The 57,671-nt window shown below is 59.7% G+C and carries 42 protein-coding genes, 1 tRNA gene and 2 pseudogenes (1 of these 45 running past the window's edge); 24 read left to right on the forward strand and 21 right to left on the reverse strand.

Annotation, left to right across the window (positions count from 1 at the left end):
• Positions 1-342: 342 nt before the first annotated feature.
• Positions 343-1,245 carry a LysR family transcriptional regulator gene (locus J2Z75_RS14155; protein WP_209853410.1) on the reverse strand — a complete coding sequence of 301 codons (903 nt, stop codon included), beginning with the start codon at positions 1,243-1,245 and terminating at the stop codon, positions 343-345.
• Positions 1,246-1,404: 159 nt separating this feature from the next.
• Here J2Z75_RS14155 and J2Z75_RS14160 point away from each other — a divergent pair, with 159 nt between their 5' ends.
• Both J2Z75_RS14160 and J2Z75_RS14165 read left to right on the forward strand, forming a co-directional pair.
• Positions 1,405-3,084, forward strand: a complete 1,680-nt coding sequence (locus tag J2Z75_RS14160; protein WP_209853412.1) for a GMC family oxidoreductase — start codon at positions 1,405-1,407, stop codon at positions 3,082-3,084.
• 32 nt (positions 3,085-3,116) lie between these two features.
• The gene (locus J2Z75_RS14165; protein ID WP_209853413.1) at positions 3,117-5,618 is read left to right on the forward strand and encodes a CoA transferase; all 2,502 of its coding nucleotides are present in this window, start codon (positions 3,117-3,119) and stop codon (positions 5,616-5,618) included.
• A gap of 438 nt (positions 5,619-6,056) precedes the next feature.
• On the opposite strand, the gene J2Z75_RS14170 is transcribed toward J2Z75_RS14165, so the two are convergent.
• From J2Z75_RS14170 to J2Z75_RS14180, 3 genes and pseudogenes are all read right to left on the reverse strand, one after another.
• Positions 6,057-6,794 (reverse strand): amino acid ABC transporter ATP-binding protein, encoded by a 738-nt coding sequence (locus J2Z75_RS14170; protein ID WP_209853415.1) that lies wholly within the window; start codon positions 6,792-6,794, stop codon positions 6,057-6,059.
• 46 nt (positions 6,795-6,840) lie between these two features.
• A complete protein-coding gene (locus tag J2Z75_RS14175; protein ID WP_209853417.1) occupies positions 6,841-7,872 on the reverse strand; it encodes an amino acid ABC transporter permease in 1,032 nt (343 codons plus the stop codon).
• A gap of 8 nt (positions 7,873-7,880) precedes the next feature.
• Positions 7,881-8,165: pseudogene (locus J2Z75_RS14180) on the reverse strand (ABC transporter permease subunit); the annotation flags it as partial.
• On the opposite strand from J2Z75_RS14180, the gene J2Z75_RS14185 reads away from it, so the two are divergent.
• Positions 8,104-13,311: a hypothetical protein gene (locus J2Z75_RS14185; RefSeq protein ID WP_209853899.1), complete on the forward strand. Its 5,208-nt coding sequence runs from the start codon at positions 8,104-8,106 to the stop codon at positions 13,309-13,311. The pseudogene J2Z75_RS14180 and the gene J2Z75_RS14185 overlap by 62 nt on opposite strands.
• 210 nt (positions 13,312-13,521) lie before the next feature.
• Complete coding sequence (locus J2Z75_RS14190; protein ID WP_209853421.1) at positions 13,522-13,917, forward strand: hypothetical protein; 396 nt, start codon at positions 13,522-13,524, stop codon at positions 13,915-13,917.
• Between the two features lie 1,140 nt (positions 13,918-15,057).
• On the opposite strand, the gene J2Z75_RS14195 is transcribed toward J2Z75_RS14190, so the two are convergent.
• A complete protein-coding gene (locus tag J2Z75_RS14195) occupies positions 15,058-15,708 on the reverse strand; it encodes a hypothetical protein (protein ID WP_209853423.1) in 651 nt (216 codons plus the stop codon).
• Between the two features lie 215 nt (positions 15,709-15,923).
• Between J2Z75_RS14195 and J2Z75_RS14200 the strand changes: the two genes are divergently transcribed.
• Positions 15,924-16,205 carry a hypothetical protein gene (locus J2Z75_RS14200; protein WP_209853425.1) on the forward strand — a complete coding sequence of 94 codons (282 nt, stop codon included), beginning with the start codon at positions 15,924-15,926 and terminating at the stop codon, positions 16,203-16,205.
• A 94-nt stretch (positions 16,206-16,299) separates the two neighbouring features.
• Here the strand turns inward: J2Z75_RS14200 and J2Z75_RS14205 are convergent, their stop codons facing one another.
• Genes J2Z75_RS14205 through J2Z75_RS14215 form a run of 3 tightly spaced genes read right to left on the reverse strand, consistent with a single transcriptional unit; the run spans position 16,300 to position 19,496 of the window.
• Positions 16,300-16,617: a hypothetical protein gene (locus J2Z75_RS14205; protein ID WP_209853428.1), complete on the reverse strand. Its 318-nt coding sequence runs from the start codon at positions 16,615-16,617 to the stop codon at positions 16,300-16,302.
• Positions 16,618-17,967, reverse strand: coding sequence for a TfuA-like protein (locus J2Z75_RS14210; RefSeq protein WP_234937351.1), 1,350 nt, complete (start codon positions 17,965-17,967; stop codon positions 16,618-16,620).
• A 41-nt stretch (positions 17,968-18,008) separates the two neighbouring features.
• Complete coding sequence (locus J2Z75_RS14215; protein ID WP_209853432.1) at positions 18,009-19,496, reverse strand: YcaO-like family protein; 1,488 nt, start codon at positions 19,494-19,496, stop codon at positions 18,009-18,011.
• Between the two features lie 453 nt (positions 19,497-19,949).
• Here J2Z75_RS14215 and J2Z75_RS14220 point away from each other — a divergent pair, with 453 nt between their 5' ends.
• The 3 genes and pseudogenes from J2Z75_RS14220 to J2Z75_RS14230 all read left to right on the forward strand — a co-directional run bounded on the left by J2Z75_RS14220 (position 19,950) and on the right by J2Z75_RS14230 (position 23,695).
• Positions 19,950-20,399 (forward strand): hypothetical protein, encoded by a 450-nt coding sequence (locus tag J2Z75_RS14220; RefSeq protein ID WP_209853434.1) that lies wholly within the window; start codon positions 19,950-19,952, stop codon positions 20,397-20,399.
• 412 nt (positions 20,400-20,811) lie between these two features.
• On the forward strand, positions 20,812-21,126 hold the full coding sequence (locus J2Z75_RS14225; RefSeq protein WP_209853436.1) for a hypothetical protein: 315 nt from the start codon (positions 20,812-20,814) through the stop codon (positions 21,124-21,126).
• Positions 21,127-21,359: 233 nt separating this feature from the next.
• A pseudogene (locus J2Z75_RS14230) lies at positions 21,360-23,695 on the forward strand (hypothetical protein).
• Positions 23,696-23,740: 45 nt separating this feature from the next.
• On the opposite strand, the gene J2Z75_RS14235 reads toward J2Z75_RS14230, so the two are convergent.
• Positions 23,741-25,822 carry a site-specific integrase gene (locus J2Z75_RS14235; RefSeq protein WP_209853437.1) on the reverse strand — a complete coding sequence of 694 codons (2,082 nt, stop codon included), beginning with the start codon at positions 25,820-25,822 and terminating at the stop codon, positions 23,741-23,743.
• Between the two features lie 145 nt (positions 25,823-25,967).
• Positions 25,968-26,041: transfer RNA gene (locus J2Z75_RS14240), tRNA-Gln, on the reverse strand.
• 257 nt (positions 26,042-26,298) lie between these two features.
• Here J2Z75_RS14240 and J2Z75_RS14245 point away from each other — a divergent pair.
• The 3 genes from J2Z75_RS14245 to J2Z75_RS14255 are packed head-to-tail and all read left to right on the forward strand — an operon-like array spanning position 26,299 to position 29,054.
• A complete protein-coding gene (locus tag J2Z75_RS14245) occupies positions 26,299-27,891 on the forward strand; it encodes a Ppx/GppA phosphatase family protein (RefSeq protein WP_209853438.1) in 1,593 nt (530 codons plus the stop codon).
• A complete protein-coding gene (locus tag J2Z75_RS14250; RefSeq protein ID WP_209853439.1) occupies positions 27,888-28,667 on the forward strand; it encodes an RlmE family RNA methyltransferase in 780 nt (259 codons plus the stop codon). The genes J2Z75_RS14245 and J2Z75_RS14250 overlap by 4 nt, the downstream gene beginning before the upstream one ends.
• A 3-nt stretch (positions 28,668-28,670) precedes the next feature.
• Positions 28,671-29,054, forward strand: a complete 384-nt coding sequence (locus tag J2Z75_RS14255; protein WP_209853440.1) for a VOC family protein — start codon at positions 28,671-28,673, stop codon at positions 29,052-29,054.
• A gap of 12 nt (positions 29,055-29,066) precedes the next feature.
• Here the strand turns inward: J2Z75_RS14255 and J2Z75_RS14260 are convergent, their stop codons facing one another.
• Complete coding sequence (locus tag J2Z75_RS14260; protein ID WP_209853441.1) at positions 29,067-30,479, reverse strand: DHA2 family efflux MFS transporter permease subunit; 1,413 nt, start codon at positions 30,477-30,479, stop codon at positions 29,067-29,069.
• 315 nt (positions 30,480-30,794) lie between these two features.
• Between J2Z75_RS14260 and J2Z75_RS14265 the strand changes: the two genes are divergently transcribed.
• Entirely contained in the window at positions 30,795-31,664 is an 870-nt protein-coding gene (locus J2Z75_RS14265) for an MBL fold metallo-hydrolase (RefSeq protein ID WP_407692770.1), read from the forward strand.
• A gap of 178 nt (positions 31,665-31,842) precedes the next feature.
• Positions 31,843-33,339: an IMP dehydrogenase gene (gene guaB, locus J2Z75_RS14270; RefSeq protein WP_209853443.1), complete on the forward strand. Its 1,497-nt coding sequence runs from the start codon at positions 31,843-31,845 to the stop codon at positions 33,337-33,339.
• 89 nt (positions 33,340-33,428) lie between these two features.
• Here the strand turns inward: guaB and J2Z75_RS14275 are convergent, their stop codons facing one another.
• Positions 33,429-34,688, reverse strand: coding sequence for a low temperature requirement protein A (locus J2Z75_RS14275; RefSeq protein ID WP_234937353.1), 1,260 nt, complete (start codon positions 34,686-34,688; stop codon positions 33,429-33,431).
• Positions 34,689-34,845: 157 nt separating this feature from the next.
• Between J2Z75_RS14275 and J2Z75_RS14280 the strand changes: the two genes are divergently transcribed.
• From J2Z75_RS14280 to J2Z75_RS14305, 6 genes are all read left to right on the forward strand, one after another.
• Entirely contained in the window at positions 34,846-35,265 is a 420-nt protein-coding gene (locus J2Z75_RS14280; RefSeq protein WP_209853444.1) for an MAPEG family protein, read from the forward strand.
• 234 nt (positions 35,266-35,499) lie between these two features.
• Complete coding sequence (locus J2Z75_RS14285; protein WP_209853445.1) at positions 35,500-36,630, forward strand: DUF3734 domain-containing protein; 1,131 nt, start codon at positions 35,500-35,502, stop codon at positions 36,628-36,630.
• Positions 36,627-37,367: an acetoacetate decarboxylase gene (locus J2Z75_RS14290; protein WP_209853446.1), complete on the forward strand. Its 741-nt coding sequence runs from the start codon at positions 36,627-36,629 to the stop codon at positions 37,365-37,367. The genes J2Z75_RS14285 and J2Z75_RS14290 overlap by 4 nt, the downstream gene beginning before the upstream one ends.
• 12 nt (positions 37,368-37,379) lie before the next feature.
• Entirely contained in the window at positions 37,380-38,162 is a 783-nt protein-coding gene (locus tag J2Z75_RS14295) for a 3-hydroxybutyrate dehydrogenase (protein ID WP_209853447.1), read from the forward strand.
• Between the two features lie 201 nt (positions 38,163-38,363).
• Positions 38,364-39,389 (forward strand): alcohol dehydrogenase AdhP, encoded by a 1,026-nt coding sequence (gene adhP, locus J2Z75_RS14300; RefSeq protein ID WP_209853448.1) that lies wholly within the window; start codon positions 38,364-38,366, stop codon positions 39,387-39,389.
• A 153-nt stretch (positions 39,390-39,542) separates the two neighbouring features.
• A complete protein-coding gene (locus J2Z75_RS14305) occupies positions 39,543-40,418 on the forward strand; it encodes a dienelactone hydrolase family protein (RefSeq protein ID WP_209853449.1) in 876 nt (291 codons plus the stop codon).
• A 1-nt stretch (position 40,419) separates the two neighbouring features.
• Here J2Z75_RS14305 and J2Z75_RS14310 read toward each other — a convergent pair whose 3' ends face one another.
• Positions 40,420-41,319, reverse strand: coding sequence for a hydrogen peroxide-inducible genes activator (locus J2Z75_RS14310; protein WP_209853450.1), 900 nt, complete (start codon positions 41,317-41,319; stop codon positions 40,420-40,422).
• Between the two features lie 108 nt (positions 41,320-41,427).
• Between J2Z75_RS14310 and katG the strand changes: the two genes are divergently transcribed.
• A complete protein-coding gene (gene katG / locus J2Z75_RS14315) occupies positions 41,428-43,635 on the forward strand; it encodes a catalase/peroxidase HPI (protein WP_209853451.1) in 2,208 nt (735 codons plus the stop codon).
• A gap of 361 nt (positions 43,636-43,996) precedes the next feature.
• Here katG and J2Z75_RS14320 read toward each other — a convergent pair whose 3' ends face one another.
• Positions 43,997-44,947 carry a LysR substrate-binding domain-containing protein gene (locus J2Z75_RS14320; protein WP_209853452.1) on the reverse strand — a complete coding sequence of 317 codons (951 nt, stop codon included), beginning with the start codon at positions 44,945-44,947 and terminating at the stop codon, positions 43,997-43,999.
• A 231-nt stretch (positions 44,948-45,178) separates the two neighbouring features.
• On the opposite strand from J2Z75_RS14320, the gene J2Z75_RS14325 reads away from it, so the two are divergent.
• Positions 45,179-45,472, forward strand: a complete 294-nt coding sequence (locus tag J2Z75_RS14325; RefSeq protein ID WP_209853453.1) for a DUF1127 domain-containing protein — start codon at positions 45,179-45,181, stop codon at positions 45,470-45,472.
• A gap of 1,256 nt (positions 45,473-46,728) precedes the next feature.
• On the opposite strand, the gene J2Z75_RS14330 is transcribed toward J2Z75_RS14325, so the two are convergent.
• From J2Z75_RS14330 to J2Z75_RS14355, 6 genes are all read right to left on the reverse strand, one after another.
• Positions 46,729-47,565 (reverse strand): DUF937 domain-containing protein, encoded by an 837-nt coding sequence (locus tag J2Z75_RS14330; RefSeq protein WP_209853454.1) that lies wholly within the window; start codon positions 47,563-47,565, stop codon positions 46,729-46,731.
• 97 nt (positions 47,566-47,662) lie between these two features.
• The gene (locus J2Z75_RS14335; RefSeq protein ID WP_209853455.1) at positions 47,663-49,036 is read right to left on the reverse strand and encodes a glutamate--cysteine ligase; all 1,374 of its coding nucleotides are present in this window, start codon (positions 49,034-49,036) and stop codon (positions 47,663-47,665) included.
• Positions 49,037-49,183: 147 nt separating this feature from the next.
• Positions 49,184-49,921, reverse strand: coding sequence for a 16S rRNA (uracil(1498)-N(3))-methyltransferase (locus J2Z75_RS14340; protein ID WP_209853456.1), 738 nt, complete (start codon positions 49,919-49,921; stop codon positions 49,184-49,186).
• A 10-nt stretch (positions 49,922-49,931) separates the two neighbouring features.
• Entirely contained in the window at positions 49,932-51,437 is a 1,506-nt protein-coding gene (locus J2Z75_RS14345) for an inorganic phosphate transporter (RefSeq protein WP_209853457.1), read from the reverse strand.
• Between the two features lie 106 nt (positions 51,438-51,543).
• On the reverse strand, positions 51,544-52,050 hold the full coding sequence (locus J2Z75_RS14350; protein ID WP_209853458.1) for an NUDIX hydrolase: 507 nt from the start codon (positions 52,048-52,050) through the stop codon (positions 51,544-51,546).
• Between the two features lie 276 nt (positions 52,051-52,326).
• On the reverse strand, positions 52,327-53,121 hold the full coding sequence (locus J2Z75_RS14355) for a FadR/GntR family transcriptional regulator (RefSeq protein WP_327791257.1): 795 nt from the start codon (positions 53,119-53,121) through the stop codon (positions 52,327-52,329).
• Between the two features lie 173 nt (positions 53,122-53,294).
• On the opposite strand from J2Z75_RS14355, the gene J2Z75_RS14360 reads away from it, so the two are divergent.
• Positions 53,295-54,578, forward strand: a complete 1,284-nt coding sequence (locus J2Z75_RS14360) for a DUF3422 family protein (RefSeq protein ID WP_209853459.1) — start codon at positions 53,295-53,297, stop codon at positions 54,576-54,578.
• Positions 54,579-54,619: 41 nt separating this feature from the next.
• Positions 54,620-56,059 (forward strand): DUF6880 family protein, encoded by a 1,440-nt coding sequence (locus tag J2Z75_RS14365; protein ID WP_209853460.1) that lies wholly within the window; start codon positions 54,620-54,622, stop codon positions 56,057-56,059.
• Here the strand turns inward: J2Z75_RS14365 and J2Z75_RS14370 are convergent.
• Entirely contained in the window at positions 56,044-56,940 is an 897-nt protein-coding gene (locus J2Z75_RS14370; protein WP_209853461.1) for a LysR family transcriptional regulator, read from the reverse strand. The genes J2Z75_RS14365 and J2Z75_RS14370 overlap by 16 nt on opposite strands.
• Positions 56,941-57,058: 118 nt before the next feature.
• Between J2Z75_RS14370 and J2Z75_RS14375 the strand changes: the two genes are divergently transcribed.
• Positions 57,059-57,671 carry the 5' portion of an FAD-binding oxidoreductase gene (locus tag J2Z75_RS14375; protein ID WP_209853462.1) on the forward strand. It continues 827 nt past the right edge of the window, so 613 of the gene's 1,440 nt are visible here — the first part of the coding sequence; it begins with the start codon at positions 57,059-57,061; the stop codon falls past the right edge of the window.

Consider the following 57,671-nt stretch of genomic DNA (forward strand, 5'->3'; position numbering starts at 1 on the left):
CAATCCAGAAAACCCCATAGCTCAGCAAGTGCAGACCGCGGGTTCCTGCATGAAAGGCTTTCGTACGCCTGACGGCACCCGAAACCCTCCACCATGCCGGTCGTTCTCACACCCGCTTTAGTTCCCGGAAGCAGTCAGTCTGCTATTCGAGCGGTCACGTCCGGAACGCGCCACCATATCGGTCGTATCGGCTCTCATCTCTCTTTACCGAAATCGGGCATAGCGATGCGGGAGCGTCATGTCTTTCGCGCGCCAAGTACGAGACAAACGTTGACCGGTGGCAGACCCTGGCCTCTGGCCCGAGTTGCACCGAAATTCGTAGATGGTGCAGGGCCACTGCCGTCATGCCACGATTGGAATAGCCTTGGCGGAGAGTGCGGCCAGCAGTTCACTGCCGAGATGGGACTTCATGAATTTTTCTGGCCCGACGAGGTAGTAGCCCCGCTCAGAGGTCAGCGGCTCGTGGTCAAGTTCGACAAGCAGGCCGCTTGACACCAGATCGTCGATGACGCCCCGCCATCCCAGAGCGATCCCGTGCCCTAACAGAGCCTCATGGATGGCAATGCCGTGATTGGACACCTCGATGCCTGGTGCAGTGCGAGTTGCGTGGGGAGCGCGGCGCGATTTCCAATCATTCCAGTTAAACCATCGCCTCTCCGGGTCGTCGAGATGGATCAGGGGCCCCTGCATGAACATGTCCCCTATCGACAGAGAAACGAGCTTGGTCGCGACGGAGGGGGCTGCAATCGGGACCACGGCTTCCGGGATCAGTAACCTGGCCTCCATCCCGCTCCAATGACCGTCACCGAAGAGGATTGCGCAGTCGACGCTGTCCATTGAAATATGCTGGTCGCGGTCGGCGGTAACCACCCTTACTGAGAGACCACCATCTCTGTTTTGTAGGTTCGCAAGTTTCGGCATCAGCCAGAACATCGCCAAGCCCGGATAGGTGCCAAGCGTCAGGCTGGGTCCATTCGCCCGCTCCCGCAATGATCGGGTAGCGGTCGCGATATCGGCAAGGGCGGATGCAATCCTTGCATGGTAAGCGAGAGCATCGGCGGTAGGCGTGGTGACCCCGCCATTCCTCTCGAACAGCGTGAGGCCGAGGTCATTCTCGAGCGCGTGTATCTGATGGCTGATTGCGGGCTGACCGACGTTCAACTCTCTCGCTGCGGCTGTGAACGTTCCCAACCGAATACATGCCTCGAATACCCGAAGCGCCTTGAGCGGAGGCAGATCACGCATAAACGTTCCTAGTGCGAAGGTAGTCGGACCATATCCTTACCATCGAAAAAAGTAATGGCGACATGATATTTTACGCCATATCTGAATCGTCCGTTTCGTGGCAGATTTTGGCATCGAGGAGACCGCTTCTTCTGCGGTGGAAATCTGGATTTGCTTGGTATGCCTGAGGATTTATTCGATTACATCGTCATCGGTGCTGGAACGGCAGGCTGCCTACTGGCCAATCGTCTGAGCCGCGATCCCACCATCCGTGTCCTGCTGCTCGAGGCCGGCAGGAAAGACAACTACCCCTGGATTCATATTCCCGTGGGCTACTTGTACTGCATCGGCAACCCAAGGACCGACTGGCTTTACAAAACCGAAGCGGACCCCGGCCTCAACGGCAGGTCGCTTCGATATCCGCGCGGCAAGACCCTCGGAGGATGTTCGTCGATCAACGGCATGATCTACATGCGCGGACAGGCCCGCGATTACGACGCCTGGGCGACGGCGACTGGAGACGACAGTTGGTCCTGGAACGCGGTGTTGCCAAAATTCAAGGCGCACGAAGACCATTATAGGATGGACGGCGGAGCCGACCCAGAGACGGGCGACAACAGCCACTTCTCGGACATGCATGGTCATGGCGGTGAATGGCGCATCGAGAAGCAAAGGCTCCGTTGGGACGTGCTCGAGGCCTTCGCCGAGGCGGCAGGCCAAGCGGGATTTCCCCGAACCGACGACTTCAACAGCGGCGACAACGAGGGTGTCGGCTATTTCGAGGTGAACCAGCGCTCCGGTTGGCGCTGGAATGCGTCGAAGGCGTTCCTGCGCCCGGCTAGAGCCCGCAAGAACCTGACGATCTTGACGGAGGCCCAGGTCGAAAAGCTGGTGATCGGCACCAATCCGAATGGCGGCAAGGTCTGCAAGGGAGTGATCCTGCACCACGCCGGTCGCCGGGTTGAATTTTCGGCTCGCCGCGAGGTCATCTTGTCCGCAGGTGCCGTCGGATCGCCTCAAGTTCTTCAAATGTCGGGCATCGGCCCGGCCGCTCTCCTGCAAAAGCATGGCATCGACATCGCGGTTGACCTGCCTGGTGTCGGTGAGAACCTCCAGGATCACCTGCAAATCCGGGCTGTCTACAAACTCAAGGGCGCACGCACGCTCAACACGATCGCGAACTCAATGATCGGGAAGGCGATGATCGGTCTCGAATATGCGATGAAGCGTACCGGACCGATGAGCATGTCGCCGTCGCAATTGGGCGCCTTCACCCGATCCGACCCAAGCCAGGCCCATGCCAATCTCGAATACCACGTCCAACCTCTCAGCCTCGATGCCTTCGGCGAACCCCTGCACGACTTTCCGGCATTGACCGCGAGCGTGTGCAATCTCAATCCGACCAGCCGCGGCAGTGTCAAAATCCGCTCCGGCCGGATGGAGGACGCACCGATGATCGCCCCCAACTATCTGGCGACGGCGGAGGACCGAAAGGTCGCGGTGGACAGTTTGAGACAGGTCCGCAAAATCGCCATCCAGCCTGCTCTGCGCAAGTACGAGCCGGAGGAATGGAAGCCGGGTCCCCAATTCCAGACAGACGACGAACTGGTGAAGCTCGCAGGCGACATCGCCAATACCATTTTCCACCCTGCGGGCACTGCCAAGATGGGATCGGACGCCGACCCCATGGCCGTGGTCGACAGTCGCCTGCGGGTGCGCGGGATCGGCGGCCTTCGCGTTGTCGATGCCAGCGTCATGCCGACTATCGTCAGCGGCAACACCAACTCGCCGACCCTCATGATCGCCGAGAAGGCAGCCGGGATGATCATCGAGGATGCGTGCCACGTCGCCGTGGTCTGAACCCCAAAACACATTTCTGGGAGAATACGACAATGCGTGAAGCTCTTCCTTTCCATGGGGTCAAGGTCGTCGACTTCGGGCAGTACATCGCGGGTCCGGCTGTCGCCATGATCCTCGGCGATCTCGGCGCGACCGTCATTCACATTGACCCGCCCGAAGGCCCTCTTTGGGACAGCCCGGCCAATGCGACGCTGAACCGCAACAAACTGCTTGTCGAACTCGACCTGAAAACCGACGGAGGCCGGACCGAGGCCTTGGCGCTGATCGCCGAAGCCGACATCGTCATCGAGAACTTCCGCCCCGGTGTCATGAAGCGCCTTGGCATCGACTTCGCCGCGCTGCGGCAGACACGTCCGGAACTCATCACGGTATCCATCCCCGGATTCGCTTCCAATGACGAACTGCGCCGCGAATGGAGGGCTTTCGAATCCGTCATCGCCGCGTCCTCCGGCGTGTTCACGGACATGGGACTGAACCGGGTGCTGATGGGGGTGAACCCATCCTTCTCGCCGCTGCCGCTCGCCTCTGCCTATGGCACGATGCTGGCCGTGTCTGCTGCGGCGCTCGCCCTCCAGGCCCGCGCGAAGACGGGCCTTGGCGATCAGATCGAAGTCCCTCTCGCCAGCGCCGTCATGGAGGGACTTTGCTATAATTCGATCAAGATAGACGACTATCCTCTGCGTTATCAGACGCAACGCGAACAGGAGATTGAGAGACGCCGCGGCGAAGGGTTGCCGATGGACGTCACATATGACGACCTCCAGGCATTCCTCGATCCCTTCTACCGCAGCTATCCATGCAAGGACGGCCGCAGCTTCTACGTCGTCTGCCCGAGCCATAAATTCCATGCCAAACGCTGCCTGCAGACGCTCGGCATCTACGGCGAGCTCGTTGCCGAGGGCCTTCGGGAAGAGCCGGATACTTATCTCCCGGCTTCGGAATGGTCATCGGACGTCTCGCTCGGCGTCTATCCACTCCCTAAATTCTGGGCGGACAAGATTTCCGAGCGGATGAAGGCCGTCTTCCTGACCCGGACGGCGAAGGAATGGGAACGCATTTTCGGCAAGGGGCAGTTTCCCGGCGCGCCGCACCGCTGGCTGCAGGAATGGATCAGCGACGACCATGCCGATATGGCGGGTCTGATGATCGAGGTGGACGATCCCATCTACGGTCGAATGATCCAGCCTGGGCCGATGGTCTGGCTCGAGGAAAGCGGCGAAGCCATGCTGGCTCCGACACCCCGACGGAAGGCCGACTTCGACGGGGCCCTGTCGACTTTGCGGGCGATGGGCTCCTCGCTTCCGAAGAGTGCCGCAGCGAGCGAGAAGACGTCAGGTTGGCTGGACGGGATCAGGGTTCTCGACCTCTGCAACGTCATCGCCGGCCCGCATTCGGTATCGTATCTCTCCCGTTTCGGAGCCGAGGTCATCAAGATCGATCCGGCGACACCACTGTTTGACTGCTGGAACACAGTCATCTTCGGAATGACCCATATGCGCGGCAAGAAGTCGGTGCTGCTCGACATCGGCTCGCCGGATGGAAGGAAGCTGTTCGAGCAACTTGTCCGCTCCGTCGACGTCGTCGTCTGGAATGCGACCGACCGCCAGGTGCAGTCGAAGGGTCTCGACGCAGAAGGCCTGAAGGAAATCAATCCCGATGCCATCTTCTGCCAGTTGGATTGCTTCGGCGGCGTGCGGAAGGGGCCGCGAACCAACTACCTTGGCTACGACGACCTCGTCCAGGCGGCGACCGGCATCATGCTCCGGTTCGGAGGCTCCATGAAGACGCCTGAGGAGCATGCCCACGTCGGCACGATCGACGTGATGTGTGGCTTCGGTGCAGCGCTCGGCGTGGCCGCCGCGCTCTACCAGAAGCAAATGACTGGCAAGGTGGGCCGTGCACGAACTTCCCTTTCGGCCTTGAGCGGGCTGGCGCAGATGCCGTTCTGCTTTGATTACCACGGCCGCGCACCCTTCGACGAGCCGTCGGGCCCTGCTGCCCGCGGATACCATGCGCTTCATCGCCTCTATAGGGCCGAGGATTGTTGGATCGTGATCGCCGCCTCGGAGAAGGACCTGCCGCGTTTCAAAGACGTCGAGAGTCTGGAGGGGATAGCCGCGATCGCCGAGCGCGAACGCGTCGAAGTCCTGAGCGCGATTATCGCGACGGCTCCGGCGAAACTATGGATGGAGCGCTTTCAAACGGCGGGCATCGGAGCCGCGATCTGCGACAACATCGAGGCGATCCGTGCCGCGACCTCTCGTCCGGCCGACGGCACGCCCGGCACCGATCGAGGCAGCTATTCCTTCTCCGTCTATGCCGATCACCCCAGTGGGCACACGGTGACACATCTCGACCCTCATGCGGTCCGGCCCGTCCAGGGCGTAATCTATGCGCGACCGCCCGCCGAAAAGTATGGCGCGTCGACCCGAGAAGTCGTCAAGGCTCTTGGCCTGACCGAAGCTGCCGTCGATGAACTCATCACTGGTCGAACGATCAGTGAAAGCTGGAGTGGAGAATACCTTCCGAGTTGAGCTTTATCTTCAAGCGCGTTTGTCGTTACCCAAGAGCTAGAGCGCGGCCGCTATGGCCCGATGACAGACGTGGGCACATCGGGGTGGCACGACCGCTTCCAACTATTTCGCGCCAGAAGCGGACATGCCGGTGACGGCCTCATTACTCGTCACCAGGCCAGAGCGGAAATCATTTCCGCTTCGCGCCCCGATGGCGGCCGTAGAGACCAACTTAGCCGCCGCCCGAAAGCAGACATCACTAGCGACAGAGCTGGACGGCTTGATAGCGCCAGCGGTGGACGGCAAGCGGCGTGCCGCTCGATAAGGGTGCGGATGCCGACGAGTGCATAGCGGGTGCCGACTTTGTCCTTGTCGAGCATATTCTCGACATTCACATCAAAGGCGCAATATTACCGAGCAAAAATCGCACCGGCCGTGACCAGCCTGACATCACGCGCTTCAATGCAGGACCTGAGACAGAAAATCTCGGAGCCTCGGTTCAGAAGGATGATCAAAGAACTCTGCGGGCGTGTTTTCCTCAACGATCCGGCCGTGATCCATGAAAATGACGCGATCGGCTACGGAGCGTGCGAATGCCATTTCATGCGTGACACAGACCATCGTCATTCCATCTGATGCGAGTTCTCCCATGACCTCGAGCACTTCCTTGACCATCTCTGGATCGAGCGCAGATGTTGGCTCATCGAAAAGCATAATCTTCGGGCGCATCGAGAGACTTCGCGCAATTGCGACGCGCTGCTGCTGGCCGCCCGAAAGCTGGCCTGGGTATTTTCTGGCCTGATCGGCGATCCGCACGCGTGTCAGCAATTCCATGGCAACGGATTCCGCCTCGTCCTGAGGCTTGCGGGACACGAGTGTTTGCGCCAGGGTGCAATTCTCCAGCACCGTCAGATGCGGAAACAGGTTGAATTGCTGGAAGACCATGCCGACCGACTGACGGATCCGGGCGATGTTTCGCACATCATCGTTCAGTTCGACACCGAGAACGTGGATGCTTCCCGCCTGATGCTCCTCCAGATGATTGATGCAACGGATCATCGTGGACTTGCCCGAACCCGATGGGCCGCAAACGACGAGCTTTTCGCCGTTTCGCACCGTCAGATTGATGTCTTTCAGAACATGGAAATCGCTGTAGTACTTTTCCACGTTCCGCAGCGTGATCGCCGTTTCCAGCATGTTTATTCCCCTTTTTGATTATGATGAGACATCTTACGCGTGGTCGCTATTCCCGACCTTTGGAGAAAATGTAGGCACGCTCAAGGGTCTTGCTCCATTTGCCCATGGCAAAGCAGAAGACGAAGTAGATCACCGCAATGAACACATAGACCTCGATGAAATGCGTCCGCCAGACGGGATCGGCAAGCGCCTGACGCGCGGTCATCAGCAATTCGCTGATCGATACGATCGCCACGAGCGATGTATCCTTCAGAACGGTGACGAACGTGTTGATCGTCGGTGCGATGACCATCGACAGGGCCTGGGGAAGAACGACTTTCACATAGGTTTCGAACCTGGAGATGCCGAGCGCCTCGCATGCCTCGTACTGCCCCTTTGAAACGGTCTGCATGCCCGCCCTGACAATTTCGGCGAGATAGGATGCCGTAAACAGAATGATCGCCACCTGCGCGCGGACCATCGCACTGATATTCCAGCCGGACGGCAACAACAGTGGAAGAATGAAGGTTGCCATGAACAGGACCGTGATCAGCGGCACGCCCCTGACGGCCTCGATATAGGATGTGGCAACCCAGCGGATGACGGGCTTGGAAGACAGCCGGCCGCAGGCGAGGAGAATTCCCAGCGGGAACGCACAGCCGATGCCGAACACCGACAGCATGATGGTGATCGGCAGACCACCCCATTGGCTGGAAGGGACGCTGGGCAGACCGAGGACACCACCGCCCATCAGTGTGAGGAACGCGAGCGGCGCGGCGATCCAGGTCAACAACAATGCCTTGTTCCAGAAACGCGGCATCGCCGTCGCAATGGCTGTGCCGAGAAGCAGGGCGGAGGCGAGAGCAGGGCGCCAGAGTTCCGCCGCCGGATATCGCCCGAAAATGATCAGCGCGCCTTTCTCCGAGATAACGGGCCAGCATGCCCCCGAAGCATTGTTGCAAGCGTCCGGGCCTGGATTTCCCCAAACGGCATCCAGTACAGCCCAGCGGAATAGCGGATAGAGGGCAAGTGCGACCACGCCGACGACCAGGATGGTGACGAGACGGTTGCCCACTGAGACTTTGGTTTTGTTGTGCATACCCGACCTCATCTTGTGCGAAGTGCCATCTTCTTGTTGTAGATGTTCATCAGAGCGGAGATCGTCAGGCTCAGCGCCAGATAGACGGCCATCATGATGGCGACGCATTCTATGGCCCGTCCCGTAATGTTCAGGGTCGTGTTTCCGATCGACACGAAGTCCGGATATCCGATCGCAACGCCCAGCGAACTGTTCTTGACGAGATTGAGATACTGGCTGGTCAGAGGGGGAATGATCACTCTGGCCGCCTGCGGAACGACGACATGTCTCATCGTCTGGCCGGGTGTCAGGCCAAATGAACTTCCGGGGAGCTGGACGAAGCTCGCGGATGACATCAAGAAGTCGGTCTCCGGCGAGAAGCATGGCGTGTCCGGCGATACGCTCAACGAGACCTATGGAAACTACGGCAAACTCAAGTCCGATGGGTCGATCACCATCGAGCCGCCCAAATCGGGCGACAGGCTGACGGTCGGTTCGATCGTTCCGGTACGCCAGAGCGACCTTACCGTCGAGGAGGAGACGGTGCGCGCCGCGCGGGTGCTCGCCAAGCAGTATGCCGGCCCGTTCGCCGTTCTGGACGAGCGCGGGGCCGAGGAAGCGGAGATCGTTGACCCGCAGGAGCGGTTCGACTCGGTTATCAAGGCTACCGAGGCGGAGCGCGCCTACGCCGCCCAGACATTCGAGCGGATCAGGAAGATCGTCAACGGCGAGATACCTGACGAGGAGATCCCCAAGACGCCGCCGAAGCGGCCGGAGCTTGTCCCTCCCGCGGAGATTGTCGTCGCTCCGCCGGTGAGAAAAGAAAATCAGAGCGACGCGGAAATAGCGCATGAAGTGCGTCGGGCGACCCAGGACTACGGCGCATGGCTCCAGCGTCGGCCGAACCCCGGCGGCAAAGCCGTCGATCAGGAAAAAATGAATCCGGGGAAGGAGGAAACGGAAGACGAGGTCGTCGCTTCGCCCGAGGTCGCGCCATTTCCGGTTTATTCGGACAAGGAAGAGGAGGCCTTCCAAAGGATCCGCGGCGTCTTCTTTGCGCTCCAAGGTGATCCGATCCTCTCTCGCCTTTTCTGCCTGACATTTGATTTCGAGGTCGATGCCGGCGCCTTGCCGAATGGTGACTATCATCTGGCGATCGGGGACGAGACCGGTGCAGCGTCTGGCATTTCGGTGGCGACGGCCGCGGCGAGGACCGAGACCGGCTTCTGGCCGCTCTCGGTTTTTGCTGCGCAGAACAGCCATTCGCCCAAGAAGTATCTGCCCGATCTGGTGGAGCAGAAAGACGGATTGTGGAAGATAATTCCATCGGCCGACGGAAAACCGCGCTTCGAGCTTTCCTCGCTCGACGTACGCCGATCGGTCGCGTCGAAGACACTGGGCCGCGACAGGGGTGAGGCGCACCAGACCGGTGGCTTTTCGATCCTTGACCGCGGTCGCGTGGAGCAGATCGCGCGCGACATGGCGCTCGCCGAATTCAATCGAACCAAGGAGCAAGCGGCCGTACGCATCCTCCATGCCGAGGAACTCACGATCGGGCGGCGCCTCGACGTTGGCGTCGTTAAAGGCGGACAGATAGTCTGGCGTAGCCTGATGCACCGCTATGTCAACTACAGGTTCGGCAAGAACGACGTGGCCGTGGAGGCGGTTCTGGGTGCGCTCACGGAGGATCGGCTCGAAAGCAAGACGAAAGGTCTTCTCGAGGAAACCTCGTTTCAGGTCGCCGCCAGGATCATGCCCAAGCCAAGGGCTGAGGGGGAGGCAACGCAAAGTTACGAGGCCGTTGCAGAAGAGGCGATCTTTCTCTGGGACGGGACACCGGTCAGCGTGCTCACCGATCGCGGGGGCGACGAAACAAAATCGACGCCGAGCGCGCTTCCCTTCGTGCGCGAGCTCGATTTGCCGGGTTGGGCGATGGACGAGGCGAAGTATCGTCCGCCTCCGCTCCGGTTCGGCGTTCCCTATGTCTTCCGGTTTAGATCGACCTTCATTGGCGGAGGCTCGCCGGAGCCCGAGGCTGTCAGCGACGAGGAGACCATCATCCCGACACAGCCGTCTGGGGCCAGCGCCCGCGTCGGGCGCCGTTTTCTGCGCCACGATTCGATCGCCAGCCCGGTCCTACTCCTGCCTCGACACCTTGCTTCCAAGCCGCACGGTCCGATGGGGTTCGAACCGCTCGGAGAGGCAATAATCCGGTCATGGAACAGCGAAAGCTCCGACCTGTTCGACATTTACAAGCCGGAGATTATCAAGCCGGCCTATGTTGAAGGAAGCGATCGGACCAAGCCTGCCTCGACCACTCGGGTCTTCGTTCCGCCCGAATCCGCGCTCGACCTAGTGACACGCCATGGCAAACTCGACACCGAAAAGCCCGCAGACATCCGCAAGGGAGGTCTGCTCGACGTTGCCTACACTCCGCGCGAAAACCACGGTAGATCCGTTGCGAACAGCGAGCTGAATCCCGTCCCCAGCGGGTTCCCGGTCGCCGTCAGTACGAGGCTCGACGCGCTCGACCCAGACGGCGTGATCTACCAGCGCACGATCATCAATGATCCGGGAAAGCGCGGCGCGCCTGTCTTCGATCCGAGCGGTGTGAATACGACCACAGAGGGCCAGGTGGGCTACCTTCCGGACCCCGCTGTCGAAACGTACTGCCTCCGGGCAAAAGTCAGGGACGGCGACCGTTATCTCGCAGGCCACATCTCTGTGAAGCTGTACGATGGCACGACCTATCCCCACGCTCTGCCGCTGGTCGTAAAGATTGTGCGCCACGAGAAGCGGGTTCGTGTTCCCCCTTCGGCGACAATCAAAGATCTACACCGGGCTTCCAAGCTGACCACGATCGACGCGGACGGAAACATTCCTGCCGCGAAGGGCAAGAAAGGCGCGCGCGTGCAACTCGTCGAACTCGCGCTATGTCGGGGCGAGGACTTCACGTTGGAGGTGAGTTGCCTGCCCGGCGAAGTCGAGTTCGAGAAACGTTTTTCCTTACCCGAGACGATGGCGATGCAATTGCAGCGCGCATTCAAGGAGCCCGACTCCAAAGCGCGGCTTATTGCGATGGGCGGAACTGCGCTTGGCGACGCTTGTGCCGACGCAACGCTCAAGGACCATACAGGTGTAGGCGGCGGCCTCGTGCCGGACGAGAGTTTCCGCTACAACGTCGCCTCGAAGCTGATCGATTCGATGCGAGAGGACTGGCCGATCGAGGAGATCGCGGCGGTGGCGTCATTACGAATTTGTCATGCCGTGAACAAGCCGTCGGCCGATGCCATTGTCTGGACATCAACCGGGGAGATGACAAAAGCCATCCGACCGTTGAGCCTCACAGAGACAAAGGTCAAGGTGTCTCCGCCCGACAATGAGGAGGGGGCAATCGAACTTGGGCTCGACGGCACGATCGAAGTCGATCTCGATCTCGTCGAAGCATTCCAGATCGTCGCGACCGCAGTGGGAACCGACGGCTTTCAGATCGACTCGATCGACCGCGGGCGCAGTATGATCTCAAAACGGTCCGGCCGCTGGCCGACGCGTATTCGCGAGGACGGATGCGAAGTCTACGAACGCTCCGCCGATGTCGTCGGGTTCAAGGTCGATCCCGAAGGCGTCGCGACCCTACGGCGCGAACCGGTCACATTGCTGGCGGTGTCCAATCTTCCGTCCACTAAAGCGATCGGTCCCGACCTGTTCCGGTTCGAGGCTGAAAAGGTCGAAAACAAGTACAAGAAAATCGTCCGCGTTCGGCCGAAGACAGTTGATTGGGAAAAAACCGGATCGCTCATCTTCAAGCCAGCCGACAAAGGGCGCACGGAGATATCGCTCTGGCCGTTGTTTGCCGCGGCGATGGCCAATTCGAAGGTCGAACAGTGGGTCGCCTTGCCCCAACGCGGCGTGGACCGGACTAACCGTATCAAGCAACTGCAGGTGCAGCGTCCCTACACGTTCGCCGACACGCTGGCGCGCAAACTGAAGCTCGACCTCGTGCTCGTGTCGCGGGGGGCCTCGTCCTTTGAGACGGCTCCGAGTTATGTGGCGGGCAAGGAACAGGCGCTATTTCGCCGTCAGTCGCTGAAGCGAGAAGATCAGGCCATGAGGGCCGCAGCGTCCATCGAAGTATGGATGCCCTCGACGAAGCGCCCGGCCGCGCCGGACGTGAGACGACCGGAACCGTCGTTCGTCTTCACCCGAGATCTGAAGGAGGTGAACGGCAGCGATGCGGTCACGCACGTCGTCGAGCGCCATGCCCGAACGCGGCTCTATCTTGGTCGGGGCTGGTTCGATTCGGGGGAAGACGAGCGTCTCGGCGTCGTACTCTGGCCGCCGCACTATGACACGCTCGAATGGACCGAGCTTGAAAACAATGTAGTGCGCCTCTACGGCCGGAAATTGAACCTCGAGGGGTTCGACGACCGCGATCTCGGCGCGGGAGGGGCCTTCGCCACCCGCTGGGGCGGAGACCCTATTCGTAAGGATGACACGGCCCAGGAAAGCTATTTCATTCCTCCCGACGCGTTCCATGACGTTCCGGAACTGCGACCGGCGAAGGACAAGAAAACGTCGAGGCGAGAGCCTGCCAATTCAACCGGAGTGTCCACCAATCCGCACGCGCCCGTTTTCGTACGGAGCGCTTTGATGCCTATTCCGAAAGCGCCGACAGCCCAAACCGTCAAGGAGCGACAGTTTCTGCCGGTATCGCTGATCACCTATAAACCCTGCTTCGATCTCGACCGCGAGGAATGGTACGTCGACGTCGACTTACGAGCAACCCGCGCGTCCGAACCATTTGTTCGTTTCGGACTCGTTCGGTATCAGGAACATTCCATCCTCGAGAGTTTGAAAACATCAGAGCCCGTTTCGGTCCAGATTCAGCTTCTACCTGCGCGGACGGTCGAGGTTTGTGTCGAGAAAGTAAAGTCAGATCCCGATGTGCCCGGCTCCGTGGGCGGGATTTGGGTGACGCTGAAGGTGAGCGGCCGCGCTTCGAGTGGCATCAAGGAATATCAATTTGACAAGCTGCCAAAACCGGACCCGTTGCCGAAGGATTGGGCGCCGGAAAAGGCGTTTGGGGACCTGCGCCTTCCGAAAATCCGTGCGAGCGTTTTCCACGAGGCCGGGGAGGGCAACGCGCTCGTTCGATTGCCGGTCGCGGTCGAGGATTGGAAGTCAACGCGGCCCGGCGACATCCTGCCGCTCGAGATGGCTCCCCCGACTTTGGACAATAATCCGGGGATGACATGGAAGCAGAGCTTCAGCCTGACGGGGGCCGCGCTGAGGGGGCTTGGGGCCGGGCGGGTGGTGGTATATCTCGAGGAATTCGATCTACGAATGCCTGCTTCCTATCGCGAGGAACCAGTGAAGATTGAAACGATGTTCGACAAGTCAACATTCGTCGAGTCCGGACCTCGCTTCAGCGCCCGCGTGCCGTTCCTTGAATTGAAGTAGACGTGCTGAGCGTTGTTGCAGTCAGTCGGCTATGGGCTTAGTCATGCTCGACGCGACAAGAGCGCCGCCGCTGCGCTGGCTGGGTACGAAGTCTTCAAGAGCCAACAGGCAGGACATGTTGTTGATGAAGGTAGACTGAAGGGAATGTTGTTTTTAGCCTGCCTTGGCCATCGCCTAGGACGCTAAGGTCAACTGTGATTGGAGGAGTAGATGCGCAGTCTTGTTCTAAAGCTGGCAGCAGCACTGATAGTTTGTGTTTCCGTAATACCATCCATCGCTGCCGAGAAGAAATATATAGATAAGAAGGTCCGCTCTGAAAACCACGAATACGCTGTCTCGATTGCGGCGCAGGGCGGCGACCTCGGCCACGCCTTTGTAATCTGGAACAAGGGCGACAGCGCAGCGATGATGACAACTCAGCAGGTTGTCGGATTCTATCCGCAAGCCGACAAGTCGAAATATGAAGCTGTATTCGGGTTGTCGCCGGGACAGATATTCGACGACGCCGGGGAGAAACCAGACTATGTTGTCATCGTTTCGGTAAACTCGGATGCTTACGAGGCGGCAAGGGCGGTGTTCGAAAAATGGAAGACGTCTGGGAACTAAATGTTAGGCTTCAGTGACTGCACCACTTTTGCTGCGGAAATCGGTGCCGCAATTGGCCTGAACATGCCAAGCCGCGTTTTCGCGCCGTACCCAATTGAGTACATCAAGGCGATCGCAGATAAGAATTGATCGCAGCGTAAGGCCGATGACCCAACGCATGGCACATCACGAAAAAATAGGGCTAGTTAAGTGGGTTCGCCACTCGGAAGTGGCCTCCGCTGTTAAAAATGGTCTCCGCCAGCAAGCCTTCCGGTATAATGGCAGAACATAATATCGCGGTACGCTCATGACCACGCTGTTGGCCGCTTCTCCGAGATGACGCTTGTCGTACCCCAAGACGGTCATCCACTGCAAGCGGGTCGACGCCCGCTACTGGCGCGACAATGCCACAGAACGATCGCCGCTGAAACAGGGTCCCCAGCCAGCTTTCGCGCGGCTACGGGTAGCGTTTCGATCTTGGTAAATCACAGAACGCTTTGCCGCGAATTGTCGGTAACTAGCTGCAAAGACTATGCTTTTCGTCGTGAGGATTAGTGGTAAAAAGGTGTGGTATGAAGGTCCAAAAATAGCCTTTCTGGGGACCTTGGATTCTCACATGAATTCAACAGCTTAGAAGAAAAGCCTTGAAATTCCCTCTGTTTTCCCATCGCGAACGACCGTGGATGCCACCTTTGTGCCCTGGCTTTGGGCATCAGTCAATACGGGTCTGAAACGGAAATAACTTCCGCTGTCCGACCTCACGTTTGCGACGAGGCGGTCCATATGGCTCTCGGCAGCTTTGCGCCAGAAGGTGACATCATAAAACTTGCGATGGCTGGATGGACCGACCGAAGTTGATGCCGCCTTCAAGATGCGTCCTGGACGAGACCGACGCGCCCTCGTCTTCACGAACATGGCAATGCACAGTCTCGGCGGATGCTGGGACGACATCGAAGATCCTCTGGTCGACAGCAGGAGGAAGGTCAACGTCGCCTTCTTCAGGATGATCCTACGCGGAGCAGTGGGGGCCGTCCTTGAACTGAGGGATCAGGAGAGAAGATGGCCTTCAGAAACAAAAGAGGCGCGGTGTTGGCCGCGCCACTCTTCTTTAGATGTCGTCTTTGCCGCACAGGATGATGACCCCTGGGCCAGATACTTTCCTCATTTCACACATCCTTTCAGCTTCGCTTCGAACTCGGTTGATGCCGGGTAGAAGACCATATCATGGAAGATGTCGGCAACCTTGCCTAGTCGGATCTCCCATTCGTTCGTATTATCCTTGCGCGTGATCTTCCAGAGGCCGAGGTCGGCCATAACCGGGAACAGCTTGTTGCGGACGCGCCAGCCGCCGCTTTTGTAGTTGAATCGCTTCGCAAGGCTCGCAAGAGATACGGCAATATTCTCTCCCGGGAAAGCATCGTGAATGCGCAGCAGCTCGTTGTGGAAAGCAGCCGTCTTGTAGGTGATGGCGTGCTCAAGGTTAGGCCAGTGCTTTGCATCGATCTTGCTGGCCAATATTAGCTCGCTGAACATGTGCCGAAGTCCATTCTCGAAGATGACGAGGTGGATTGCATCCGGGCGAGCATGTTCCAGCCGCTTAGTGGTCGCGGGTGGCATGTCAGGGAACCATGGCCCGTTCTGCTCCGCGCCGTCGGAATCATAATGCTTCTTGTTCCTCCTCAAGAACGTGAGCGTATCCTTGCAGGCCCTCTGCACGGCCGCGACCATTTTCGGATCGTCCCACTTCAGAATGGCAAGCCTGCAATCCTCTGCGATCTTGTCAGCAAGATCCTGCGATTTCGTTCCTGGCATCGTGTGGCCTCTCGTTGAACACGCACTTTGTACCATTCATCGCATGCCCCGGAGGTGTTCATGTTGCACACCTCCGGCTCGGGACGCGTCCGAGGAGCCTTAGAAATGGGGTCTGTAGCGGTTCATTTTCAGAACCCCGCCACTGGTTTTTCCTTTCGACCAGCAGCCCGCATGAAGCGATCTGCACGAAAGAGACCGAACGAAAGGAAACCAGCATGACCCGCATTCTCACCCTCGCGGCTGCAGCCGCCCTTGCCGCCGCCGCCCTCAGCTCGGCCGCCTCCGCTCAGGAGAACACCGAGTTCCGCGCTGGCGTGAAGTGCGACTGGGGCTTCTCGAACTGCAACGTTCGCGGCGGCGCGTCCTACTCCAACACCCAGACCCACGGCAGCCACACCGAGACGAACAAGCTCGACTTCAACGCCGACAAGTATGGCCCGAGCCTTGACGGTAGCCACAATAACCGCAAGGAGGACGAGCAGCCCCGGGGCAACTAATCACGAAGAGCGAGGGGGCGAACGCCGCCCCCTCGTGTCGTCGTACTATTCCGGCCATAGGCTCACGCCAAAAAGTGGCAGTCGAATGCACCGATCATGATTCCGGAGGAGCCTCTGCTTGGGTCACGCCGTAAATATGCATTAGAGCGATGGTTTCAAGCTTGTCGATTGGCATCTTTTCAGCGCCACCTGTAATGGAGCGAATCTGATCAGTGGAAAGATTGCTGCCTCGTGCATACATCGCCTCATGCATGTCTTGGGAGTTAAAGCCCAGTTCCGCAATGATGTCGGGTGTAGGCGTGCCAGTCTGGCCGGCGCCGAACAACTTGTTCCGTGCGTCTATCACCGCTTTCCGAAAGTCTTCATCGTTTTCAAGTCTTTCCAAAAACTCAATTGCTTTCTCTTTTGACATTCACGACTCCCTCTTCACTTGTTCATTTGATCGGAGCGCCAATACACTTGCAATTACTTTCTCTCTCGCCTGATCGCCCGAGACCAACTTAATTAGCTCGCCCCGTAGGTCGTCTTCGCCTTGGAAAGCTACATCCTTCATCCACTGTGCAAGCGGCCGGAATGTCAACCTTGGATAAAACCTCGTGTGGATTTCCAGGAGCTCATTCAAAGAAAGATCATCGATGTCAGTCTGACTATTTCTTGGCGTAAGGGTTCTAAAGTCTCGATTTGAAGACATCTTCTTCTTGAATTCAATGTACCTGTTCTCAAGCGTAATGTAATCTAGCGTAGGTTGAGTGTGCTCGCAAGCGCCAGCTATCGAGGCTTGCCAATCATAGAGTTTGCGGCAAACAGCGTTCTCGCGCATCAATCGGTTAAAGTCTTTGGCCCCGATATCATTTTCGCTCAGCCAGCCCTCGAATTTTACTTCTTCTATTATAGAAAACCTTTCACGAAAGTTGCATTCCTCGTCTACGATTTCATCTTCCGATGGCTCGATAGCCATCATCTTGCCTAGTAACAGAGCGAGAGACCGATTTAAGGCGTTAGCCAACGTGGGCTCGAAATTCTCATGCGCTAGTGAAATAAATTTGGCTACTTCCCTTCGTCGAAACCCATCGTTAGTAATCCTGTCTTGCTGATCGACTACGTTCATCGAGTGCGTCTTATGAAATTCAAAGCCGACAGGGGCCTCTCGAATAGATCGAACCATCTCGCTTGCAACTTGGAGCGCTTCAACTGCATCAAGGCGCTTCTGATCTATAAAATTCCCGTTGAAAACCCTATTAAAAGTTTCGGTCTCATAACCGAGACTTTCTACTTCTTGGTGAAGACGGCTCCTTGTTCTTTCGGAGAAATGTATGCCGTGTAATCGCTCACGAAGGACAAGTTTTTGTTCTGAAGTGATATCCCCCTTTCGCTCAGCCGCGTCCAATGTAGCTCGCAAATTGACCATCGGGATTGTAACTTGAGGGTAGCCTAGTCCGGCTGGACCGTACGTCAGCGCAACCTCGTCATCTGCATTGATAACTCCATCACGGTAATCCTCGAAAATTCTCCCCGCTCCAATCATCCCGAGCGTATGCAACTCCGCTGCACGTAGAGCGCCCATGCTGCTGGCCCCAATTACGCGAACTCCGTGAGCCAGAGCATAGAGTATTTCTTTATGCCAGACGCTAAGCGACTGATGGAATTCACCGTCGATCAGCACGATTACGGCGGGGCGCGATGTCCGAACCGCACTGTAAATATCCGCCTGTTTCGCGGGTGGCGCATAGTCTGCATCAAAGAGCTCGCGGGCAGCACTCAACGACAAGGTAGGTCCTAAGAAAACTAGCGATCGTCGCGTATTCACCCGTGGTTTCCTCCTGCCTGAGAATGAAACAGAGTACTTTTTAGTCCGGAGGAGTTTCCTTCACTTCGCGAAAGGTTGCGAGTTAATGAGAGAGCTCTCCTACGTGGTCGGTAGCCACTGCCGGGGTACCCTTCCAGCCCGGGAACGATTACTTTTACAAAGGTCTGCTCGCAGTCGAACATTTTTAGTTCGACCACTATGACCTGTGTCACGTTAACTTCTTGAAGCAAATGTAGTGCTGAGTTCAAGTCTTTATGGATATAATTACTTATAGACTCTGGGTGCGGGTGGAATTGCAACATTTGTTGATCATCGATTGCTGCAATTGATCTTCGGTAATCGGCCTTGGCAACGCGTTCTAAGGCGAAATGAAATACATCGTCCCGCGCACCTGCAATCACCACGGCACGACCTTGGCATGCTTCTGTAATGGCCCGGAGCATCGCCATTTCGTTTGATAGATGGGTGCCAAAACCCTCCACAATTTGGCCGACACCGCGTGCATCGTTTAAGATGGCAGCTCGAAAGGTCGGGACTTTCGTATCGCTTGTGCAATCGAATAGCGCTAACCTTGCCCCAGACCTTTCAATGCGTGACTTGAGACGCTGAACAGATTCATACGGAACGGTCGCAACGTTTATCTTTCCTACCAACGATCCGGATATCTCTGAACGGATTTTATGGAGAGCTATTGCATCACGCTCGATTGTTTCGAGAAGACCTGAAAGCACAGCCTCCACGATATCGTTTCCGGATGCCAACCCGTTAGAATCGGTGACAAACGCAGCGATACTTGGAAATCGAACCTCCGTGAGATTAGGAGCCATCAGTGCGGCCTGGATTGGAACAGCAACCTCCTGTTGGTTCACAATATCCCAGCCGAGAGTCCAAGTTTCGGGCCAACGAGCGTTGAAAGCCTCTCCGCTCCTAAGCGGCAACTCCTCTGTCCTTAGACAGTTGTGGGCCTGAGTTAGTTCAGAGTAGGTGCAGTAGATGTAATCTAGCTTCGCGAATTCAGCGTGATGAAGCTCCAATGACTCCATTGCGCCCGATGTCATTGCCGTGACAAGATCAACACCTTTCCCTGAGGAAACCGCTATTGTTCTGCTTGTCGGCCGAATTGCAAGAGTAACAGGAACGCCAATCTTGTCCAATCCTGTTATATCCGCGAGGCGAGTTACTCCCGCCGCAATGAGCAATTCTTTTATCTCACTCAAGGTTTCGCTTGGCGGTTTTGATCGTTGGCTCCCATGAGACTTTTGACTAAAATATCGATTTCCTTTGAAAAGAAATCCACTACCCGTATCCAAATGTTCATTCATGGATAGCCTTCGTTGATTTATGCAATCTTTGGCAGGAAGCGCGGTTATCAACATACTAACGTGCGGCGAATTGTCGACCCTTTCCACGGGGTAGTTCCAAAGGCATTTTTGCTCGAGGATGCTCGGCACAAACATCTGCTTGGATTTGACGATGTCGCGCATCTCCTAGCATCTGCGACAGTTCGACCGCACTTGAATTTGAAAGGGAATTTCTATCGCGAAAGTCTGTCGCAAGAATCAGAGTTTCGCGGCCGATTTTTGCGACGCGAATGACCGCTTAGGGCAAAAAGCGGACCCCGCTGCCAAACATCAAAGTATTCTGTAAGATGACCACTTGCGCCCTCATAACGGTCGTTCGAGCGTCCTGGACTGGCGCATGAAAGCATCCGTCCGTTTATGTGTCGCCCATCCTGGCGGCAGCCGTGCGGAAAACTGTAAGTTCCGACACGCGCCAATGGTGGCGAAAGGAACCCTCGAATGATCCAGATTCCCTATCTCGCCCCCTGATCGCTGGACCGGCGCGCGAACGTGAACTCCAGCGCCTCGGCCCGATCAACCCCCGTCAGCGTCAGGTCGCTGCGGACCCGCACATCTAAGTTGGCGAGCGGGTCGAAGATGAAGCGCACGCGAAGCTCGCCGGCACCATCCTCCAAGCCGGTGACGACCGCCAGGAAGAAGTCGGGATCGTGTCTCGCCGCCGCGACCTCGCTCGCGGTCAGCGTGACGTCGGTCGGCAGCGCCCCCCCCCGAACTCATCTTGATCTCGTAGCACTGGCGAAGCTCGTCGATGGCGTCGACGCCCAAGCCGCGAACCGCGCGCAGGTCGTTGAACCTCGCCACGTCAAGCTGGAGCGCACGCCGCACCGCATCCAACGCCATGCGCTCGCGATCCGAGGTGGGAGGAAGGACGGTGCGCGGCGTCGAGGCTTCCGCGCCGCCGCCGCCCGGCTGGAAACGACGCTCCTTCGCCTTCCGCGCCTTGGCGAATACCAGGTCCCCGGTCGGCGTCGCGCCAGCGTTCACGATGACGCCCGCAGAAGGCTCGAGCTCGCCCAGCTCCCGTAGCTTGCGCACCTGGACGGTCGGCTTCGGCGCGGCCTTGCCCGCCTCCTGCTTAGGGCTGGATACTTGGGCACCATCGTGATGATGTGACGTGATTTGAGATGAGGCGTGGCACGATGTCGGCAACTCACATCAAGTCTCCGGCAACCTGAAACAAATTGCGCTCATTTGATTCTGCCCCCCGGATTCTTTGATTCGGAACTCGAATAAGGTGATTCACCAACGCCGTTCGCGGCCGAACAATTCATCATGACGTGAGATGACGTGCCCGCAACTCGAAACAAATTGCGGTCATTTGATTCATAGTTCTGCGCCGCCGATTCAAAGGTCGATATTTCCGATTCGGCCAAACAAGGCTTGTGCCGGTGGGCCGGTCCCCTACCATTGAGGAGGTTGAGGATCTGGAGGAAGCAGCATGACCCTGAAGATAGCCAGGCAGCGACAGAAGGCGCTTCGCGACGCCAACAGAAGGGCGAAGCGGCCTGACAGGGATGACGTGGCCCGGGTGGCGCTGTTCTGGCTGATCCGGCGGGCGATCGACAAGGGGCAGCAGATGGAGCTTGAGAAGTTCCAGAACAAGATCGTCTCGATGCTGACGGATCAGGGGTTTGATGAGCGCGAATGCGACGTAGTGTTCGACGATCTTGTCGCCAAGTACCGGACGGGCGGCTCGCCGTTTCGTAGGAAAATCCACCTGATCTATCCCGACGGCGCCGACCAGGAGGTCTGAGCGCATCCGGGTCCACTTGTTGTTACCGGATCTGCTTGCTCGACGAGGCCGATCAACGCCTAACGGCGCTTGATGCAATGATAACTTCTCCCCCCATTACTTCCTAAAACGCCGTTTGATTCTGAATCGGATTTCTGGAGAAATAGACGGCTCCAATCCTTCTTTAATCCACTTCGCTTAGCTCGGCCGGCCCCTCGCATAGAGGGTCCGAGTAACGAACATGATTAAGTGAAATGACCAAGCTAACTGCAATCAAAGCCTTCCAACGTAAGATCGACGCCTATTGCGAACTGCGTCTCTCGACCATCTTCTCCGGCGACGAAGCCGAAGCCCTCAAAGCCTATATGCGGCGACTTATCGAGCGAAGGTGCGGGCCGCCCCGGATGGAGGGCCGCACTGAATGGAATGTCGTTGCCCGCATGACCGGGATCGACGCTCGATCGCTTGCATCGCATCACCGTTTGATCGACCCCGGGTTTGATGCCATCGTCCGGTGGAGCAGGGACGGTGAGAAAACTCCGGGAGAGACGAAAGAAGGCCCTCGCAAGCCCAAAGGCCCGACGGTGACAAACAAGGTCGGCGCCGAGAATGGGAAATTGACAATAAATTCCACGCCTTCCGAGACTGCGCGTTCTCAGGTTGCCTCCGCGGTGCATAAGCCTGGCGTGAAAGTCGAGTTTCCGGAACCTCTGTTTCGCGAGTGGGATGACCCCGCCGATTTCGCCGAAGCACTCCTGCTCCACATGCGTCGCCACGGTGAGACCTACTGGGTTCTCTATCGATCGGTCGTGCGGGCTGACGAGCCCATGGACAAGAATACGCTGCTGAGTTGGATTGAAGGCCGGCGCGTGCCGCGAAGCACAGACAGCTTCGATATCCTTGGTCGTATCGAGCGCCGTTACCGTCTCTCGGAAGGCTATTTCGAGGCGAAGCTGCCGCATCAGTCGCGATCGGCGTGCGGGTTCAATCTATCGGGTATCGAGCCTGCGGAGCGACGCAGGATCGCGTGGCATCTACCAAATGACTTCAATTCGCTTCCGTTCGCCAAGCGCGAGGAGATTCTGGATTGGGTCCGTCGCGTGATCATCAGCGGGTCGACGGATTACCGCAAATTTCAGGCTGCCGCGGCGAAGCAGCGCTACGCCATCCGCTTTCCCGGCGTATCCTACGGCGGACGTGCGCCACGCGATGGAAAGATCACTGTACCGGCGAACTACGAGGAAACGTGGATCGAGGATCCCGATCTGCTGTCGGGCGTCATCGATGCGCCACCAGCGCTTGCCATGGAAATGGCCGACCTGGTCCGCTTCAAAACAACGGCACTGACATCGATCGGCTTTCAGCGCAACGGTGTCTGGGGCGAGGAAACCGCCTCCCAGAAGATCGAGCATCTCGGCTTGATGTTCGGCGCACTTGCGGCGTCAAAGGCGGGAGAGATCAAGGGGTATGGGGTGCCGCTGCGTCAACTGACCTTTGGGCTGCTTATCTTTCCGGGTGTCTGGGATTGGTATCTGCAATGGCGCGAAAGCCGCCGGGGCTTCTATACGGCGTGGGAAGTCGATATGCTGCGGATCGCCCTGGCAATCACCAAGGAAGGCACAGGATGGCTTCGACAGCATCCGGAACTCCTAGGGCGTGTCCAACCTATTGCCGGTCTCGTCTCGCAGAATGAGATCGACTACGCCCGTGAGGATTGGCACGGAGCCTGCGACGATTTCCACAAACACGCAGCCCACCGGGTCAAAGAGATACAGCGTATCGCCCGTGTCCATCGCGATCCCTTCGAACCGATCATGCCGGTCCTCGAAGCTGACAGTCCGGTCGGCGAATATCGGAAGATCACCGAGGAGATCATCAGGCTGATGCCTGATGAGGAGCGCTATCCGCGTCCGGCCGCGGAAGCAGTTCGCTCGTTCCTAATGCTCCGCCTGGGACTGCATCTCGGACTTCGCCAGAAAAACCTTCGGCAATTGATGCTATGCCCACGCGGACAGATGCCACGCCCGGAACGCGTGCTTGAAAAACTCAAGCGTGGAGAGCTCCGTTGGAGTGATCGTGACGGTGGCTGGGAGGCGCTGATTCCAGCGGTGGCTTTCAAAAATGCCCACTCGTCGTTTTTCGGAGACAAGCCGTTTCGGCTGCTTCTGCCGGATCTGCTCGACCTCTACCGTTACATTGATGACTACGTCGATCGCCATCGCTCCACGCTTCTCAAGGGAGTTGCCGATCCCGGAACATTCTTTGTGAAGACCGTCAAGACGACAAGCACCGATGCAGCATACGACGTCACGACCTTTTACGAGGCATGGCGGCTCACCATCCAACGCTATGGAATCTACAATCCATACACCGGGCGAGGAGCGATCAAGGGCCTGCTGCCCCATGGCCCGCATAACGTTCGGGATGTGCTGGCGACCCATATCCTGAAGCAGACCGGTTCATACGAACAGGCTAGCTACGCATCCAGGATACGGCGGACATGGTGGCCAAACACTACGGCCGTTTCCTTCCACAGGACAAGGCGGCACTGGCCGCACGCATTCTCAATCAGGTTTGGGAAGCCGCCTAGTAGTTCTGAGCAAGCCAAGGCGGAAATCATTTCCGCTTTGGTCGCTTACTTCTTGCCTTCACGTGCCCATGGCGGCGGTTGCTTGTTCTCGATCCATGGGAGGAGTTGCAAAGGCTTCCGTTCGACGATCGAAGTGATGATAGGGTAGTGCTGCAAAGCGCTCCGCATCAGGGGAAGACCGGCCGGGTTGGTGTATCGCGTGTTGGTTTCGCTGCCTTCGCTCAGCCGACCGGAGATGTCGTCGATAACTTCAGTCGGGACGCCGGCCTGCTTCAGGGTATCTGCCATACCATGGCGAAGGGCATGAATGGATCGCTCCCACATTTTTTCCCCAAGGGCGCCGCGCATCACGGGGATGAAGGTGTCGTAGAAACGATTGCCCGGATCGTTCTCCGTCTTATCCGAGAAAAGATCCGGGAAGAGCGCTTCGTATCCAAGTCCCTTGATTGCCTGATAGTAGTCGAGGAAGCCCAATCGAACCATTTCGTCGGGCATGGGTAGCAGCCGTTTTGATTGTGCGGTCTTCAACCGCCTGATGCCATTCGTGCGAAGGAGGATGACATACCCGTCTTCGTCCTTTGCAATGTCGTCCACTGCGAGGCCAGCGAACTCTTTGCGTCTAGGGCCCAGGTAGGTGAACAGGATCGGCAGATAATAAAGCGAATCGTGGAAGACATGCTTGCCCGGTTTCCGCCGTTTTCCCCGCAGATGATCCTGCGAGCCCGTATAGATCGGACTTGAGAAAATCGGAGCGATGTCTTGAGGCTTCGGTTTGTACTGCTGGTGACGGATGTCTCCGGCTTTGGGCTTTCTCGGGCGTAGACCCTCGAACGTCCAATTCTCGATTTCGAACCCGTGGCCTTTCAGATGCTTCAGGAAGTGTTGCAGGTTTCCGAAGTGCTTGCGGATTGTCGTGGAGGCCAGACCGACCTTCGCCTTGGTTCCCACAGCGTCAGCCGCCTTGCGCAGTTTCTCGCCTTCTGCTCGAAGTTCCGGCGCTGACATGACGCGCATCTTGCTGCTTCGGCCCCAGTTGGTCGGAATGTCGTTGAAGTGCTGACGCAGCAGGCCAATGTGATACTGCTCGATCTGTCCGGAATGCTCTACATCATGTTCCATGAGTACGGATTTGAACATCCGAACCAGTGCCATCGCATCTCGGCCGGTTTCCGTTGTCCATTCTTCGCCCATGTTGGCGATGAGCTTCTCGCATGCTTGCTCAAAATCTGCGACGGCTACAACCCTCTGGCTTGCTTTAGCTGCTGCCGTCTTGGCGTTCGGTACCACGCGCGGTGAGAGGTCGAGGTAGGCAATTTCCTCTGGCTCCGGGATATCAGTTGCAGTCGGTGCCGGCTGGCTCTTCTTGGCCAGCCCCAATGAAAAAGCGGCGCCGGGTTCGACCTCGACAGGCTTCTCCTCGACCACGGACTTGTTCGCTCTGCCGCCACCTGTGAATTCGCTTGAGGTTCGGTCGACGAGTTCGTGTCGATCGTCGATGTCGAGGAGGGCTGCGGCACGGCCTTCGAACATTTTCGACATCGCCCGTTCACGATTGACGGCGGTGTCGTCAACATCGAATTGATAGATCAACCGCCGGATCCCGTCCTCGAAGCCGGCGCTGCGTGCAATCGTGAGCTCGGCAAGATAGTTTGCCCGGATGGCGTCGACATGCGAGGCAGGCACGCCGTTCTTCAGCAGGTAGGCGAGCCCGGGGCAGTCGCCATCGAAGCTGAGGTCCGAGCGGGTCCCGAATTTCGCCAGGAGCTGACAGGCCCAGCCAGCCTCGAGATCGAGTTCCATCTCGACGACGTCGCCACCCCGCCCATTGCGCTTGGCCATAGTGCTGATGTCATCGAGCCTCTCGAGCTCTTGGTCCCGCACGTGCTCTAACAGGATCTGGAGCGGCTTCTTGGCGGTCATCACGTCCTTCGAATTCATCTTCAGTTCGGCCAGCCGCGTATTGAGCTTCCGGCCGATGATCTGAGCCTTTCTATGGTCGGAACAATGAAGGCTGAGTGAAAGTCGGCTGCCTGGCCGACAGTGGATGAAGGCGGCCGGGATGCGCGGCCGCCAGTAGAAGATGTTTCCGCGGCGGATGAGATTCTCGACCTCGTGGCGCACAGCCATGACGAACAGACCCTGTATCGAGCCTCAAGGTTCGACCGCGCCGAATTCGGCTGGGCATCAGTTCTGGGCATCAGGTCGCCAATGATGCCAAAACGATATCCGGCACGACTGGAAAATCAAGGAATTAAGGGCTTTTAGGGAGAATTGGCTGGGGAACCTGGATTCGAACCAGGACTAACGGAGTCAGAGTCCGTGGGTCTACCGTTAACCTATTCCCCAAAACTGCGTGGGCAATGCCCAGCCGGTGAGGCGGGCTTATAAACAAAAGATTGGCGGATGCAATAGATTTTGCCAAAAAATCCGTCGCGTTCGGCAAAATCGCCCTCCGGTGCTGTCTGAGCGCGGGATTTGGTGCTGCCAGGCCGCTGTGCAAAAAGAATTTGGCGAATTGGGGCGGCACTGGTAAAGTCGGCCCAACGAAAATCAAGAGAGCGCCTTGAGCGGCTATCGTTCCGCGCGGCGCAATGGACAGACACGTGAGAGACCCCGACAGCGGCGAACAGCCGTCCGTTTCCGGGGCGTCGGCAGCAGACCGCAACGACGGGCAGTCACCGCCCCGTTCCGGCAAAGGCAAGCGCAGACGGGGTAAACCGTCGCGCCTCGCCTCTGCGAATGCCAGTTCCTCCGTTGATAACGGAGAAACACGGCGTCCCGAAGTGACAGATGCCACCGGAGAACCGGTGCGCAAACGCAAGCGCAGGCGCCGTTCCAAATCCGGCCAGGCACAGCAACCGGTTGCTTCCGGCGCTGTGGCGGACGTTTCCGTTGTGAAACAGGCCGCTGTACCCGGCGGTGAAAATTCCAGCCAGAAACGCAGCAAGAAGCACCGGCAGCGCCGCAGCCTGCAAGGGCGTCCGCTGGCGACCAGCGACAAGCCGAGGCCCGTCGCCGATGCCGCCAGGCAGTCACAACCGCCTGTGGTTGCGGGCGTTGGGGTGGAGCCAAAACCGGCGCCGGGCCATGCCGGCCATGACCGGCGCGGCAATGGCCAGATGTTTTCGCATGGGTCTGATTCGGGCTCGCCGCTGTATGCGGCGCTGGATCTCGGCACCAACAACTGCCGCCTGCTGATCGCCCAGCCGACCCGTCCCGGCCAGTTCCGGGTCGTCGATGCGTTTTCGCGGATCGTCCGGCTCGGCGAAGGGCTCGGCGCGTCCGGCCGCCTGTCGCAGGATGCGATGGACCGCTCGATCGAGGCGCTGAAGGTCTGCGCCGCCAAGCTGAAGAGCCGCGAGATCCGCAAGACCCGGCTGATCGCCACGGAGGCCGCCCGCGCCGCCGAAAATGGCGAGGCTTTCCTTGAGCGGGTGCTTGAGGAAACCGGGCTGGAACTCGAGATCATCAACCGCGAGACCGAGGCACGCCTTGCCGTCTCCGGCTGCTCGTCGCTGGTCGGGCGCGAGACGAAATCGGTGGTGCTGTTCGATATCGGCGGCGGCTCGTCGGAAATCGCCGTCATCAAGATCGGCGACAACCGCTCGAGCCGGCTTGCCAACCATATCACCCACTGGACATCGCTGCCGGTCGGCGTCGTGACGCTGTCGGAGCGCCATGGCGGTCAGGACGTCACGCCGCAGGGCTTCGAGGCGATGGTCCGGGAGGTCCAGGGCATGCTGGCCAATTTCGATTGCCCGGCCATCCACACGCTGGACAATCCCGGCGATGAGAACGGCTTCCATCTGATCGGCACCTCCGGCACGGTGACGACGCTGGCCGGCGTGCATCTCGACCTGCCGCGCTATGACCGCCGCAAGGTCGACGGTCTCTGGCTGTCGGACGACGAGGTTTCGGCGATGCAGGCGCGTCTTCTGTCGTGGGATTTCACCGCCCGTGCGGCCAATCCCTGCATCGGGCCGGACCGGGCCGATCTGGTTCTGGCCGGATGCGCCATTCTCGAAGCCATTCGCCGCCGCTGGCCGTCGGAGCGCATGCGCGTTGCCGATCGCGGTTTGCGCGAAGGGCTTCTCACCGACATGATGGCCGATGACGGCGTCTGGCGGCGCGGTCGCGCCCGAAGGCACGCGCGTGTCCCGGCGCCGTATGGTTCCCACGAAGGAAACACGCAATGACCAAACCCCCGATCGGCGGAAACCGCACCGGGCGCAAGCTTGGCCAGAAGGTCAAGAAGGGCAAGCTCAAGGCGTCGTCGCGGCGCTGGATCGAGCGCCATATCAACGATCCCTATGTGCAGCGCGCCCAGCTCGAAGGTTATCGCGCCCGCGCGGCGTTCAAGCTTCTGGAGATCGACGAGAAGCACAAGATCCTCACCGGTGCCCGGCGCATCATCGATCTGGGCGCTGCCCCCGGCAGCTGGTCGCAGATCGCCGCCAAGGTGACGAACTCCACCGATGCCGAGCCGAAGGTGGTCGCGATCGATTTTCTGGACCTCGATCCGCTGGCAGGCGTCCATATTCTGAAGCTTGACTTCCTTGATCCGACAGCACCCGAAAAGCTGATGACGGCACTGGGCGGCACGCCGGATCTGGTGCTCTCCGACATGGCGGCGCCGACGACGGGCCATCGCCAGACCGATCATATCCGCACTATGCATCTCTGCGAGGTCGCGGCCTATTTCGCCATCGACGTTCTCGGCGAGGGTGGACATTTTCTGGCAAAGACCTTCCAGGGCGGTGCGGAACGTGAGCTTCTGACGCTGCTGAAGCAGAATTTCAAGCAGGTTATCCATGTGAAGCCGGCGGCCTCGCGAGCCGAATCGGTCGAGATGTTCCTGCTCGCCAAGGGCTTCAAGGGCCGCAAGCCGGGTGCGGCTTCGCTTTATGACAGCGAGACCGAAATCGACGACAGGGATGTGCCGGACGAGCGGGAATCGGTCGAGGCCGGGTAAGCGATGCTGCTCTACGTGACCATCGGCAGCAACGACCTCAGCCGGGCGCAGGTTTTCTATGACGCGGCGCTGGCTCCACTCGGCCTCAAGCGCCGCAAGCAGGATGATGTCGAGATTGGTTACGGGGCCGAAAGCGACAGCCGCTGCCGGTTGTGGGTGGTCACGCCATATGACCGGAATGCCGCCACGATCGGCAACGGTTCGATGGTCGCGATCGAAGCTGAAAGCCGGGCTGCTGTCGATGCCTTCTATCGCGCTTCGCTTGCCCATGGCGGCACCGACGAGGGCGCCCCCGGCCTCCGGCCGTTCCATCCGCATTTCTACGCCGCCTATGTTCGCGATCCCGATGGCAACAAGCTTTCGGCGGTCTGCGAGCGGCCGGAATAAAGCGTCTGCACGCTATTTGACGGCGATGGTCTCCGCTTCCGGATCTGTCCGCATCTTATGACCGGATACGGATGAGCCGGCGGTTTTCGACATGCCGATCAGCGGAATGACGGCTGTAAGCGTGATGGCCGAGATGATCATGAAGGCGGTCTGGAAGTCGCCGAGTTCCAGTTTCGATCCCGTCAGCGTTGTCTCGATTTCGAGGATGCCACCGGCAACGGCGACGCCGAGGGCCAGGCTCATCTGTTGCAGCACGGCGCTCATCGAGGTCGCCTTGCTGGCATCCGAATCCGGCAGGTCGGCGAAGGCCAGCGCATTGACGCTGGTGAAGAAGAACGACCGGGCAAAGCCTGCAAGCAGCAGGATGAACATCATGACGAGATAGGGTGTCGCCGGGGTGAACAGGCCGTTGACAAAGGTCAGCACGGTTCCAGCGATGCAGGCAAAGATCAGTGTCGTGCGGAAGCCGGCGAAGATCAGCACGCGCTTGGCGAAGAACTTGGTCGTCAGCGCGCCGACGGCGCCGACGAAGGTGATCATGCCGGATTGAAACGGCGTCAGGCCGAAGCCGACCTGCAGCATCAGCGGCATCAGGAAAGGCACGGCGCCGATCGAGATGCGGAACAGCGTGCCACCGATCGCCGCGGCCCTGAAGGCGCTGTCCTTGAACAGGTTGAGATCGAGCAAAGGTGCTGGATGGCGCCGCGCGTGGCGGACATAGAGAAAGCCGCAGGTGATGCCGATGACGACGGCGGCGGCGCCGATCTGCGGCGGCAGCGCCGGCAGGCTCATCACCGACAGACCGAACATCGTGCCCGACGCGGCGATGGCACTGAGGAAGAAGCCCTTGATGTCGATTGGTGGCGGTGCTTCGCTCTTGATCTCCGGCAGGTAGATGCCCGACAGGATATAGCCGAGAATGCCGACCGGTACGTTGATCAGGAAGATCCAGTGCCAGGAGAAATAGGTGGTGATGAAGCCGCCGAGCGGTGGACCTGCGAGCGGCCCGATCAGCGCCGGGATGGTCAAGAGCGCCATGGCGCCGACCAGTTCGCTGCGCTGGGTGGAGCGCACCAGCACGAGACGGGCCACCGGCGTCATCATCGCCCCGCCCATGCCCTGCAGGAAGCGCGAGACGACGAAGGCGAGCACGCTGTCGGCGACCGCGCAGAGGATCGAGCCGAAGACGAAGACGAGAATGGCGGCGCGAAAGATCCGCTTGGCGCCGAAGCGGTCGGCCATCCAGCCGCTCAGCGGAATGAAGATCGCCAGCGACACCATGTAGGAGGTCAGCGCCAGTTTCAGCGTGATCGGCCCGACGCCGAGATCATGGGCGATCGCCGGCAGCGAGGTCGCAATGACGGTGGAGTCCATCTGCTCCATCAACAGAGCGACGGCGAGGATCATCGGGACGATGCGATTCATGCGGGCAGGCCTTGCACGGTATGGCGGAGCGAAGGGAACATAGGACTTTTGAGGCAAAAGTCGTCATACCCTGTTCAACTTGCGATCACATCCCTGTGAGTCCTGCGGGCATCTCCTGTCAAGACCCTAGATGTTGCCTTGCCGGAGGATTGCAGCCGCATTCCAATGCCGGGGAACACATGGGAGATCAGCATGACGACATCTTTTCACATCAGCCGCCGTGCCTTATTCGGAACCGCAGCGGCCGGCGCCCTGGCGACGCCGTTCCTGATGAACAGGGCTGCCTTTGCGCAGAGCGAACCGAAAGCGGACACGATGGCATCACCGGCAGGCAGGACCAACAGTTTCAAGATCGGTACTTTCGGCGTCACCGTCATCAGCGACGGCATCCGCATCGGCGAAAAGCCCGAGGAAACCTTTGGGACCAACCAGACGCCGGAGGCGGTGGGCGATCTGCTGAAAGCCAATTTCCTGCCCACCGACAAATTCGTCAACGGCTTCTCGCCAACGCTGATCGATACCGGGGCCGAGGTGATCCTGTTCGACACCGGCATGGGCGAGGGCGGACGTCAGGCCGGCGCCGGTCACCTGCTGGAGGGGATTGCGGCCGCCGGCTATATGCCCGATCAGGTCACGATCGTGGTTCTCACCCATATGCACGGCGATCATATCGGTGGGCTGATGGAAGGCGGCGCGCCTGCCTTCAAGAATGCCCGCTACGTGGCCGGCCAGGCCGAGTTCGATTTCTGGAAGGACGAGGCTCGTGTTGGAACACCGGCGGAGGGCGGACATAAGGGCGTGTTGAAAAATGTCGTGCCGCTGGCGGAAAAAATGACGTTCATCGGCGATGGAGCTGAGGTCGTGCCCGGTATTACAAGCATGGCGGCGTTCGGCCATTCGCCGGGGCACATGATCTTCAAGGTCGAGTCGGGCGGCAAAGGCCTCGTGCTCACTGCCGATACCGCCAACCATTTCGTCCTGTCGCTGCAACGGCCTGATTGGGAAGTGAAGTTCGACATGGACAAGGCAAAGGCCGCCGCAGCCCGCAAAAAGGTCTTCGACATGGTGGCGACCGACCGGCTGCCCTTCGTCGGCTACCACATGCCGTTCCCGGCTGTCGGCTTCCTCGAGAAGCAGGATCAGGGGTATCGTTTCGTGCCGGAAACCTACCAGTTCGAGATCTGATACCGCATAGCGGCACGAATCTTGGCAAGCCCGGCATCACTGCCGGGCTTTTGCTATTTCCATCCCGACTTATCCGTGTTACGAGCCCTCGCCAACTTCCAAGAAACTCTTGCAAGTCTTCGCCGGACCGTTTCCCAAGACCGTCCGCGGAGCGTTTCATCTATTGAAGGGATTGGCCATGGCGCGCATCATCGAAACGGCAACCGGTCTGGAGGCTCTGACCTTCGACGACGTTCTCCTGCAACCCGGACATTCCGAAGTCATGCCGGGACAGACCAACATCGCCACCCGCATCGCCCAGGATATCGATCTCAACCTGCCGATCCTCTCCTCCGCCATGGATACGGTCACCGAAGGGCGCCTGGCGATCGCCATGGCGCAGGCCGGCGGCATCGGCGTCATCCATCGCAACCTCACCCCGATCGAGCAGGCCGAGCAGGTCCGCCAGGTCAAGAAATTCGAAAGCGGCATGGTCGTCAACCCCGTGACCATCGGTCCGGACGCGACGCTTGCCGACGCCCTGGCGCTGATGAAGATGTACTCGATCTCCGGCATCCCGGTCGTCGAGAATGCAACTGGCACAGTTCCCGGCCGCCTCGTCGGCATCCTGACCAACCGCGATGTGCGCTTCGCATCCGACCCCGGCCAGAAGATCTACGAACTGATGACCCGGGAAAACCTGATCACGGTCACCGAGAATGTCGATCAGAAGGAAGCCAAACGCCTTCTTCACACGCACCGCATCGAAAAGCTGCTGGTCATCGATGCCGATCGCCGTTGCGTCGGTCTGATCACCGTCAAGGACATTGAGAAGTCGCAGCTCAACCCGAACGCCTCCAAGGATGCGCAAGGGCGCCTTCGCGCCGCTGCCGCCATCAGCGTCGGCGATGACGGCATCGAGCGCGCCGAGCGTCTGATCGAGGCCGGCGTCGACCTGATCGTCGTCGATACCGCGCATGGCCATTCGCAGCGCGTTCTCGATGCCGTGACCAAGGTCAAGACCATGTCGAATTCCGTGCGCGTCATGGCTGGCAACGTCGCGACCGGTGACGGCACCAAGGCACTGATCGATGCGGGCGCCGATGCCGTCAAGGTTGGTATCGGCCCTGGCTCGATCTGCACCACCCGCATCGTCGCCGGTGTCGGCGTGCCGCAGCTCGCCGCCATCATGGCTGCGGTCGACGCGGCGCAGGCCGCCAATATCCCGGTGATCGCCGATGGCGGCATCAAGTTCTCCGGCGATCTGGCCAAGGCGATTGCCGCCGGCGCATCCGCCTGCATGATCGGCTCGCTGCTTGCCGGTACCGACGAAAGCCCGGGCGAGGTCTTCCTCCATCAGGGCCGTTCGTTCAAGGCCTATCGCGGCATGGGTTCCGTCGGCGCCATGGCGCGCGGTTCGGCAGACCGTTATTTCCAGGCGGAAGTGCGCGACACGCTGAAGCTGGTACCGGAGGGCATCGAAGGCCAGGTCCCCTACAAGGGGCCGGTCTCCGGCGTTCTGCATCAGCTCGCCGGCGGACTCAAGGCGTCGATGGGCTATGTCGGCGGCGCGACGATCAAGGACTTCCAGGAGCGCGCCACCTTCGTGCGCATCTCCGGTGCCGGCCTGCGCGAAAGCCACGCCCATGACGTGACGATCACCCGCGAAAGCCCGAACTATCCGGGCGCGATGTAAGGCATATTTCGCCACCCTGCGCGGCGATGGGCTATGTGGTTGAAAAAGGCGGCGGAGATATCTTCGCCGCCTTTTCTTTGTCTCCGCGCTCAGGATTCCAGGGCGCGGGCCAGTGCCCTGTTGCCGTAGTGATGTCCCTTGACCTCATAGCCGATGACCGGGACCAGTGGAGCCAGCATCAGCACGGCGAGGCATGCGGTCATGCCGACGCCCGCGGCCGCGGCAAGGACCGGAAGCGCCAGGAGAATCGCAGAACCGGCCTGAAGCCAGAGATAGAAGGCTTCCATCCTCTGCAGCAGATAGACGTAGTGGGCGAAGATCAGGAGGATATAGGCGCCGACGGGAACGGCGACGGTGAGTACCGTTGCCGTGGCACTGATATGGGCCTTGTGCTCGATATAATAGGCAGCCACATGCAGGCCCGCTCCGGTCGCAGCGATTGCCGCGAAAATCAGCATATGGCCGTAACCCCAGAGGAAGGAGCGGTTGCGGAAGCGATGCAGGATCTGGCCGGACGGCAGCAGGAAATACAGCCACCACATGCCGAAAGTCAGCCCGGTGCCGGCAATGCAGACGAGGATGGCGTCGAGGTTCCATCCCTGTTCGCCGGTGATCGCCGAGATCGACGCGACCGTGCCGACGACGCCTTCGCCGAGGGTGATGATCGCCAGAAGGCCGTAGCGTTCGGCGATATGGTGCGCGTGCCAGGGTGTACCGCCGTTCCTGCGTTCGGCGACGACCGGGCCAAGCATTTCGACCAACGTCAAGGTGACGACGCAAAGGAAGGTCGGCAGCAGCGGCATGTCGATGAAGATCAATACGACCCAGCCGATCTGGGCGATGGAGATTGCAATGGCATAGGTGAGGCAGGCAGCGCGCCGCTCAGGGTTCTGCCGCGCCGCACGCAGCCACTGGAAGGTCATCGCCACCCGCATGACGACATAGCCAAGCACCATGATGCCGTTGTTGACATGCTCGCCCTTGTCGATGGACTCAAACATCTGCGGCAGACCGAGCGCAAGGATGAGCACGCCCACCATTTGGACCATCGTGGTCATCCGGTAGACCCAGTCGTCGGTGTCGAAAGCCGAGGCGAACCAGGAAAAATTCACCCAGGCCCAGCAGACTGCGAACATCGCAAAGCCGAAGCCCATGAGTCCGGCGGCGTAGTGGCCTTCGGCAAGCAGATGGGCGAGTTGCGATGCGGCGAGGCCAAAGGCGATGACGAAGGTGAGGTCGAACAATAGCTCGAGCGGTGTGGCGACCCGGTGGTGTTCGTGCGGGTCACGTCCGCGCATCGATGAGAGATGATGGGTGGGCAGCCGGCTGGCGGGAGTTTGTTCGGGCATATGCTTCATTTCCTGCGGGATGTGCTGTCATCGACCATCCATCATTCATAAAACAGGTGTCAAGCATGAGCCGCTCGCCTATCGCTGCGCCGACCCGGTTCTGGATTTTCCGCTCTTTCGCTATACATCACGGATGATTCTATTCCGCGGAGTGATCATGCCCACATCGACTGCAATCTTCTGGCCTGTCATCGCACAGGTCGCACTGATCCACGCCGTCTATATCCTGATGCTGAAGCGCCGCTCTCGCGCCGTGCGTACCGGTCTTGCAAAATTGCAGGACTACTGGATTCCGGCCATCGAACCGGAGCCCAGCGCGACTGTTGCGCGCAGCCTGATCAACCAGTTCGAACTGCCTGTCCTTTTCTTTCTCGTCTGCACCCTGCTTTATTTGACCGCCGGGGTGAACCATGCCGTGCTTGCCATCGCCTGGCTCTTTGTCCTGAGCCGCTTCGCACATGCCTATGTGCATGTCACCTCGAACCGGCTGAAATTCCGTCAGCGTCTGTTCGTCGCCGGATTCGTCTTGAATGTCGTGTTGTGGGTGCTGTTCGCGGTCCACATCGCCGGCGTTTGACAACCGCACGCTGTCACATTCTGTTGCATTGCGCGGTGCAGAAGGCTGAACTATCATCCAGCCTTCAAAAAGAAAAATAACACGCAAGCTAAGAGAATAAGCCTTTGAATCTGATGAAGTATATTCCTCATTGAGGCCTTTCCGCATTACCAAAACTTAATCTGCGCGTGTGGAACATGACAGCCTTCTTTGTGTTATTTGTTCGCAGTCGCAGCATTTCAAGGAAAGCATCCCGTGAGCACAATACCGACAGAGAAAACCGTGCTGGTCTTTCAGGGCGGCGGTGCTCTTGGTGCCTATCAGGCCGGCGCCTACGAAGCCCTGCACGAGGCTGGCATAAGACCCGACTGGCTCGCCGGCATCTCCATCGGCTCGATCAATTCCGCGATCATCGCCGGTAGCCCGGTGGACGCCCGTGTCGACAATCTGCGAACCTTTTGGCACCGCGTTTCCTCCGGCCTTCCCGGACACTTTCTCGGCAATGGCGATGTGATGCGGAAGTGGTTCAATGAATCCGCCGCCGTTCTTGGCTCGCTGACCGGCGTTCCCGGCTTCTTCACACCGCGGGCCTTCGCGCCCTGGAATATTCCGGGTGACCCGATGGCTGCGATCAGCCTTTACGACACTGCTCCTTTGCAGGAGACGCTCGCGGGCCTCATCGATTTCGATCTGATCAACTCCGGTGTCACCCGCCTCAGCCTCGGGGCTGTCGACGTGGTGAGCGGCAACTTCAATTATTTCGACAACCGGCATTGCGATTTCTCGGCCAAGCATGTGGCCGCCTCCGGCGCCCTGCCGCCGGGCTTCGCGCCGATCGAAATTGATGGCCGCTATTATTGGGACGGCGGCATCGTTTCCAATACGCCGCTGCAGCGGATTCTCGGCGGCGAGGAGCTGGAAAGCGATCTGTGTATCTTCCAGGTCGATCTGTTCAGCGCCAAGGGGCCGTTGCCCAAGGATCTCTTCGATGTCGAGGCTCGCGAAAAGGAAATCCGCTTTTCCAGCCGCACGCGTCTGAACACCGACCAGTTCCGCAAGCTTCAGACCATTCGCATGGCCGCCAAACGGCTGATGGAAAAGCTGCCGGACGAACTGAAGGGCGATCCCGATGCGCGGCTGCTCGAAAAGATCGGCAATGATTCCGCCGTCACGATGGTGCATCTGATCTATCGTCATGCAGCCTATGAAAGCGGGTCGAAGGACTACGAGTTCTCTCGGCTGTCCGTTGAAGAACACTGGAAGGCCGGGCACGACGATGTGGTCAGGACACTCAATCATCCGGATTGGCAGGGCCGCACCCGTCCGACCAATGGAATTCGTGTCTTCGACCTTTGTGAAAAACATGTTGGCGAGAAAAAATCATGAAAATCGATGATGTCGTTCGCAATGCCTTCGCCATGCCGCTGACCAGCCCATCCTATCCGCCGGGGCCGTATCGGTTCGTCAACCGCGAATATATGATCATCACCTACCGCACCGATCCGGAAGCGCTCCGCCGCGTGGTGCCGGAGCCGCTCCAGTTCGATGAACCGCTGGTCAAATACGAGTTCATCCGCATGCCGGATTCGACCGGTTTCGGCGACTATACCGAGTCCGGTCAGGTCATTCCGGTCACCTATGAGGGTGTGCATGGCGGCTACGTACATTCCATGTATCTCAACGACGACGCGCCGATCGCCGGCGGCCGCGAGATCTGGGGCTTTCCGAAGAAGCTCGCCGAGCCGTCATTGCATGCGGTCAAGGATGCACTGGTCGGCACGCTCGACTATGGCGGCCAGCGGGTGGCCACGGCGACGATGGGTTTCAAGCACCGCGCGCTCGACACGGCGAAAATTCTCGAAAGCCTGAAGCAGCCGAATTTCATGCTGAAGATCATTCCGCATGTCGATTGCACGCCGCGCATCTGCGAGCTGGTGCGCTACTATCTGGAAGACCTGACCGTGAAAGGCGCCTGGGAAGGGCCGGGTGCGCTGGCGCTGTTTCCGCATGCGCTGGCGCCGGTCGCCGACCTGCCGGTACTCGAAGTCAAGTCCGCCGTCCATATCCTCTCCGACCTGACGCTGGGCCTCGGCGAAGTGGTCCATGATTATCTTGCAAAATAGGGAGTTAAAACCATGAAACTCAAGGACAAGGTCTGCATCGTCACCGGCTCGGCCAGCGGCATTGGCCTGGCGATTGCCAAGAAATATGTGTCGGAAGGCGCCAAGGTCGTCATCGCCGACCTGAAGCTCGAAGCCGCCGAAGCGACGGCCAAGGACCTGACGGCGATGGGGCCGGGCGAGGCGATCGGTCTTGCGATGGACGTCACCAGCGAAGAAGCTGTCAACAGCGGCGTCGCCGCCGTCGTGGCGAAATGGGGCAGGGTGGATGTTCTCGTCTCCAATGCCGGCATCCAGATCGTCAACAAGATCGAGGACTATGCCTTCTCCGACTGGAAGAAGATGCTCGCCATCCATCTCGACGGCGCGTTCCTGACAACCAAGGCCTGTGTCCCGCACATGAAGGCGCAGAAGGGTGGGGCGATCATCTATATGGGCTCGGTGCATAGCCACGAGGCCTCGCCGCTGAAATCGGCCTATGTCACCGCCAAGCACGGCCTGCTCGGGCTTGCTCGCGTCGTTGCCAAGGAAGGCGGACCGGACGGCGTGCGCGCCAACGTCATCTGCCCTGGTTTCGTCAAGACGCCACTGGTGGAAAAGCAGATCCCGGAACAGGCCAAGGCGCTCGGGATTTCCGAGGACGAGGTCGTCAAGAAGATGATGCTGGGCGGTACGGTCGATACCGAATTCACCACAGTCGAGGACGTCGCCGAGGTGGCGCTGCTGTTTGCCGGCTTCGAGACCAATGCGCTCACCGGCCAGTCGCTCGTCGTCAGCCACGGCTGGTACATGCAGTAAAACTGAGACCGGAAGCGCAGCGTCCGCCGCGCTTCCGGTTCGTCGCAGTTCTGATACACTTTGGAGGTGCAATTCCCCTCATCTTTCGCGTGGTTTGACTTCTATCAATGTTTCGTCACTTTGTCCGATCTACTGTCGTCGTGCATTTGCAGACAATGCAGATGCTTCTAGCGCCCTTGCGGCAAACAGGAGGATCCATGCATGACGGCAATGATGAAAGCGGCAGTGGTAAGAGAATTTGGCAAGCCTCTGACCATAGAGCAGTTTCCGATTCCGGAGCCCGGTCCGGATCAAATTCTGGTGCGATATCATGCGACCGGCGTCTGCCATACCGATTTGCATGCCATGCAGGGGGACTGGCCTGTCAAGCCGAGCCCGCCCTTCATTCCGGGTCATGAAGGAACCGGCTTCGTCGCCAAGGTCGGTTCGAACGTCAAGCGTATCAAGGAAGGCGATCGCGTCGGCGTCCCGTGGCTGCATACGGCCTGCGGCTGCTGCAATCCATGCCGTACCGGCTGGGAGACGCTGTGCGGTCAACAACAGAACACCGGTTACTCGGTCAACGGCACCTTTGCCGAATACGGCCTTGCCGATCCTGATTTCGTCGGCCTTCTGCCGGACAACCTTGCGTTCGGCCCTGCGGCTCCGGTGTTGTGCGCCGGCGTCACGGTTTACAAGGGATTGAAGGAAACCGAAGTCCGGCCGGGCGAGTGGGTGGCTGTCTCCGGTGTTGGTGGTCTCGGGCATATGGCCGTGCAGTATGCCAAGGCTATGGGCATGCATGTCGCGGCGGTCGATATTTTCGAGGACAAGCTTGCGCTCGCCAAGGAGATGGGCGCGGATCTGGTGATCGACGCACGCCAGAAGGATGCGGTCGATCGTGTCCAGCAGGCCACGGGTGGCGTCCATGGCGCACTGGTGACCGCCGTATCGCCGAAGGCAATGGAGCAGGCGTTCGGTTTTCTGCGTTCCAAGGGCACCATGGTGCTGGTCGGCCTGCCGCCGGGCTACATCTCGCTGCCTGTTTTCGAAACGGTGCTCAAGCGCATCACGGTACGCGGCTCGATTGTCGGCACCCGTCAGGATCTCGAAGAGGCCCTGGAGTTCGCCGGGCAAGGAAAGGTTGCGGCCCATTTCAGCTGGGACAAGATCGAGAATATAAATGCTATCTTCGAGCGCATGGAAAAAGGCGCAATCGACGGGCGCATCGTCCTGGATCTGAGCTAGTCTCCGATAATTATGCAGTAGGCGAGGCACCCGGAAGTGATTGGTCGTGGGGTCACGATCAATCACTTTCGCGTCAATCCGCCCTCCATGCCCTTGACCCTCGAACCAACGACACGGTTCTTTCGTAGTCTTGAAGTGTCAGGAGGAACAATCATGGAAAAGCCGCAGATCACCCAGGCGATGATCAACGCCTATGATGAGTATACGCATCTCAGCCTCGACAGGCGGTCCTTCATGCAGAAGCTGACCGCGCTTACCGGATCAGCGGCAAGTGCCGCCGCCATCGCGCCTCTGCTCGCCGCCAACAGCGCTCATGCCGAAATTATCCCGGAAACGGATTCGCGTGTGAAGGCCGAGGACATTACCTATCCCGGCGCTGGCGGCGATATGAAGGGCTATCTGGTGCGCCCGGCCGACGCCTCCGGCAAGCTGCCCGCCGTCATCGTCATCCATGAAAACCGTGGCCTCAATCCGCATATCAAGGACGTCGCCCGTCGCATGGCGCTCGAAGGTTTCGTCGCGCTCGCTCCCGACTTCCTGTCTCCGGCTGGCGGCACGCCTGCCGACGAGGACAAGGCGCGCGAAATGATCGGGGCGCTTGACGGCAAGCAGACCGTCGACAACGCCGCGGCGACCGTGACCTTCCTTGAAGGCAATGACGCCACCACCGGCAAGGCCGGAGCCATCGGCTTCTGCTGGGGCGGCGGCCTGGTCAACAAGCTGGCCGTCGCGTCGCCGGATCTCAAGGCCGGCGTCGCCTATTATGGTGCCCAGCCGCCGGCTGAAGACGTGCCGAAGATCAAGGCGGCGCTGCTGCTGCAATATGCCGGCCTCGACGACCGCATCAATGCCGGTATCGACGCCTATAAAAAGGCGCTCACCGACGCCGGCAAGGACTTCACCATCCACATCTACGACGGCGTCAACCACGCCTTCAACAATGACACCTCCGCCGCCCGCTACGACAAGGCCGCCGCGGATTTGGCTTGGGGCCGGACGGTCGAGTTTTTGAAGGCCAAGGTCGTCTGATCTACTGAAGCAACCGCTTGGCCGCCTCCGAAATCAGGCTGGCCAGCGCGTGCTGATCGTTCTGGCGGCCGCTTCGGGTGCGCCAGACGAGGCCGATCCTGCGCGATGGCTGCGGCTCGGCAAAGGGAACGATCCGCATGCGGTTGCGGGTCTTTTCGTCATTGACGGCGATCTCCGGTATCAGCGTGATGCCCATGCCGTGGCTGACCATCTGCAACAGGGTCGCCATCGAGGTTGCGCCATAATTGGCGACGCGCCGGCCGGAGTTGATGCCGCAGACGGCCAGCGCATGGTCACGCAGGCAGTGGCCTTCCTCCAGCAGAAGCAGGCGTTCGACATCGACCTTGTCCTCGGTCATCGGCGACATCAGGATGGTGTTTTCATCCTCCGTGCTGGCGATCAGGAACCGGTCCTCGAACAGCAATGCGCTCGAAAGGTTTTCCTCGTCGATCGGAAGTGCTACGATGACGCTGTCGAGCCGGCCATGGCGCAACTCGTCGAGGCAGGGGCCGGTCAGAAGCTCTTTCAGCTCGATCTGCAGGTTGGGATAGCGCTCGCGGACAAGCGGAATGAGGACGGGCACGAGATAGGGGGCAACGGTCGGGATGATGCCCAGCCGGTGCTTGCCTTCCAGCACCCCGGTGACCTGCCGTGCCTGCTGGTAGAGCTGGTCGATACCGCCAAGGATCTTGCGCACTTCCGGCAATAGCGTCTCGCCTTCGCGGGTCAGCAGCGTTGGCCCTTTGCCGCGCTCCACCAGCTTGACGCTGAGTTCGCGTTCCATTTCAGCGATCTGCGCCGAGAGTGCCGGCTGGCTGACATTGACCATCTGGGCTGCCCTGCCGAAGTGCCGGGCGCTGGCGAGCGCATCGAAATACCGCATCTGGCGAATGGTGATCATGATAGGATTATCCTATCGATATTTACATTAAATACAATTGGAAACTATGGAACTTTTGGGAGATTGTGCGCTCGAACCAATCCCATTGCCTATCAGAAGGAAGCGAACATGGATGCCAAAGTCGAAAAAACGGGCAAATGTCCGGTCATGCACGGGTCGCTGACCAGCAACTCGGGCGAGGGCACATCGAACCGCGAGTGGTGGCCCAATCAGCTCAATCTGAGGATTCTCCACCAGAACTCGGCGCTCTCCGATCCGATGGGTACGGGCTTCGATTATGCCGAGGCGTTCAAGAAGCTCGATCTTGCCGAGGTCAAGAAGGACCTCTTTGCCCTGATGACGGATTCCAAGGAGTGGTGGCCGGCCGACTTCGGCCATTACGGTCCCTTCTTTATCCGCATGGCCTGGCATAGCGCCGGCACCTACCGCACGGGCGATGGCCGTGGTGGTGCCACGTCCGGCACCCAGCGCTTCGCGCCACTCAACAGCTGGCCTGATAACGTCAACCTCGACAAGGCGCGCCGCCTTCTCTGGCCGATCAAGCAGAAATACGGCAACACGCTCTCCTGGGCCGACCTGATGATCCTGACCGGCAACGTCGCGCTGGAATCCATGGGCTTCAAGACCTTCGGTTTCGCCGGCGGCCGCGCCGACGTCTGGGAACCTGAAGAGGATATCTACTGGGGCGCGGAGCGCACCTGGCTTGATGACAAGCGCTACAGCGGCGACCGTGACCTGGAAAACCCGCTCGCTGCCGTGCAGATGGGCCTGATCTACGTCAACCCGGAAGGCCCGAACGGCAATCCAGACCCGCTGGCCTCCGCCCGCGATATCCGCGAAACCTTCGCCCGGATGGCCATGAACGACGAGGAAACCGTCGCCCTCATCGCCGGCGGCCACACCTTCGGCAAGACTCATGGTGCCGGCGATGCGGCCCATGTTGGCGTCGAACCAGAAGCAGCGGGCATTGAAGAGCAGGGCCTCGGCTGGACGAGCAGCTATGGCAGCGGCCGTGGCGGCGATACGATTTCCAGCGGTCTCGAAGTCACCTGGTCGCAGACGCCGACCACGTGGAGCAATTATTTCTTCGAAAACCTGTTCGGCTTTGAATGGGAACTGACGAAGAGCCCGGCCGGCGCGCACCAGTGGCGTCCGAAGGACGGCGCGGCTGGCGATGCCGTGCCGGATGCTCATGATGCTTCCAAGCGCCACGCACCGAACATGCTGACCAGCGACCTCGCGCTGCGCTTCGACCCGGCCTATGAGGCGATTTCCCGTCGCTTCCTCGAAAACCCCGACCAGTTCGCCGATGCCTTCGCTCGCGCCTGGTTCAAGCTGACCCACCGCGACATGGGGCCACGCGTCCTCTATCTCGGCCCGGAGGTTCCCAGCGAGGAACTGATCTGGCAGGATCCGGTACCCGCCGTCGATCATCCGTTGATCGACGCTGAGGACATCGCCTCCCTCAAGGAGAAGATCCTTGCATCGGGCCTGTCCGTCTCCCAGCTCGTTTCGACCGCCTGGGCGTCTGCCTCGACGTTCCGCGGCTCCGACAAGCGCGGCGGCGCCAATGGCGCGCGTATCCGGCTTGCCCCGCAGAAGGATTGGGAAGCCAACCAGCCGGCACAGCTGGCCAAGGTTCTGGAAACCCTTGAAGGCATCCAGAAGGCTTTCAACGACGCGCAGACCAGCATCAAGAAGGTTTCGCTGGCCGATCTGATCGTGCTCGGTGGTGCCGCCGCCGTCGAAAAGGCGGCGAAGAGCGCCGGCCACGACGTCTCGGTTCCCTTCGCGCCCGGTCGCACCGATGCGTCGCAGGAGCAGACCGATGTCGAATCCTTCGCCGTGCTTGAGCCGGTTTCGGAGGGTTTCCGCAACTACCAGAAGACGAGCTTCACGGTTTCGGCCGAGGAGCTGCTGATCGACAAGGCCCAGCTCCTGACTTTGACCGCTCCGGAAATGACGGTTCTCGTTGGCGGCCTTCGCGCCCTGAACGCCAATTACGGCCAGTCCCAGCACGGCGTCTTCACCAAGCGTTCCGAAACCTTGACCAACGACTTCTTCGTCAATCTGCTCGACATGGGCACGGTCTGGAAGGCAGTCTCGGAGGACAAAGAAGTCTTCGAGGGGCGTGACCGCACGACCGGCGAACTGAAATGGACTGCCACCCGCGTCGATCTCGTCTTCGGCTCGAATTCCCAGCTCCGCGCCCTGGCCGAAGTCTATGGCCAGAACGATGCGCAGGAGAAATTCGTCCATGACTTCGTCGCTGCGTGGAACAAGGTGATGAACGCGGACCGGTTCGACCTGGTTTAATCTGACTTCAGCGACACCGGCCGTTGCCGAATGGGCGACGGCCAAATAACCGGCCGGGTTCCGAATGGGACCCGGCCTTTTTGCATTTGAACGGACCAGGAACTGGCTGCGGCGATTAAGGTTACCGTCCTGTAACTGCGATCCAACCAAAAATGGTCAGCCTCGCCATCTTGGGCGAATGTTCGGGTTGGAGTATAAAAGCTCAGCCGACCTTTCGGGGACGGTGTTATTGCGAGACATATTGCATTCGACTTTTGCGGCTGCGTTTTTGGCCGAGTATCGATATTGGGGAATACAAAAAGGCCGCGCTTCCAATCAGAAGCGCGGCCTTTTTGTCTGGGCGTTGCGGGACGACCTGGTATTACCAGCCAGGCAGCATATGGCTTTGGCGCAGCCGCGGATAACGCGGAAAGCTCTTGATGTCGCCGTCCAGATCGTCGTTTCCGCTCGTCGGCGTGATGTTGTCGAGGCAGGCGGTGATGTGGTTGGTGATCGCATTCGACAGCGAGGGCGAAAGGCCCGGCCGTTTCATGATGCCGATCTGCACCGGCGCCAGTGCCGGGAATCCGTCTGCCTGGGTCAGCACCTTCATGCCCGTCCGCAGCGCGGATTCCGGCAGCACCGAAACCGCCATTCCGGCGAGCACGGCTGCCGCGACCACGGTTGTCGACCAGCTGGTGAACAGGATGCTGTATTCCTTGCCCGTCGCATCGAGCGCCGAGCAGGCGGCCTGGCGCCACTGGCAGTCGCGCTTGCCGACCGCAAGCGGCACCGGCGCGTTTTCCGGCAGCGGATGGTTGATCGAACTCACCCAGCAGAGTGGCTCGGTCCGGACCACGTCGGAAGCGCGGGCGCGCGGATTGTGCGTCACCAGCGCGATGTCGAGATCGCCCTTCGCCATCTTCTCGGCGAGGTCGACCGAGGGTTCGCAGACGATGTAGAGCTCGACATTCGGGTGGGTCTTGGCGAAGCGGACGATGATCTCCGGCATGTAGCGGTCGGCATAATCGTCGGGCGTGCCGATCCTCAGCATGCCTTCCAGCCGGTTGTCGTCGAAGGAGGCGATCGCCTCGTTGTTCAGCCGGATCATCCGGCGGGCGAAATTCAGCAGCCTGTCGCCTTCCGTCGTCAGCCGGTTGCCACGGCCGTCCTTGGCGAAAAGCTGCTTGCCGATGCGTTCTTCCAGCCGGCGCATCTGCATGGAAACTGCCGACTGAGTCTTGAAGACACGATCCGCAGCCTTTGTGAAGCTGCCGGTATCGGCGATGGCAACGAATGTCTGCAACTGGTCGATATCGAGCGGTGCGGCCATGGCACAGGTCCTTCGGAGAGAGTACCCATAAAATTGTTTGATGAATATCATTAGAAACATTCGTTGGACTGATCAATAAGGATTTGCGAATTTGGGCTTGCAAATCGCATCAAACACCCCTCCGGCGAGCGCTTGGCAAACCGGATCACCATCAACAGTTTCGACCCGACCCCCGCGCTGACCTCCCTGCGGGGGATGGGTCGCTTCGTGCCCAGGAAAAGGAGCAGTATCATGCGCACGACCGAACACACCCTCGATCTCACCCTCACCGGGAAGCTGTCCGCGACACCCCGCCAGACGGGGCTGACGGGCGTGCTGAAATCGGTTTGGCGTCTGCTGCGAAACCGAAATGCCATCGGCAGCCTGCAGGATCTCGACGACCACCAGCTGCTCGACATGGGGCTCTGCCGTCACGAAATCCGCGAGGCGCTGACCTCGTCCTTCTTCGAGGACCCGGGCCGTCACCTGACGCAGGCATCGCGGAACCGGACGAACACGTTCTACAGGAATGCGCGCAGCGATTGACGCGCGTGTTCGCTGCTTCCCTTGGGACGACACGGTTTCATGGGCGAAGCGGTTCAAGAGTTTTGTTGCGTGCCTCGAACGTTGAAAAGCGTTCCGCGCAACAGGGACGCGCAGCCGCCTCTGCGCGTTACCGTTCCCCGCAGGGTTAGAGCCAATTACCCTGCTGCTTGCCCGGTGCGCGGTCCCCAAGACCAGCACCGGGCTTTTTCTTTTTTGGGGGGGTGCGGAAATTGCTGATGCGTTCGATGAGCCGGACGGTACTTCAAATTGAAATACAGGCCTAAAGGCGCAGAGATTCCAGTTCGACATTAACTGCACGTTATCGGACATTTTAGGACAATAAACCAAACGTGTTTCTCGGCAGTTCCCCGGATGGAAAATATTCCACGACAGCGGATGCTTTGTCCGATATAGTGCAGAAATATTGATTTTGACGGCTGTGCTTCGAGCCAGCGCTTGACTCCATTTTCCGGCAGAACCAGTTCGCCTAAATATCCGCTGAAGCGCTCCTTGCCCCAGGACAGAGTTCGGCGGATGCCGCGCGGCAGAGCAAGGTGACCCTTAAAACTTGCGCGGCAAGCCGCAAGGCCTGCTGCGTTGAGCGAAATCCAGTAGTTCGGAACCTCTCCCAAGCCCCCGGGGAACCGAATTACTGGATTTATCGCAAGGGCAGCTGTTGGGCGTTGAGCCTTTCCGTGCCATTGCAATTGTGAACCAAAGAAGCGCCAGCGGGGCAGATTCCGGTTAACGATCGGGCCGCTTACATTTCGCAGCCATATAAGGCTTCCATCAAATTTTTGACAGCCTTGCATTCCCCAAAACTAGTGACTCGACATTTCCATAAGCGAGGCCTAATTTGCTTTTGCCGTTGCCTTGGCTGAAACCGGAACGGTATTTCTAGCGAAAGCGTTTTCGACTTTCCTTAATGTGGGGCTTTTTCAGCGATCTGTATTTGCGAGGCGTTTTAGAGCCTGCTGCCTTGATGGGTGGCAGGCTCTTTGATCGAAAGCGTCTCTCGCTCTCGACCGGAGACATCCGTGTTGACTGGCGGCAAATTGTGCTGTGACCCCATCAGGGCTTATGCCGAGATGGGTGTATCGATCAGAAAGCGCACGCTTCAGAAGTTCAATTTGTTTGCCTAAACGACCCCATCACCCTGAGACCATCCGCGGGGAACACGGAAGACCACCAAACCCTGTTCGACCGCAAAGCTTTCCAGGCCGGGCCTCAGTATCTCCAACAACAATACCCTTAAATCACACCTTCGTATTCTTCCGATACGTCTCAAACAGCCCGTCGATGCTCTTCTGATATTCCTTCTGCGCCTCGAGCCCGCTGTCGAACATGCTGCTGAACATGTCTGTAAACGGTGCCATCGGGTTCTTGTCCGTGGGCTTCTGTTCGGGGGCTGGGGCCGCTGCCGTCGCGCCGCCGCTCATCATGTCCTGAAATGCCTTGATGAAGGGGTTGGCGGCGAACATGTCGGGCGCGGTCGGCTGCTTTTCTTCCGGTTTGCCCATGCCGAAGAAGCCCTGCATGGCCTGGGTGAAGGGATTGTCGAAGGGATTTGCAGCTGGCTCGGGCTTTTTGGCAAAGCCGGAAGCTTCCAGCCAAGGCTTCATCATCGCGTCCATCGGTGTGTTGGCAAACGGGTTCTGCGCACCGCCCATCTGCCCGGAGGCCTGCTTGAACAATCCGCCCATGATCGCGCTCGCCACCACCGGCAGCATCTGCTTGTAGATTTCCTGGCCGATGCCGGTCATCTGGGCTGCCTGCGCGGCAACCGCACGCGACATATCCTTGGAGCCGAAAAGCTGGCCGAGGATGCCGTTGCCGTCGGCCATGCCCTGCGGCGTGAAGGCCTTCGTCATGTCCTCGAAATATTGCGCGTGATTGCCGCTCGACATGGCGGTGAGGAAGGCACCGAAATCATAGGGATTGGCGGTGTTGCGCTTCAGCGCCGTGGAAAAGGCCGGCATCAGCGCTGCTGTTGCCTTGGCCATCTGTTCCTGTGCAAGCCCGAACTGTTTGGCCATCACGTCCATGGCATTACCGTTCTGCGCCTGCATCATCATGTCAAAAAGCGGGATCATGTCCTGTTCTCTCCTGCAGGCGAAACGACGCATGTCGTTGCACTATAACGGGAAAAAGACAGGTGGAAACCGCTTTTTATTAGCCGGGACAATGCCCTCAATACTGATAGTCGGTGAACACCGGATCGACCGAGCCGTTCCAGCGGCCGTTGTAGAGCGCCAACAGGTCCTCGGCGAGCGTCGCCTTCTTGGCCAGCACTTCGTCAAGCGGGGCGAGGAAGATGCTTTCGTCGACCCCGTCGCCGTTCAGCCGGTTGCGGTTCTTCAGGCCGAGCCGCGAAATGTTGACCACTTCGCGGCCGATATCGAACAGCGAAACGCCGCGATGCTTGGCCGCAAGGCCCTGCGCCGGCACGGCATTGCGCATGGCAAGCGTGTCCTCGTAGGTCCAGTCACGGGTAAGCTCTTCGGCCGCGTCAAGCGCCGCGTCGTCGTAGAGCAGCCCCACCCAGAAGGCAGGCAGCGCGCAGATGCGGCGCCATGGGCCGCCATCGGCGCCACGCATTTCGAGGAAGCGCTTCAGGCGCACGTCGGGAAACAGCGTCGAGAGATGGTTGGTCCAGTCGCCCATGTTGGGCTCCCAGTCGGCGAGTTCACCCTTCAGCGCGCCGTTCATGAACTGGCGGAAGGTGACGTGGGTACAGTCGTGATACTTGCCTTCGCGCACGACGAAATACATCGGCACGTCGAGCGCCCATTTGACGTAATCCTCGAAACCGAAATCGGCATTGAAGACGGCGGGCAGCACGCCGGCGCGCTGGTTGTCGGTGTCGCGCCATATATCGCCGCGCCAGGAGAGCAGGCCGTTCGGCTTGCCGTCGGTAAAGGGTGAGCTCGCAAACAGCGCCGTCGACAGCGGCTGCAATTTCAGCGACACCTGCATCTTGCGGCGCATGTCCTCTTGCGAGGAGAAATCGAGGTTCACCTGGATCGTGCAGGTGCGGTACATCATGTCGAGACCTTGGGTGCCGACCTTCGGCATGTAGCGGCTCATGATGTCGTAACGGGATTTCGGCATGCGCGGCGTTTCGGCCAGCGTCCATTTCGGGCTGCCGCCAATGCCGAGGAAGCGGATGCCGAGCGGTTCGGCAATCTCGCGCAGATCGGCCAGATGCCGGTTCGATTCCTTGCAGGTCTGGTGCAGGTTTTCGAGCGGCGCACCCGATAGCTCGAACTGGCCGCCTGGCTCGAGTGAAATCGCGCCCTGTCCGGAATGTTCGGCAAGGCCGATGATATTGCCGGCGTCGATGATCGGTTCCCAGCCGCTTTTGGCCGCCATGCCGTTCAGAAGCGCCGAGATGCTGGCGTCGCCGGAATAGGGAACCGGGCTGTTGTCGACCTTGAAGAAGGCGAACTTCTCATGCTCCGTCCCGATGCGGAACCTGTCCTTCGGCTTGTTGCCCTCAGCCAGATATTCGGTCAGGTCTGCGATCGAGGTAACCGGCGTCTGGTCGGTGGTATCTCTGGCCATGAGCATCTTCTTTTGAACGGACGGAGCCTGCCGGATGGCAGAATATCAGGAGGGTGATTGAACCGGTTTCAAGTGTGGTGCAAGTGAAATTGTTTCAAGCCCGGTTCAATTTTTCAACACCTCGGACTGTCGTGAAACAGGCCTTTGCTACTGCCAATCGCCGATCGCCGCCTGAATTACCGCCATCGCAGCCACGGCTGCGGTATCCGCGCGCAGAATCCGGGGGCCGAGCGGGATGGCGGTGACGAAGTCGAGGCTGCGCAGCAAGGCCCGCTCGCTATCGGAAAACCCGCCTTCCGGACCGATCAACAGCGCCAGCTTGTGTTCTTTCACACCGGCCAGAACCGGTAGCGGATTTTGCCCGGCATCGCCTTCGTCGCAGAAGATGATCCGCCGCTCCGCCGGCCAGCCGGCAAGCAGGTCCTCCAGCTTGCGCGGCTCCGCAACCTCCGGAATGCCGAGAACGCCGCATTGCTCGGCCGCCTCGATGACATTGGCCCGCACACGGTCGAGGTTGGTAATCTTGCCCTGCACATGCTGCGTCATCACCGGCTGCAACAGGCCGGCGCCCATCTCGACGGCTTTCTGCACGAGATAGTCGAGCCTGCCGACCTTCAGCGGTGCGAACAGGTAATGCAGATCGCAAGGCGCGGGCTGGGGCCGGGCCTGCTCGGTCGCGGTCAGGAAAAGCCGTTTCTTGGTGGGAAAGGACAGTTCCGCACGCCACTCGCCGTCATGGCCATTGAAGACGAGGACGGCATCATCAGCCTCGAACCGCAGCACATTGACGAGATAGTTGAACTGCTCCCTGGTAGCCTCGTAGATCGTCCCCTTTGCCAGCGGCACGTCGATGAAAAGCCGCTGCATGCGGAAATTGGCGCGCATATGAAAAACCTCAGATGAAGAGCGTCGCGAAAACGAAATAGAGCGCCGCCGAGAGCAACGCCGAAACTGGAACGGTGATGATCCAGGCGCCGACGATCGTCATGAAATGCGACCGCCGCACCAGCCGCCGCCGTTGCGTTTCCTCCGGGCTATGTTCGACGCGGCGCTCGAAGTCCAGTTGCCCGGTTTTCCGGCGTACATATTCGAGGCGCCGCTTGGAATTGCGGGTGTACCATTCGCGGAAAAAGCCGATGCCGAACACCGCGCCGACGGCCGTGTGCGTGGTCGAGACCGGCAGGCCGAGCGACGTTGCCAGAATGACGGTGATGGCCGTTGCCAGGGCGACGCAGAAGGCGCGCATCGGGTTGAGCTTGGTGATCTCTTCGCCGACGACGTGGATCAGCTTCGGCCCGAACAGCAGCAGGCCGCAGGAGATGCCGAAGGCGCCGATCAGCATGACCCAGAGCGGAACATAGGTTGTCTGCAGGATGGCCAGGCCGTTGACATTGGCCACGATTGCCGAAAGCGGCCCGACGGCGTTGGAGACGTCATTGGCGCCATGGGCAAAAGAAAGCAGCGCCGCCGACAGGATCAGCGGCATTTGGAACAGCTTGCGCAGCGACTGGTTGCGGTTGTCGAGTCCCTGCGCCTGGCGAACGATCCATGGTCTGCAGGCAAGGACGGTGGCGGCGGCCACGGCCAGACCGATCAGGATGCCGTTGGTCAGCGATATATCGACGACCTTTTCCAGTCCGATCACCGCAAAATAGGTGGCAAAGGAGCCGGTCATCGTCGCGATCAGAATGGGTGTCCAGAAGATCGCCGCGTCGATCTTATCTTCACGGTAGATGATAAAGGTCTTGATGAAGGCCAGAAGCAGCGCCGCGATGCCGCCGCCGAGGATCGGCGAAACCATCCAGCTTGCCGTTACGCCGGCAAGCGATACCCAGTGCACGGCGGAAAAGCCCGCTGCGGCAACGCCGGAGCCGAGAATACCGCCGACGATCGAGTGGGTGGTGGAAATTGGTGCGCCGGACCAGGTGGCAATGTTGATCCACACGGCCGCTGAAACCAGCGCCGCCATCATCACCCAGACGAATGTCTCGCCGGATGGCATCTGCGCCGCATCGACAATGCCCGCCTCGATGGTGGAAACGACGCGCCCGCCGGCAAACACGGCACCGGCGACCTCGAAGATGGCGGCAATGACGAGCGCCGTCGTCATGGTGATCGCCTTTGACCCCACGGCCGCGCCGACATTGTTGGTCACGTCATTGGCGCCGATGTTCATCGCCATGTATCCGGCGATGGCGGCGGCGGCGATGATGATCAGATAGCCCGGTTCCTCGGAGACGTAGGCGGCAGCGAAAATCATGCTGACAAGCATGAACAGTAGGCCGAGACCGAGGCCTGCCCACGGCCTCAGCACGTGGTACGTTGCTTCCTCGGTGAGGGTAACCTTGTCAAGATAGCTGTCGAGTGTTGGCTTTTCGAGGCTCGGGCGCGGTTTTGTCACCGTCTGTTCTCCAATTCACGCCGCCTACCAGGAAACGGATAACCACCATTCGGCGCAGCAGGATCGGTTATGCCGCGCGTCGCTCTATCCAATCGTTTTCAGACGTTTATTGCGCCATGGCTTTTGGAGCCGGATTCATGGTGGCAAGCAAGCGCTGTTCGAAACTCAGGATGATATCCTTCAGCATCGGCTCGGCAACGCGGCTGGCGCCTTCCGCAAAGCTGACCCACTCCATTTTCCGGCTGCCCTTTTCGGGGAAGTTCTTCAGCATTTCCAGCACGACCAGCGGGTAGACCTGAACCATGCACTGGACCGTCAGCCCCTGGTCCATGCCTTTGTCATACATGTAGAAGCCGATCCGCTCCGCCCCGGTCTCGCCCTTCACGCCTGCCTCTTCATAGGCCTCGCGTTCGGCAGCCTGATGACACATCTTGCCTTCCATCGGCCAGCCCTTGGGGATGACCCAGCGGCCGGTGTCGCGGCTGGTGATCAGCAGCATCTCTGGTGCCGCGCTTTTCTTCTTGAACCGGTAGCATAGTGCAGCACACTGCATCCGCACCGGACGGCGGAACATCAGGCGTACATCTGTGGCAATGCGATTCAGAATATTCAACGTTGGGGCATCCTTCCAAAAAAGAGAATCAATTTGATCTGCAATATTGCTTAATTATGCTCGCTTTATACGGCCTGTAAACGCGCAGATTTGGTGAGACACATATAGTAATCGCGGCGCTCCTGATGAAGGGGCGACAACGCGGAAGACGGGCAATTTAATGAGATTGCGCCACCGAAATGTGTCGATTGCGCCCTTATAGAGCATGTTTGCGGCATTAGCGAGATGCGCACGGAAATTTGCCCGGTGCGTGTCTTTTGTGTCGTTGATTACGGCTCAGGGGCCGGCCTGCCGGTCTCGCTGCTGCATTCTCAACTGCGAGACGCGGGCCCATTCGCCGGAGCGCTCGGCGTCGCGTGTCGCCGTGATGATGAAATCGATATGGGCCTGCGCCGCCTTTCGGGCAGCGTCCGGCTCTCCGGCCATGATCGCCTCGTAGATGGCCTCGTGCTGGGCAAGCAATTTGTCGCCCGCGCCGGGGGCGGCGAAGAGGACCTCGCGGCTGAAGAATATCCCGCCGCTCAACAGCCGGTAGCAGGCGCGCAGGGTATGCAGCAGGATAATGTTGTGCGCGCATTCGCCGATGGCGCTATGCAGCTCGACATCCGTCTTCAGTCCGCCCTCGGCCGAACCGGAAAGATGGGCGGCCCGCATCTCTTCCATGATGCGCGTCAGCATGTCCTTGTCGAAGCGGGTGGCGCGTCGCGCGGCCAGTTCCGCCGTCATGCCTTCCAGCTCGCGTCGGTATTCCAGATAGTCCTGCGTCGCCTTCTGGTGACGCGAGATCAGCTCGATCACCGGCTTGGAAAAGACCTGGCCGATGACATCGGCGACGAAAGTGCCGCCGCCGTGATGGCTGACGAGCAGCCCGCGCGCTTCCAGTTCCTTCAGCGCTTCGCGCAGGATCGGCCGCGAGACGTCGAACCGGCCCGACAGGTCGCGCTCGCTCGGCAGCCGTTCGTTGTCGCGCAGCACGCCTTCAAGGATCAGGAGTTCGATCTGCTGGATGATTTCGCCGGAGGTGCGGCTGTGAGGGATGCGGGCAAAGGCATCGATGGTGTCGTCTGTCACGGCAGCTCTCCTTGGCCTCAATTTATCCATGCGTTGGAAAGTGGTCAAATTCTTTAGCCACTTTTCAAATTGAGATGGAAACAAAGTCGTTCCTGCGTCAAAGCGTCCTTTCCCTTTTGCTCAACCTGTTGATAAGAGGGTTCTGATTGATGCGTGAGAGGGGAAAACGCTTCATGGCTAAAGGCAGTTTTGCATTTCCGTCGGCTCCGGCCCGCGCGCAGGCGCTGGGCGAGATCCACGCGCGTCCTTATGCGCTGGTGACAACGCCGCGCGTCATCTTCCAGCTTGCTTTCATGACGGACGGCGGCTCGGCCGTCGATCATGCCGTCCTGTCCGAACTGTCGCGTGCCCGTGGCGTCTCGCCGCCCAGCCGCGAAGCCAACCATCATGCGCTGTCCTGGGGGCAGGGGACCCTGCGCTGGGAGCGGCACACCGAATTCTCGACCTATTTCTGGGATGGCGTCATTCCCGATCGCTTTGGTGGGGAAGTCACCGCCCATCCTTTCGGCGACGGGTTTTCTCCGCCGGGAACGCTGATTTCCGGCATCCGGCTGGAAATCCGGCCGGATTCGGAGGAAACCCGCGCGGCAATGAGCGTGTTCGACCCGACCAGCCTCTGTTACAGCGATGTCAAGAACGGCCAGGCCGTGGTGCTGACCGATTTCCGCCAGAACGGCGACGGCCTGACGCAGATCCTCGTCATCGACCGTGGCATGACGGAGGCCGGGACCGGCGCGCTTGTCCAGCGGCTGCTCGATATCGAAACCTACCGCACACTGGCGATGGTCGGCCTGCCGTTGGCACAATCGCTGTCGCCGGATATTCGCCGCATCGAGGATGGGCTGACCGGGGTCACGCAGAGGATGCGCACCAGCGCCCGCGAAAAGGCCGACGAGATGCTGGCCGAGATCACGCTGCTGGCTGCCGAGCTGGAGGCAGGGGCTGCGCTGAGTCTCTATCGCTTCGGTGCTAGCCGCGCCTATTACGGCATCGTCCAGGAGCGCATCCGCTCGCTGACCGAAACCGGCGTGCCCGGCTATGAGACGCTCGGCACATTCCTTGAACGGCGCCTGGCCCCGGCGATGCGCACCTGCCAGTCGGTGGAAGAGCGTCAGGCCAACCTGTCGCGCAAGCTGACACGCGCCACGGCGCTGCTCCGAAGCTGGGTCGATGTCGAGCTGGAGAGGCAAAACAGCGTGCTGCTCAACTCGATGGACCGCCGTGCCAAGCTGCAGCTGCGCCTGCAGCAGACCGTCGAAGGTCTCTCCGTCGCGGCGATCTCCTATTATGTCGTCGGCCTGTTCGGTTATCTCGCCAAGGCGCTGGAAAGTGAAGGCCTGCCGGTCAAGTCCAGCGTGCTGACCGGGTTCTTCGTGCCGGTCGCGGTGCTGGCCATGTGGGTCGTGGTGCGCCGTATCCGCAAGCATCATGCAGACGAGGACCGCGAAACCCTTTAAGTCTTGCCGGATATTCGAAGCGAATCGACCTGTGCGAAACCATGGTTAAAGCGGCAAAAGCGGCGAAGAAGGCAAAACTCGATCGGGACGGTCTGACCGCTCTCGGTCTGGAACGCTTGATCGAGATCGCGCTGGATGAGGCGGCCCTCAACACGTCCTTCAAGAGACGGCTGAACGCGGCGCTTGCCGGGATAAGCGGTGCCTCCGGCGTCGCCAAATTGACAGACAGCCGCCTGACCGCGCTCGAAAAATCGAACACGCGCATCCGCTGGCAGAAGGAACGCGCCTTCGGCAACGATCTCGACAGCATCTCGGCCAGCATCGTCAAGGAGTTCGGCGCAGTCGATCCGGGCATGGCGCTCGAAAGGTTGGTCCGCTTCGTCTTCGGCTATGAGGGCATCGCCGAGCGTGTCAACGATTCCAGCGGCCGTATCGCCGGCATCTATGTCCAGGCCTGCGAAGCTGCCGGCCGTCTGGCGCAGGCGGTACCCGTTGACCAGCAGGCTCGTATCCCGCCATTGCTGACGCCCGGCCTGCACGGCATGGACTATCATGGCGTCAAGACATTGCTGGCGGTGCGGATTGCGGCCGCGCTGTCACCCGACGTCCTGAAGGCCTGGGACGAAACGCTGGCCTCGGCCGTGAAGATACCGGCCGGAACCACCTTTCTGCCGGCCATCGTCCATGTGCGCCGCGCCATTGCCGATGCGCGTGGCGATCTCGATGCCTATGTGGCGATCGAGGAAGCCCTGCCGGAAGCGCTGCGCGAACCGACTGTCGTCGCCGAACGGCTCCATGCCGCCGGTCGCAATGCCGAGGCACTGATCTGGGTTCGCAAGCAGCGCAAATCCCGGGTCGGCTTCATCCGTCGCAGTGATATCCTGAGCGGCGGCCTTAAACCGCTTCCCGATAAGGACAGGCTCGAAGCCGCCATCCTCGACGGACTGAAGGACCGCCCTGCCTCGCAAGCACTGCGCTGGAAGATCTTCGAGCAGGGGCTCGATCCGGCGGTACTACGGGAATACATCGCCAAGGCCGGCGATTTCGAGGAATTCGAGGCGCTCGACAAGGCCTTCGCCTTCGTGGAGAGCTACCGTGAACCGCATACAGCCCTGCGGTTCTATCTGGCGTGGCCGAGGCTTGATCTCGCGGCGCGCTATGTCGTCGCCCGATGGGGCGTCTGGGAGGGAGAGTTCTACGAGTTTCTTCTGCCCGCCGCCGAGGCGTTTGAGACCGACTATCCGGCCGCGGCAACCGCGCTCTATCGTGCCCTGCTCGACCGCATCATCGGCCGCGGCCTGTCCGAGGCCTATGGGTACGGCGCCGATTACCTGGCGAGGCTCTCGGCACTGGCAAAACGTCCCGGCGGCAATGACGGGTTGATGTCGCATGCCGATTATGTGGCGGATTTGCGCAGGCAGCATATCCGCCGGCACGGCTTCTGGGACCGTATTCCGCCCGAAGCTTACCGCTCCCAGTAAGGCTCAGGCCCGTAGAGCCCGGCGAGATAATCGATGAACAGCCTCACTTTGGCCGGCAGGAACTGGCGGCTGGGATAAAGCGCCGAGACGAAGAGGTTGCGCGATCCTTCCCACGCAGGCAGCACCTGCAAGAGCTTTCCGGATTTCAAGTCGCCGCCGACATCCCAGGTCGAGCGCAGCGCGATGCCGGCGCCGGAAAGCACCGCCTCGCGCACCACTTCCGAGGAATTGGTGATCAGTCGGCCCTGCGGTTTATAGCTCAGCGAACCCGCCTCGCTTTCCAGCTTCCATGTGTCGTGGTTGTGCTGGCGCAGGCAGATATGGCGGCCGAGATCGTCGACGGTTTCCGGCATGCCGTGCCTCTCGACATAGGCGGGCGCGGCGCAGAGGATGCGCCGGACCGGCGCAAGCTTGCGCGCCACCAGCGTCGAGTCGCTCAATTCGCCGATGCGGATCGCCAGATCGAAACCTTCCGCGACGATGTCGGTGAATTCGTCGGATAGCACGATGTTGAGGATGAGGTCTGGGTGTCTCTCGATGAAGCGGGCGAGATGCGGCGCCACGTGCATGCGACCAAAGGAGGTTGGCGCCGTGACCCGCAATGTGCCTTGCGGCTGACCCGAACGGCCCGAAGCAAAGGCCTCGGCGTCCTCGATGCCGGCCATGATCCCAAGCACGCGGTCGTAAAATCCCTGTCCCGCTTCGGTCAACGATATCTGCCGCGTGGTTCGCTGAAAGAGCCGCGTGCCGAGCCGGTCTTCCAGGCGCTTGATACGCTTGGAGATGACGGCTGGGGAAAAACCGAGCGCCCGGCCGGCCGCCGACATGCTGCCGGTCGAAACCACGCGCGTGAAGACCTCAAGATCGCCCAGATTTGTCATCAATCTTGACCATTGTTTCGAAAACGGAAAAACTGATTAGCATTTGCTGCAGTATGGCGATAGTGGTAAAGAAAAAATACCAATTCATGCCGCAGTGCAAATGAGCCGGGAGGCCGACATGCCGGAGACGATCGCCTTTCTGGAGCCGAAGCAGTCCGTGCTCGCCCGCCGCGATGCGATCATCGAGGATCTGGCCGATCTTCTGCCCGAGGGCTGTCTCATCAGCGAGAAACGCGGTCTGGTGCCGTTCGAGACGGACGCCTTCATCGCCTATCGCCAGGTGCCGCTGGCCGTCGCCCTGCCGGAAACCACGGCACAGGTGGCGGCGGTGCTGAAATATTGCAGCCGCTACGGCATTCCCGTCGTCCCGCGCGGGGCGGGCACATCGCTGTCGGGTGGTGCCATTCCGCAATCCGACGCGGTGGTCATCGGCCTCTCGAAAATGTCGCGCATCCTCGATATCGACTTTGCCAACCGGACCGCAACGGTGCAGGCGGGCGTCACCAATCTCAATATTTCCGAAGCGGTGTCAGCCGATGGTTTCTTTTATGCGCCGGACCCGAGTTCGCAGCTTGCCTGCACCATCGGCGGCAATATCGGAATGAATTCCGGCGGCGCCCATTGCCTGAAATACGGGGTGACGACCAACAACCTGCTCGGCGTCAAGATGGTGCTGTTCGACGGCACGATCGTCGACCTCGGCGGCAAGGCTCTGGATGCGCCGGCTTATG

It is taken from the genome of Rhizobium herbae, assembly GCF_017873135.1.
GTDB lineage: Bacteria > Pseudomonadota > Alphaproteobacteria > Rhizobiales > Rhizobiaceae > Pararhizobium > Pararhizobium herbae.

Excerpts from the sequence above, each read along its gene's own strand:
- J2Z75_RS14155 (WP_209853410.1), bottom strand. The coding sequence starts at position 1,245 with ATGCGTGATCTGCCTCCGCTCAAGGCGCTTCGGGTATTCGAGGCATGT.
- J2Z75_RS14160 (WP_209853412.1), top strand. The coding sequence starts at position 1,405 with ATGCCTGAGGATTTATTCGATTACATCGTCATCGGTGCTGGAACGGCA.
- J2Z75_RS14165 (WP_209853413.1), top strand. The coding sequence starts at position 3,117 with ATGCGTGAAGCTCTTCCTTTCCATGGGGTCAAGGTCGTCGACTTCGGG.
- J2Z75_RS14170 (WP_209853415.1), bottom strand. The coding sequence starts at position 6,794 with ATGCTGGAAACGGCGATCACGCTGCGGAACGTGGAAAAGTACTACAGC.
- J2Z75_RS14175 (WP_209853417.1), bottom strand. The coding sequence starts at position 7,872 with ATGCACAACAAAACCAAAGTCTCAGTGGGCAACCGTCTCGTCACCATC.
- J2Z75_RS14185 (WP_209853899.1), top strand. The coding sequence starts at position 8,104 with ATGATCACTCTGGCCGCCTGCGGAACGACGACATGTCTCATCGTCTGG.
- J2Z75_RS14190 (WP_209853421.1), top strand. The coding sequence starts at position 13,522 with ATGCGCAGTCTTGTTCTAAAGCTGGCAGCAGCACTGATAGTTTGTGTT.
- J2Z75_RS14195 (WP_209853423.1), bottom strand. The coding sequence starts at position 15,708 with ATGCCAGGAACGAAATCGCAGGATCTTGCTGACAAGATCGCAGAGGAT.
- J2Z75_RS14200 (WP_209853425.1), top strand. The coding sequence starts at position 15,924 with ATGACCCGCATTCTCACCCTCGCGGCTGCAGCCGCCCTTGCCGCCGCC.
- J2Z75_RS14205 (WP_209853428.1), bottom strand. The coding sequence starts at position 16,617 with ATGTCAAAAGAGAAAGCAATTGAGTTTTTGGAAAGACTTGAAAACGAT.
- J2Z75_RS14215 (WP_209853432.1), bottom strand. The coding sequence starts at position 19,496 with ATGCGCGACATCGTCAAATCCAAGCAGATGTTTGTGCCGAGCATCCTC.
- J2Z75_RS14220 (WP_209853434.1), top strand. The coding sequence starts at position 19,950 with ATGAAGCGCACGCGAAGCTCGCCGGCACCATCCTCCAAGCCGGTGACG.
- J2Z75_RS14225 (WP_209853436.1), top strand. The coding sequence starts at position 20,812 with ATGACCCTGAAGATAGCCAGGCAGCGACAGAAGGCGCTTCGCGACGCC.
- J2Z75_RS14235 (WP_209853437.1), bottom strand. The coding sequence starts at position 25,822 with ATGGCTGTGCGCCACGAGGTCGAGAATCTCATCCGCCGCGGAAACATC.
- J2Z75_RS14250 (WP_209853439.1), top strand. The coding sequence starts at position 27,888 with ATGACCAAACCCCCGATCGGCGGAAACCGCACCGGGCGCAAGCTTGGC.
- J2Z75_RS14255 (WP_209853440.1), top strand. The coding sequence starts at position 28,671 with ATGCTGCTCTACGTGACCATCGGCAGCAACGACCTCAGCCGGGCGCAG.
- J2Z75_RS14260 (WP_209853441.1), bottom strand. The coding sequence starts at position 30,479 with ATGAATCGCATCGTCCCGATGATCCTCGCCGTCGCTCTGTTGATGGAG.
- J2Z75_RS14265 (WP_407692770.1), top strand. The coding sequence starts at position 30,795 with ATGGCATCACCGGCAGGCAGGACCAACAGTTTCAAGATCGGTACTTTC.
- guaB (WP_209853443.1), top strand. The coding sequence starts at position 31,843 with ATGGCGCGCATCATCGAAACGGCAACCGGTCTGGAGGCTCTGACCTTC.
- J2Z75_RS14275 (WP_234937353.1), bottom strand. The coding sequence starts at position 34,688 with ATGCCCGAACAAACTCCCGCCAGCCGGCTGCCCACCCATCATCTCTCA.
- J2Z75_RS14280 (WP_209853444.1), top strand. The coding sequence starts at position 34,846 with ATGCCCACATCGACTGCAATCTTCTGGCCTGTCATCGCACAGGTCGCA.
- J2Z75_RS14290 (WP_209853446.1), top strand. The coding sequence starts at position 36,627 with ATGAAAATCGATGATGTCGTTCGCAATGCCTTCGCCATGCCGCTGACC.
- J2Z75_RS14295 (WP_209853447.1), top strand. The coding sequence starts at position 37,380 with ATGAAACTCAAGGACAAGGTCTGCATCGTCACCGGCTCGGCCAGCGGC.
- adhP (WP_209853448.1), top strand. The coding sequence starts at position 38,364 with ATGACGGCAATGATGAAAGCGGCAGTGGTAAGAGAATTTGGCAAGCCT.
- J2Z75_RS14305 (WP_209853449.1), top strand. The coding sequence starts at position 39,543 with ATGGAAAAGCCGCAGATCACCCAGGCGATGATCAACGCCTATGATGAG.
- J2Z75_RS14310 (WP_209853450.1), bottom strand. The coding sequence starts at position 41,319 with ATGATCACCATTCGCCAGATGCGGTATTTCGATGCGCTCGCCAGCGCC.
- katG (WP_209853451.1), top strand. The coding sequence starts at position 41,428 with ATGGATGCCAAAGTCGAAAAAACGGGCAAATGTCCGGTCATGCACGGG.
- J2Z75_RS14320 (WP_209853452.1), bottom strand. The coding sequence starts at position 44,947 with ATGGCCGCACCGCTCGATATCGACCAGTTGCAGACATTCGTTGCCATC.
- J2Z75_RS14325 (WP_209853453.1), top strand. The coding sequence starts at position 45,179 with ATGCGCACGACCGAACACACCCTCGATCTCACCCTCACCGGGAAGCTG.
- J2Z75_RS14330 (WP_209853454.1), bottom strand. The coding sequence starts at position 47,565 with ATGATCCCGCTTTTTGACATGATGATGCAGGCGCAGAACGGTAATGCC.
- J2Z75_RS14335 (WP_209853455.1), bottom strand. The coding sequence starts at position 49,036 with ATGGCCAGAGATACCACCGACCAGACGCCGGTTACCTCGATCGCAGAC.
- J2Z75_RS14340 (WP_209853456.1), bottom strand. The coding sequence starts at position 49,921 with ATGCGCGCCAATTTCCGCATGCAGCGGCTTTTCATCGACGTGCCGCTG.
- J2Z75_RS14360 (WP_209853459.1), top strand. The coding sequence starts at position 53,295 with ATGGCTAAAGGCAGTTTTGCATTTCCGTCGGCTCCGGCCCGCGCGCAG.
- J2Z75_RS14365 (WP_209853460.1), top strand. The coding sequence starts at position 54,620 with ATGGTTAAAGCGGCAAAAGCGGCGAAGAAGGCAAAACTCGATCGGGAC.
- J2Z75_RS14370 (WP_209853461.1), bottom strand. The coding sequence starts at position 56,940 with ATGACAAATCTGGGCGATCTTGAGGTCTTCACGCGCGTGGTTTCGACC.